Source organism: Streptomyces sp. NPDC008092 (assembly GCF_042957285.1).
GTDB lineage: Bacteria > Actinomycetota > Actinomycetes > Streptomycetales > Streptomycetaceae > Streptomyces.
On record NZ_JBIBHY010000029.1, the window covers coordinates 1 to 55640 of the forward strand.

Annotated in this window: 53 protein-coding genes and 2 pseudogenes (1 of these 55 running past the window's edge); 23 read left to right on the forward strand and 32 right to left on the reverse strand. The window is 69.0% G+C overall.

Annotation, left to right across the window (positions count from 1 at the left end; translation table 11 throughout):
• Window positions 1–337: 337 nt before the first annotated feature.
• From ACFZB3_RS48605 to ACFZB3_RS48615, 3 genes are all read right to left on the reverse strand, one after another.
• Window positions 338–898: a hypothetical protein gene (locus tag ACFZB3_RS48605; protein WP_391390051.1), complete on the reverse strand. Its 561-nt coding sequence runs from the start codon at window positions 896–898 to the stop codon at window positions 338–340.
• A 68-nt stretch (window positions 899–966) separates the two neighbouring features.
• Window positions 967–1953 carry a hypothetical protein gene (locus tag ACFZB3_RS48610; RefSeq protein WP_391390053.1) on the reverse strand — a complete coding sequence of 329 codons (987 nt, stop codon included), beginning with the start codon at window positions 1951–1953 and terminating at the stop codon, window positions 967–969.
• Between the two features lie 259 nt (window positions 1954–2212).
• Window positions 2213–3424, reverse strand: coding sequence for a Cmx/CmrA family chloramphenicol efflux MFS transporter (locus ACFZB3_RS48615; RefSeq protein ID WP_391390056.1), 1212 nt, complete (start codon window positions 3422–3424; stop codon window positions 2213–2215).
• Between the two features lie 245 nt (window positions 3425–3669).
• Between ACFZB3_RS48615 and ACFZB3_RS48620 the strand changes: the two genes are divergently transcribed.
• The gene (locus ACFZB3_RS48620) at window positions 3670–4557 is read left to right on the forward strand and encodes a helix-turn-helix domain-containing protein (protein WP_391390058.1); all 888 of its coding nucleotides are present in this window, start codon (window positions 3670–3672) and stop codon (window positions 4555–4557) included.
• Between the two features lie 305 nt (window positions 4558–4862).
• Here ACFZB3_RS48620 and ACFZB3_RS48625 read toward each other — a convergent pair whose 3' ends face one another.
• The 6 genes from ACFZB3_RS48625 to ACFZB3_RS48650 form a co-directional block, all read right to left on the reverse strand.
• Window positions 4863–5849: an SDR family NAD(P)-dependent oxidoreductase gene (locus ACFZB3_RS48625; RefSeq protein ID WP_391390060.1), complete on the reverse strand. Its 987-nt coding sequence runs from the start codon at window positions 5847–5849 to the stop codon at window positions 4863–4865.
• Window positions 5850–5956: 107 nt separating this feature from the next.
• Window positions 5957–6970, reverse strand: coding sequence for a zinc-binding dehydrogenase (locus ACFZB3_RS48630; protein ID WP_391390062.1), 1014 nt, complete (start codon window positions 6968–6970; stop codon window positions 5957–5959).
• On the reverse strand, window positions 6967–7380 hold the full coding sequence (locus tag ACFZB3_RS48635; protein WP_391390064.1) for an ester cyclase: 414 nt from the start codon (window positions 7378–7380) through the stop codon (window positions 6967–6969). The genes ACFZB3_RS48630 and ACFZB3_RS48635 overlap by 4 nt, the downstream gene beginning before the upstream one ends.
• Before the next feature lie 55 nt (window positions 7381–7435).
• Window positions 7436–8338: a TIGR03620 family F420-dependent LLM class oxidoreductase gene (locus ACFZB3_RS48640; RefSeq protein WP_391390066.1), complete on the reverse strand. Its 903-nt coding sequence runs from the start codon at window positions 8336–8338 to the stop codon at window positions 7436–7438.
• A 14-nt stretch (window positions 8339–8352) separates the two neighbouring features.
• A complete protein-coding gene (locus ACFZB3_RS48645) occupies window positions 8353–8490 on the reverse strand; it encodes a hypothetical protein (protein ID WP_391390068.1) in 138 nt (45 codons plus the stop codon).
• 39 nt (window positions 8491–8529) lie between these two features.
• Complete coding sequence (locus ACFZB3_RS48650; RefSeq protein ID WP_391390070.1) at window positions 8530–9417, reverse strand: helix-turn-helix domain-containing protein; 888 nt, start codon at window positions 9415–9417, stop codon at window positions 8530–8532.
• A gap of 331 nt (window positions 9418–9748) precedes the next feature.
• Here ACFZB3_RS48650 and ACFZB3_RS48655 point away from each other — a divergent pair, with 331 nt between their 5' ends.
• Together ACFZB3_RS48655 and ACFZB3_RS48660 are read left to right on the forward strand one after the other, a co-directional pair.
• Complete coding sequence (locus tag ACFZB3_RS48655; RefSeq protein ID WP_391390073.1) at window positions 9749–10657, forward strand: MBL fold metallo-hydrolase; 909 nt, start codon at window positions 9749–9751, stop codon at window positions 10655–10657.
• 74 nt (window positions 10658–10731) lie between these two features.
• Window positions 10732–11340, forward strand: a complete 609-nt coding sequence (locus tag ACFZB3_RS48660; protein WP_391390075.1) for a TIGR03086 family metal-binding protein — start codon at window positions 10732–10734, stop codon at window positions 11338–11340.
• A gap of 456 nt (window positions 11341–11796) precedes the next feature.
• Here the strand turns inward: ACFZB3_RS48660 and ACFZB3_RS48665 are convergent, their stop codons facing one another.
• Complete coding sequence (locus tag ACFZB3_RS48665; RefSeq protein WP_391390077.1) at window positions 11797–13116, reverse strand: alpha/beta fold hydrolase; 1320 nt, start codon at window positions 13114–13116, stop codon at window positions 11797–11799.
• 359 nt (window positions 13117–13475) lie between these two features.
• On the opposite strand from ACFZB3_RS48665, the gene ACFZB3_RS48670 reads away from it, so the two are divergent.
• From ACFZB3_RS48670 to ACFZB3_RS48680, 3 genes and pseudogenes are all read left to right on the forward strand, one after another.
• A complete protein-coding gene (locus ACFZB3_RS48670) occupies window positions 13476–13643 on the forward strand; it encodes a hypothetical protein (protein ID WP_391390079.1) in 168 nt (55 codons plus the stop codon).
• A gap of 15 nt (window positions 13644–13658) precedes the next feature.
• A complete protein-coding gene (locus ACFZB3_RS48675; RefSeq protein ID WP_391390081.1) occupies window positions 13659–14522 on the forward strand; it encodes a hypothetical protein in 864 nt (287 codons plus the stop codon).
• Window positions 14523–14641: 119 nt separating this feature from the next.
• Window positions 14642–14743: pseudogene (locus ACFZB3_RS48680) on the forward strand (IS5/IS1182 family transposase); the annotation flags it as partial.
• A gap of 30 nt (window positions 14744–14773) precedes the next feature.
• Here ACFZB3_RS48680 and ACFZB3_RS48685 read toward each other — a convergent pair.
• The 8 genes from ACFZB3_RS48685 to ACFZB3_RS48720 form a co-directional block, all read right to left on the reverse strand.
• Window positions 14774–15958 (reverse strand): IS110 family transposase, encoded by a 1185-nt coding sequence (locus ACFZB3_RS48685; protein WP_391390163.1) that lies wholly within the window; start codon window positions 15956–15958, stop codon window positions 14774–14776.
• Window positions 15959–16614: 656 nt separating this feature from the next.
• Window positions 16615–17346 carry a hypothetical protein gene (locus ACFZB3_RS48690; RefSeq protein ID WP_391390083.1) on the reverse strand — a complete coding sequence of 244 codons (732 nt, stop codon included), beginning with the start codon at window positions 17344–17346 and terminating at the stop codon, window positions 16615–16617.
• The gene (locus ACFZB3_RS48695; RefSeq protein ID WP_391390085.1) at window positions 17343–18986 is read right to left on the reverse strand and encodes a thiamine pyrophosphate-dependent enzyme; all 1644 of its coding nucleotides are present in this window, start codon (window positions 18984–18986) and stop codon (window positions 17343–17345) included. Before ACFZB3_RS48695 ends, ACFZB3_RS48690 begins: the two co-directional genes overlap by 4 nt.
• Before the next feature lie 64 nt (window positions 18987–19050).
• Window positions 19051–20142 carry an aminotransferase class I/II-fold pyridoxal phosphate-dependent enzyme gene (locus ACFZB3_RS48700; RefSeq protein WP_391390087.1) on the reverse strand — a complete coding sequence of 364 codons (1092 nt, stop codon included), beginning with the start codon at window positions 20140–20142 and terminating at the stop codon, window positions 19051–19053.
• Window positions 20123–21481: a cation:proton antiporter gene (locus ACFZB3_RS48705; protein WP_391390089.1), complete on the reverse strand. Its 1359-nt coding sequence runs from the start codon at window positions 21479–21481 to the stop codon at window positions 20123–20125. Before ACFZB3_RS48705 ends, ACFZB3_RS48700 begins: the two co-directional genes overlap by 20 nt.
• A complete protein-coding gene (locus ACFZB3_RS48710) occupies window positions 21468–21995 on the reverse strand; it encodes a flavin reductase (RefSeq protein WP_391390091.1) in 528 nt (175 codons plus the stop codon). Before ACFZB3_RS48710 ends, ACFZB3_RS48705 begins: the two co-directional genes overlap by 14 nt.
• A gap of 9 nt (window positions 21996–22004) precedes the next feature.
• Entirely contained in the window at window positions 22005–23606 is a 1602-nt protein-coding gene (locus ACFZB3_RS48715) for an FAD-dependent oxidoreductase (RefSeq protein WP_391390093.1), read from the reverse strand.
• Window positions 23607–23635: 29 nt separating this feature from the next.
• The gene (locus ACFZB3_RS48720; RefSeq protein WP_391390095.1) at window positions 23636–24604 is read right to left on the reverse strand and encodes a helix-turn-helix domain-containing protein; all 969 of its coding nucleotides are present in this window, start codon (window positions 24602–24604) and stop codon (window positions 23636–23638) included.
• A 1590-nt stretch (window positions 24605–26194) separates the two neighbouring features.
• On the opposite strand from ACFZB3_RS48720, the gene ACFZB3_RS48725 reads away from it, so the two are divergent.
• Together ACFZB3_RS48725 and ACFZB3_RS48730 are read left to right on the forward strand one after the other, a co-directional pair.
• Window positions 26195–26599 carry a hypothetical protein gene (locus ACFZB3_RS48725; protein ID WP_391390097.1) on the forward strand — a complete coding sequence of 135 codons (405 nt, stop codon included), beginning with the start codon at window positions 26195–26197 and terminating at the stop codon, window positions 26597–26599.
• Between the two features lie 520 nt (window positions 26600–27119).
• On the forward strand, window positions 27120–28664 hold the full coding sequence (locus ACFZB3_RS48730; RefSeq protein ID WP_391390099.1) for a carboxyl transferase domain-containing protein: 1545 nt from the start codon (window positions 27120–27122) through the stop codon (window positions 28662–28664).
• A gap of 159 nt (window positions 28665–28823) precedes the next feature.
• Here ACFZB3_RS48730 and ACFZB3_RS48735 read toward each other — a convergent pair whose 3' ends face one another.
• The 6 genes from ACFZB3_RS48735 to ACFZB3_RS48760 all read right to left on the reverse strand — a co-directional run bounded on the left by ACFZB3_RS48735 (window position 28824) and on the right by ACFZB3_RS48760 (window position 33079).
• Window positions 28824–28988: a hypothetical protein gene (locus ACFZB3_RS48735; protein ID WP_391390101.1), complete on the reverse strand. Its 165-nt coding sequence runs from the start codon at window positions 28986–28988 to the stop codon at window positions 28824–28826.
• 144 nt (window positions 28989–29132) lie between these two features.
• Complete coding sequence (locus ACFZB3_RS48740; protein WP_391390103.1) at window positions 29133–29954, reverse strand: alpha/beta fold hydrolase; 822 nt, start codon at window positions 29952–29954, stop codon at window positions 29133–29135.
• Window positions 29951–31132, reverse strand: coding sequence for an aminotransferase class I/II-fold pyridoxal phosphate-dependent enzyme (locus tag ACFZB3_RS48745; protein ID WP_391390105.1), 1182 nt, complete (start codon window positions 31130–31132; stop codon window positions 29951–29953). The genes ACFZB3_RS48740 and ACFZB3_RS48745 overlap by 4 nt, the downstream gene beginning before the upstream one ends.
• Window positions 31129–31755, reverse strand: coding sequence for an RraA family protein (locus ACFZB3_RS48750; RefSeq protein WP_391390107.1), 627 nt, complete (start codon window positions 31753–31755; stop codon window positions 31129–31131). The genes ACFZB3_RS48745 and ACFZB3_RS48750 overlap by 4 nt, the downstream gene beginning before the upstream one ends.
• Window positions 31752–32417, reverse strand: coding sequence for an RraA family protein (locus tag ACFZB3_RS48755; RefSeq protein ID WP_391390109.1), 666 nt, complete (start codon window positions 32415–32417; stop codon window positions 31752–31754). The genes ACFZB3_RS48750 and ACFZB3_RS48755 overlap by 4 nt, the downstream gene beginning before the upstream one ends.
• Window positions 32414–33079: an RraA family protein gene (locus ACFZB3_RS48760; RefSeq protein ID WP_391390111.1), complete on the reverse strand. Its 666-nt coding sequence runs from the start codon at window positions 33077–33079 to the stop codon at window positions 32414–32416. Before ACFZB3_RS48760 ends, ACFZB3_RS48755 begins: the two co-directional genes overlap by 4 nt.
• Window positions 33080–33153: 74 nt before the next feature.
• On the opposite strand from ACFZB3_RS48760, the gene ACFZB3_RS48765 reads away from it, so the two are divergent.
• Window positions 33154–34059 carry a LysR substrate-binding domain-containing protein gene (locus ACFZB3_RS48765; protein ID WP_391390113.1) on the forward strand — a complete coding sequence of 302 codons (906 nt, stop codon included), beginning with the start codon at window positions 33154–33156 and terminating at the stop codon, window positions 34057–34059.
• A 139-nt stretch (window positions 34060–34198) separates the two neighbouring features.
• Here the strand turns inward: ACFZB3_RS48765 and ACFZB3_RS48770 are convergent, their stop codons facing one another.
• The 3 genes from ACFZB3_RS48770 to ACFZB3_RS48780 all read right to left on the reverse strand — a co-directional run bounded on the left by ACFZB3_RS48770 (window position 34199) and on the right by ACFZB3_RS48780 (window position 36611).
• Window positions 34199–34900 (reverse strand): response regulator, encoded by a 702-nt coding sequence (locus tag ACFZB3_RS48770; protein WP_391390115.1) that lies wholly within the window; start codon window positions 34898–34900, stop codon window positions 34199–34201.
• Complete coding sequence (locus tag ACFZB3_RS48775) at window positions 34897–36117, reverse strand: histidine kinase (protein WP_391390117.1); 1221 nt, start codon at window positions 36115–36117, stop codon at window positions 34897–34899. Before ACFZB3_RS48775 ends, ACFZB3_RS48770 begins: the two co-directional genes overlap by 4 nt.
• Window positions 36118–36218: 101 nt before the next feature.
• Window positions 36219–36611 (reverse strand): hypothetical protein, encoded by a 393-nt coding sequence (locus tag ACFZB3_RS48780; protein ID WP_391390119.1) that lies wholly within the window; start codon window positions 36609–36611, stop codon window positions 36219–36221.
• Between the two features lie 227 nt (window positions 36612–36838).
• Between ACFZB3_RS48780 and ACFZB3_RS48785 the strand changes: the two genes are divergently transcribed.
• The 3 genes and pseudogenes from ACFZB3_RS48785 (at window position 36839) to ACFZB3_RS48795 (ending at window position 39676) form a co-directional block, all read left to right on the forward strand.
• Complete coding sequence (locus ACFZB3_RS48785; protein WP_391390121.1) at window positions 36839–37420, forward strand: LysR family transcriptional regulator; 582 nt, start codon at window positions 36839–36841, stop codon at window positions 37418–37420.
• A 377-nt stretch (window positions 37421–37797) separates the two neighbouring features.
• A pseudogene (locus ACFZB3_RS48790) lies at window positions 37798–38073 on the forward strand (IS5/IS1182 family transposase); the annotation flags it as partial.
• A gap of 334 nt (window positions 38074–38407) precedes the next feature.
• Window positions 38408–39676, forward strand: coding sequence for an MFS transporter (locus ACFZB3_RS48795; protein WP_391390123.1), 1269 nt, complete (start codon window positions 38408–38410; stop codon window positions 39674–39676).
• A gap of 15 nt (window positions 39677–39691) precedes the next feature.
• On the opposite strand, the gene ACFZB3_RS48800 is transcribed toward ACFZB3_RS48795, so the two are convergent.
• Window positions 39692–40600 (reverse strand): LysR family transcriptional regulator, encoded by a 909-nt coding sequence (locus ACFZB3_RS48800; protein ID WP_391390125.1) that lies wholly within the window; start codon window positions 40598–40600, stop codon window positions 39692–39694.
• Window positions 40601–40720: 120 nt separating this feature from the next.
• On the opposite strand from ACFZB3_RS48800, the gene ACFZB3_RS48805 reads away from it, so the two are divergent.
• From ACFZB3_RS48805 to ACFZB3_RS48845, 9 genes are all read left to right on the forward strand, one after another.
• Window positions 40721–41701: a fumarylacetoacetate hydrolase family protein gene (locus tag ACFZB3_RS48805; RefSeq protein ID WP_391390126.1), complete on the forward strand. Its 981-nt coding sequence runs from the start codon at window positions 40721–40723 to the stop codon at window positions 41699–41701.
• Window positions 41698–42654 (forward strand): cyclase family protein, encoded by a 957-nt coding sequence (locus tag ACFZB3_RS48810; RefSeq protein WP_391390128.1) that lies wholly within the window; start codon window positions 41698–41700, stop codon window positions 42652–42654. The genes ACFZB3_RS48805 and ACFZB3_RS48810 overlap by 4 nt, the downstream gene beginning before the upstream one ends.
• A 145-nt stretch (window positions 42655–42799) precedes the next feature.
• On the forward strand, window positions 42800–43990 hold the full coding sequence (locus ACFZB3_RS48815) for an FAD-dependent monooxygenase (protein WP_391390130.1): 1191 nt from the start codon (window positions 42800–42802) through the stop codon (window positions 43988–43990).
• The gene (locus ACFZB3_RS48820; protein ID WP_391390132.1) at window positions 43987–44994 is read left to right on the forward strand and encodes an amidohydrolase family protein; all 1008 of its coding nucleotides are present in this window, start codon (window positions 43987–43989) and stop codon (window positions 44992–44994) included. The genes ACFZB3_RS48815 and ACFZB3_RS48820 overlap by 4 nt, the downstream gene beginning before the upstream one ends.
• Before the next feature lie 13 nt (window positions 44995–45007).
• Window positions 45008–45946 carry a VOC family protein gene (locus tag ACFZB3_RS48825; RefSeq protein WP_391390134.1) on the forward strand — a complete coding sequence of 313 codons (939 nt, stop codon included), beginning with the start codon at window positions 45008–45010 and terminating at the stop codon, window positions 45944–45946.
• Between the two features lie 98 nt (window positions 45947–46044).
• Window positions 46045–47016, forward strand: coding sequence for a fumarylacetoacetate hydrolase family protein (locus ACFZB3_RS48830; protein ID WP_391390136.1), 972 nt, complete (start codon window positions 46045–46047; stop codon window positions 47014–47016).
• The gene (locus ACFZB3_RS48835) at window positions 47013–47786 is read left to right on the forward strand and encodes an SDR family oxidoreductase (protein ID WP_391390138.1); all 774 of its coding nucleotides are present in this window, start codon (window positions 47013–47015) and stop codon (window positions 47784–47786) included. The genes ACFZB3_RS48830 and ACFZB3_RS48835 overlap by 4 nt, the downstream gene beginning before the upstream one ends.
• Complete coding sequence (locus ACFZB3_RS48840; RefSeq protein ID WP_391390140.1) at window positions 47783–48538, forward strand: 3-oxoacid CoA-transferase subunit A; 756 nt, start codon at window positions 47783–47785, stop codon at window positions 48536–48538. Before ACFZB3_RS48835 ends, ACFZB3_RS48840 begins: the two co-directional genes overlap by 4 nt.
• Entirely contained in the window at window positions 48535–49194 is a 660-nt protein-coding gene (locus tag ACFZB3_RS48845; protein WP_391390142.1) for a 3-oxoacid CoA-transferase subunit B, read from the forward strand. The genes ACFZB3_RS48840 and ACFZB3_RS48845 overlap by 4 nt, the downstream gene beginning before the upstream one ends.
• A gap of 587 nt (window positions 49195–49781) precedes the next feature.
• Here ACFZB3_RS48845 and ACFZB3_RS48850 read toward each other — a convergent pair.
• Window positions 49782–50600 carry an SDR family NAD(P)-dependent oxidoreductase gene (locus ACFZB3_RS48850; protein WP_391390143.1) on the reverse strand — a complete coding sequence of 273 codons (819 nt, stop codon included), beginning with the start codon at window positions 50598–50600 and terminating at the stop codon, window positions 49782–49784.
• 104 nt (window positions 50601–50704) lie between these two features.
• Here ACFZB3_RS48850 and ACFZB3_RS48855 point away from each other — a divergent pair, with 104 nt between their 5' ends.
• Entirely contained in the window at window positions 50705–51379 is a 675-nt protein-coding gene (locus ACFZB3_RS48855) for a TetR family transcriptional regulator (RefSeq protein ID WP_391390145.1), read from the forward strand.
• A 167-nt stretch (window positions 51380–51546) separates the two neighbouring features.
• Here the strand turns inward: ACFZB3_RS48855 and ACFZB3_RS48860 are convergent, their stop codons facing one another.
• Both ACFZB3_RS48860 and ACFZB3_RS48865 read right to left on the reverse strand, forming a co-directional pair.
• On the reverse strand, window positions 51547–52971 hold the full coding sequence (locus ACFZB3_RS48860; protein ID WP_391390147.1) for an aldehyde dehydrogenase family protein: 1425 nt from the start codon (window positions 52969–52971) through the stop codon (window positions 51547–51549).
• A gap of 156 nt (window positions 52972–53127) precedes the next feature.
• A complete protein-coding gene (locus tag ACFZB3_RS48865; RefSeq protein WP_391390149.1) occupies window positions 53128–54255 on the reverse strand; it encodes an oxygenase MpaB family protein in 1128 nt (375 codons plus the stop codon).
• 187 nt (window positions 54256–54442) lie between these two features.
• Between ACFZB3_RS48865 and ACFZB3_RS48870 the strand changes: the two genes are divergently transcribed.
• A complete protein-coding gene (locus ACFZB3_RS48870; RefSeq protein ID WP_391390151.1) occupies window positions 54443–55120 on the forward strand; it encodes a TetR family transcriptional regulator C-terminal domain-containing protein in 678 nt (225 codons plus the stop codon).
• 254 nt (window positions 55121–55374) lie between these two features.
• On the opposite strand, the gene ACFZB3_RS48875 is transcribed toward ACFZB3_RS48870, so the two are convergent.
• Window positions 55375–55640 carry the end of a hypothetical protein gene (locus ACFZB3_RS48875; RefSeq protein WP_391390153.1) on the reverse strand. 760 nt of this gene lie beyond the right edge of the window, so 266 of the gene's 1026 nt are visible here — the last part of the coding sequence; its start codon lies beyond the right edge, outside the window; the stop codon is at window positions 55375–55377.

Genomic DNA, 55640 nt, shown 5'->3' on the forward strand with positions numbered 1-55640 from the left:
CGACGACCCGACAGGCCACGACTCCCACGGAATCACCACTGCTATCCCCGACCAGCGGAAACGCACCGATCACGCCCGAAAAGACAACAGCTTCTTAGCAACATCCGCCGGCAGCTCACCGAGATGCTGGACACGGGCGGCGAGGACATGGTTCGGGCCTACCTGTCAGCCGAAGCCGATTCGCGTCTCGCTCACCAGCTCAACGGATGGGAAGGGGTGAACTATCGGGCCCTGGCTCGTGACGACGCCTTCTGTAGCGGCGCCTTCATTTCGTAATCCATTGACGTCGGCCCGAGGCTCCCACCCGTGACTTGCGTGGCTCGCCCAGCGTTCGCGGTCAGCGGCGGGTGACGGTGTAGCCGGCGTCGTTGACCGCCGTGGTCCACACGGTGCGGTCAAACCACTTGGTGATGTCTGGCTGCATCTCGGTGAGGGTGCGCATGCGGGCCTGCCAGTCGTGGCCGGCGGGGCCGCGGCTTCCGTCGCATCCCTCGCAGCCGTCTTCGCCGTGGAGGTGGCCGGCCATCCATGCGTTGACGGCGACGTTGAGGATGACGGCGTACAGGTCTCCGCCGGATTGGGCCAGGGCATCCGGCACGCCGGCGAGGATCAGTGCCAGCTCGGGGTTGTCCTGAGGCGGCAGGGGTGCTTGCCCGACCCCTCCGTCGGGGCTGCTGGCTTCGAATTCCCGCACGCTCTGGGCGAGGCTGTCGGCGAGTACGGAGGCGTCGAAGTAGCGCCAGGCTGATCTCACCTGGATGCCGAGCTGGGTGGCCACTGCCTGGACGTTGCGCTCGATGATGTCCTCGACGCTCGCGGGGGCGAGGGTCACGCCCCGGCGGGCCAGTTCGGCGAGGGTTTCGGCGACGGCTTCTTTGAACGCTTTGGTGTTCCGCACCACCGCATCGTAGGGGCGGGGGATTTGCCCGGGAGGCCGTGCGGTGGAGTTCGCGGCGTGCGGGCGGTTCAGGGTGAGGGGGCCAGGGAGGCCGGGAAGACGGCGCCGGGTCCGAAGCGGGCGCGGGCGGTGTCGGCCTCCTTCTCGAGCTGGCGTGCCCTGTCGTCGCTCGCGTCGAGGAGGAGCTGCTGGTGCGCCTCGGTTGCGGGACGCAGTCCGGAAGCGCGAAGGGTGATGGTGCGGACGCGTGCACGCTGCAGGGCGAGGTCGTCGTAGATGCGGTAGGCGGCCTGGGTGAGGGCGGCGGAGTAGTTGGTGGCTTCGGGCAGAGTGCGTGTGCGGGTGGTGTGGGAGCGATCGGCGTAGCGGATGTCGAGGGTGAGGGTGCCGGCGGCGTCGCGGGTGTGGCGGAGATCGGCGCCGAGTTGTTCGGCCAGGGCGAGGAGGGCGCGGCGGTGTTGTCCGGGGTCGAGTTCGTCGTGCGGGAAGTCGTGGCGGGCGGCGCGGGAGGCGGGGGCGGCCCCGGGGGTGACGGGGCGGGGGCCGTGGCCGCGGGCTCGGTCGGCGATCTCCCGGCCGGTGGTCTTGCCGAGGAGGCGCTGCAAGGTGAGCAGTGGGGTGTCGGCGAGGGCGCCGATGGTGTGCAGGCCGTGGTGGGTGAGGAGGGTGGCGGTGGCGGGGCCGATGCCGGAGAGGGCGTGGACGGGGCGGGGGTTGAGGAAGGCGGCGATCGCGGCCGGGGTGGGGTCGACGATGGTGATCCGGCCGGGCGGGGTGGCGTCGGCGGCCATGGCGGCGATCAGGATCGAGTTGCCGCCGCCGATGGTCGTCTGGACGCCGTAGAGCGCGGCGGCGCGGAGCGCGATGAGGAGGGCGAGATCGCGGGGGTGGCGGTCGAAGTATTTCAGCGCGCCGGTCACGTCGTGGTCGGCGGCGGTGGGGGGCTGGGGCTGCCAGCGGGGGGAGATTTGGTCGAGGACGGTCAGGAGCTGGTGGTAGAGGTCCTCGTTGCCGCCGTGGTGGAAGTGGATGCGCAGGATGGCGCGCTGGGTCATGGTGCTCACCCGGCGCTTCCGGGGTTCACCAGACGCCTCAAACTGTCTCGCCATCTCGTCGGGAACAGAGCCTCGATGCCGGGTTCCCCCAGGCAGGGGGATCTGATGCGGGCGCTTCGTGACATGCATCCCACCTCCAGCTGCCGAGGGCAGTTAACCGTCCCGTGAACAATTCATCGAACATAATTCGAACACTGCGACTCTTGTCAGGGGCGGTGTCGTTGTGACCGGACAGTGCACCCTGGTTTCGGTGCAGCTGTCAGGGGGCAACGGCAACGCGCTCCGGTTCGGAGACGGTTGTGGGCACCTCGGTTCCCGCTTCGTGGCGTCGGGTGAGGTGGCGGTCCAGCAGAACGCTGCCCACGTGGGCCACCCCGAAGGCTGCGCCGATCCAGGCCGTACCCGCCAGTCCGAGTCCCGTGTTGATGACGAGGCCGGATGCCAGGGGGGCGACGGCGATGCCGATGTTGAAGGCGGCGATGTTCACGGCGCCGCCGAGCGTCCTGGTCTCTCCGAGAATGGAGAACACCCTGGCGTTGACGGCGGGCGTGACGCCGAAGTTGGCTGCCCCCAGGAGCACCACCAGGGCGATAGTGACCCATGCGACATGTGCGGTCACGGCCAGTGCTATCGCGGCCACGATGAAGGCGGCCATGCCTACCAGCAGGAGTGTGAAGGGGGCGCGGTCGGCTACGCGTCCTCCGATGGTCAGGCCGATGAACGCACCGACGCCATAGAGTCCGAGCACGAGGGGTACCAGGCCTGTGCTGAGGCCGGTGACGTCCTCCAGCAGGGCTCCGAGGTAGGAGAAGATCGCGAATTGGGCGGCCACGGTCAGTGCGGTGGTGGCGTAGGCGACCCAGAGCCGTGGCTGCATCAGCGAGCGCAGTTCGGTGGCCAGACGCGGCTGTGCCGTTGTCGTGTCCCGGCCGCCGGGCAGGGCGATGAGAAGTGCGATCGTGGACAGTGCGGTCATCGCGGCTACGGCCCAGAAGGCGGCCTCCCAGCCGGCGTGCTGTGCGAGCAGGGTGCCGCCCGGGACACCGATGATCGTGGCCACGCGCAGTCCCGAGACAACCACTCCCATGGCTCGGCCCTGCTTGTCGGCGTCCACCAGCGAGATGGCCGCGACCGAGGCTATGGCCCAGAATCCGGCGTACGCGATGGCCGACAGCACCCGCATGACCAGCAGGAATCCGAAGTGCGGGACGAGGGCGGCGCCGATGTGTGCGGCGATGAAGACGAGCTGGAAGCTGACCAGCGCGGCACGACGTGGCATCTTCAGGGTGACGAGGCTCATCAGCGGTGCTCCGACGAGCATGCCGATGGCGAAGGCGGACACCAGCATTCCGGCGGAGGCGAGGGGGATGCCGAGGTCCTGGGCGATGGGGGGCATCACGCCGGAGAGCATGAATTCCGAGGTGCCCTGGGCGAAGATGCCCAACCCAAGGACGTAGATCACAAAGGGCATGATTCATCTGCTTCGTGTGAGGAACGAGGGGGAACCGGGTGTTCCGCTCGGCCGGGCGCGGCCGTTTCTCAGAACGGGCCCGTTGCCGGCGAGGACCACCTGTGGAGGCGGTGTTGTCTCCCGGTCTGCGTCCAGCATCCCGCCCGGGACACGTGTGTAGACGCCTCGCGCGGGCCTTGCTGAACCTAGGTCTGGCTGGTCCACTCACCGGCCCGTCATGCCGCTGTGGTGGTATCACTGGGTGCATGGATCAAAGCGACGAGCTCGGTGACTTCCTGCGCTCGCGGCGGGCCCGTCTGCGTCCCGAGGACGCAGGGGCGGCTTTCAGCGGCGGCGCGCGCCGGGTCCCCGGACTGCGCCGCGAGGAGGTCGCACACCTGGCCGGGGTCAGCACGGACTACTACGCCCGTCTCGAACAGGGCAGGCACCCCCACGTCTCGGAGACGGTACTGGAGGCAGTCGCCCGCGCTCTGCGCCTGGACGACACCGAACGCGGCTACCTCTTCGAACTCGCCCGACCCAAGTCCCCCAGCCCGGGTCAGCGCCGTCCGGCCCCGCTACCGCGCGTGCGTCCGGCGATCCACCAGATGCTGGACGTCCTGAACGACGTCTCGCCGGCCCTGGTCCTCAACCACCGCTGCGACGTCCTGGCAGTCAACCATCTTGCCAAGGCGCTGATCACGGACTTTGACGCACTGCCGCACCGTGACCGCAACTTCGCCCGGTTCGTCCTGCTCCACCCCGCCGCCCGTGACCTCTTTCAGGACTGGGACCGGGTCGCGGAGGCGTTTGTCGCCAGTCTTCGTCTGGCTGCCGGACGCCATCCCGACGACCGCCTGCTGAACGAACTCGTCGGGGAGATGTCCATCAAGGTTCCCGAGTTCTCCACCTGGTGGGCCGGCCACCGCGTGGACGAGTGCGCCCACGGCACCCGGCGTCTCGTTCACCCGGTGGTCGGCGAGCTCACCCTCTCCTACGAGATGCTGGCCCTGCCCGCCGACCCTGACCTGAGCATCTGCCTGTACAATGCGGAACCTGGTTCGGCCTCTGCGGAGACACTCCGTATGCTCGCCGGCTGGAGTGCTCCGACGGGCGTACGACGGCGCAGTTCCTCCGAGGCACCCTCAAGTTGACCCCCAAAGGTCGTCCGCAATTTCCGCTTCCGTGTGACCTGCGGCAGCCGTCCTTCCGCTGCTGCAATGCGTTTTGCCCCCGTCTGCGCGGTCCCGGACGATGGCTGGCTCCTCGGCGGACTTCCAGGATCGCGCATTGAGACAGGTGTTCTGTACATCGCGGCGTCGAGGCCGTTCCCCATCGACGGGATACTTGAGACCCGCAGGTCACGGCTCACTTATGCGATGTGCGGGTCAACGCTGCGTCAATGAGTGGTGCTGGAATCGAGGCCCCAGGTTCAGTGCCGCTCTTGCGAGGATTCTGTCTATGCGCCCATTGCGGCGAGTGACAGTTTCCACAGGCGCTCGGCGGCGTCCGGGTCGAGTGCGTACGGGGCTACGCCGCCGGAGGACTTCCCCACTGCCTCGGGCGTCAGTGTCTCCGCCTCGTTGCAGTCCTCGAAGTAGCGACCACCGATGCCCTCCAACTGGGGAGAGGTAGCGACCAGCACGCTGGTCGCGGCGCCCTGGGGGATCGTCTTGAACCTGAATGGCGCGCCCTGGATCGAGCCGAGTTCCCCGGCCGCCTCGGCGGCGCGCAGCTGTGCGAATTGGTCCGGGTCCATGTAGCGAGAAAGGTTCGTCCCCAGGATCACGCCGGGGTGGACGGCGTTCGCGGTGATCCCGTCGGCCGCCCAGCGGTTGGTCGCCTCGACTGCGAAGAGAACGTTGGCGGTCTTGGACTGCCCGTAGGCGAGCCACGGGTCGTAAGCACGGGAGGTGAAGTTGATGTCGTCGAACTGCACGGGCGAGGTGTGGTGGCCCCGGGAGCTGAGCGACACGATCCGCGCGTTGCCGGCCGCCGCGAGCGCGTCGTGCAGGCCGACCGCGAGGGCGAAGTGGCCGAGATGGTTGGATGCGAACTGGAGCTCCCAGCCGTCCGGTGTGCGCTCGAGCGTAGGCAATGCCATCACGCCGGCGTTGTTGACGAGGATGTGCAGGGGCCCGGACCAGGCGCTCGTGAAAGCGGCGATCGACGCCTTGTCTGCGAGATCGAGCCGGCCGACGTGGACGGCGTCGTTTCCGGTGGCCTTGCGGATGTCGGTCGCGGCCAGCTCTCCGGCCTCCGTGTTGCGGACCGCGAGGGTGACCGAGGCCCCGGCACCGGCGAGGGCACGCGCGGTCTCGGCGCCGAGACCCGACGCGGCGCCGGTGACGACCGCGTGCTTGCCGGAAAGGTCTATGCCTTCGATGACCTCGGCGGCCGTCGACTCATCTCCGAAGGGGGTGTGGATACGCTGAGGGGTTGTCATGACCTCAAGTCCTAGTCACTGGTTGGTTGTTTTTCCCTCACCTGAACAGGTGAGGAAGTCGATCCGGCGGACCGGTGCAGGTGCGCCAGGAGGCAGGGGCGGAAGGCTCACGCCTGATGCTCGAGTTCGAGGGCGAGCTTGCCGGTGTTCTGGCCGGTGAACAGGCGCCTGAGCGTGGCCGGGAACATCTCGATGCCGCCGTGCACCGTGTCCTCGACGCTCGTCAGCCGACCGGCGGCGAGCCAGTGCGACATCTGCGCCATGGCCTCGGAGTACCGGTGGGCGAATGCGGGAGCGGCGACGCCTGCCATGGAGGCGCTCCGGTACAGCAGGGTCAGATAGTTGCTCGGCCCCACGACCGTATCGGCCTTGTCGTACTGGGAGATGGCCCCACTGATGACGACTCGCGCGCCGCGGGCCAGGCGGGTGAGCGCCTGGTTGAGGACGTCTCCGCCGACGTTGTCGAAGAACACGTCGACGTATCGGGGGGTGCACTCGCGCAACTGGTCGAGAAAGTCGTCCCGTTTGTAGTCGATGGCGGCGCTGAACCCGAGCCGGTCGACGAGCATGCGTGTCTTGTCGGGACCGCCCGCGATCCCGATCACGTGCGCGCCCTTGATCTTCGCGATCTGGCCGGCGACGCTTCCGACGGCCCCGGCCGCTCCCGATACGAGCACCACGTCGCCCGCGGCGAGCCGGCCGACGTCCAGGAGCCCGAAGTAGGCGGTCATACCGGTCATGCCCAGGACGCCGAGATACGCCGCGAGCGACCTGCCCTCCTCGGGGTGCACCTGGTAAACCCCGGTTCCGTCCGACACAGCGAACTCCTGGACGCCGAACGTGCCGTGGACGAAGTCACCCTCCGCGAAACCCGGATGGCGGGAGTGCACGACCTGCCCGATCGTGATCGCCCGCATGACCGCTCCGACATCCACCGGAGTGACGTGCTCTGCTTTCATCCAGCCGCGCATGGCAGGGTCGATCGACAAATGCGTGACCTTGACCAGGAACTCGCCGTCGCCGGGCACCGGAATGGGGGTCTGGACGAGCTCGAAGTCGGAATCGTTGAAGGGGCCGGCTGGGCGGGCCTTGAGGCGGAACTGACGATTGACGCCGTTCATCCCGCTGACCTCGCCCGGTCGGGCGCGAAGCGGTCACCGAAGACCGGCAGACCGCTTGCGGACTCGGCGCGGGTCGCTTCGTCCTCCCAGACGTCCCAGTGTTCGGCCAGTCTGCCGTTATCGACGCGTACGACGTCGGCCACGACGGAGGCGATCTCACCTGTTCCCGAGTACCGGCCGTAGAGCATCACGTACTCGCCCTCGGCGACGGTGAGCTGGTTGTCGTAGTGCAGGGTGGCCGGCAGGGCGCGGACCAGGTTGAACAGACCCTCGCGTCCCGGCGGGATGTGTCGGCTGTGTTGAAGGTATTTCTCGGACCAGAGCTCCTGGGCGGCCTCGTAGTCGCGCTTGCCGAAGAGCGTGTCGAAGGCCGTCAGAACGAGTTCTTTGTTCTGCTCGGGTGTGGACATGCCGTGCTCCAGAGGATGAATGTCATGACTGCCTCGGGCGTCGTCACGGGTGCGGTTACGCGCTCTTCGCGGTGACGCCGGTGAGGTCGGCGAGGCGGCGCCACTGAGTGAGCAGCGGGGTCTCGCCTCCCTCGGCGGTGATGAGCTGCAGGGCCAGGTGGTCGGCGCCGGCGGTGTGGAACTCGGTCAGGCGGTCGCTGATCGCGTCGTCGGTGCCCCAGACCACGAGGGTGTCGATGAGGCGGTCGCTGCCGCCGCCGGTGAAGTCTTCGTCGGTGAAGCCAAGGCGTTCGAAGTTCGCGGTGTAGTTGGGCAGCCGGAGATACAGGCCGAGGAAGTCACGTGCGAGGGCTCGTGCCCGGACGGGGTCGCTGTCCAGGGCCGCGGTGACCACGGGAGCCAGGAGCGGTCCGTCGCCCAGGACCTCCCGGGCCTGCTTGACGTAGTCAGGGGTGACCATGGCGGGGTGGGCGCCGGCGGCCCGGTCGCGGGCGAGACGCAGCATCTTCGGTCCGAGCGCCGCCAGGATCCGACGGGCGGCCGGGACGGGGGTGGCCGCGTGGTCGAGGACGTCGAGGTAGCCGACCATCGTGGAGTAGGGCCGATGGTAGTGCTGAGCCAGCTGCGCGTGGCTTGCGCCCAGGCCCAGGAGGAACCGGCCGGGGTGGGCTTCCTCCAGCTCGGCCCGCTGCCGGGCCACCGTGGCGGCGTCCTCATTCCAGATGTTGAGGATGCCGGTGGCCAGGGCGATGCGTTCGGTCGACCCAGCGAGCGCGACGGCGTGGTGCACGCTGCTGTTGCCTCCAAGCCAGATAGCGCCGAAGCCGAGTTCTTCCAGCTCGGCTGCCGCGCGTCGCCGCTGTTCCTGAAGCGCCGGGTCCTCGGAACGCAGCTCGTGGCTGAAGATTCCGAAGCGGCCCAGAGACTGCTGCGATGTGGTGCGAGGTGCGGAATACATCGTTTATTCCTTAATTAGCGGGTGGCCTCGGCGCCGAGACCCGACGCGGCGCCGGTGACAGGCGCGTGCTTGCCAGTGAGGTCGACGTCCTCGATGCCCTCGGCGGCCCTCGACTCTTCGCCCGGGGGAGTCTGGATGAGCATGGACGCCATGACCTCACGTCTCGTCGCTGATCGGCTGCCTGTTCCTCATCAGCCGGACGGCGCCTGGGAGGCGGCGGCCTCGTGTGTGTTCGTCGGTGTGGTCCAGCTGGCGAGCAGACGGAGTGTTTCCGCGGAGGCGGAGCCAGGTTCGGTGGTGTAGAGCACGATGCTCTGGTCAGGGTCGGCGGGCAGGGCCAGCGTCTCGTAGGAGACGGTGAGTTCACCGACCACGGGGTGAACGAGGCGTTGGGTGCCGTGGGCGCACTGGTCCACGCGGTGGCCAGCCCACCAGGTGGAGAACTCGGGAACCTTGATGGACATCTCCCCGACGAGTTCGTTCAGCAGGGGGTCGTCGGGATGGTGTCCGGCGGCCAGCCGCAGACTGGCGACGAAGGTCTCCGCAATCCGGTCCCAGTCCGCGTACAGGTCACGGGCGGCGGGGTGGAGCAGGACGAATCGGGCGAGGTTGCGGTCGCGGTGCGGCAGTGCGTCGAAGTCGGTGATCAGCGCCTTGGCAAGATGGTTGGCGCCCAGGACGTCACTGCGGTGGTTGAGGACGAGGGCCGGTGAGACGTCGTTGAGGACGTCCAGCATCTGGTGGATCGGCTGCCGCATGCGTGGTGCGCGGGCGGGACGGCTCCGGTGGCGTCTGGATGTCCTGGGTCGGGCGAGTTCGAAGAGGTAGCCGCGTTCGGTGTCGTCCAGGCGCAGAGCGCGGGCGACTGCCTCCAGTACCGTCTCCGAGACGTGGGGGTGCCTGCCCTGTTCGAGACGGGCGTAGTAGTCCGTGCTGACCCCGGCCAGGTGTGCGACCTCCTCGCGGCGCAGTCCGGGGACCCGGCGCGCGCCGCCGCTGAAAGCCGCCCCTGCGTCCTCGGGACGCAGACGGGCCCGCCGCGAGCGCAGGAAGTCACCCAGTTCGCCGTTGTGGTTCATGCGGCCAGTGTGCTCCCCACAGCGGCGTGGCGGGCCGGTGAAGGTGGACCAGCCAGACCTAGGTTCAGCAGGGCGCCCTTGGAGCGTCGACACGCGCGCAAAACAGGTCATGCTAACTGAAAAGCGACGGTCTTCTCCTGCGAGGAAACCAGAGGACTTCCCCGCACTGGGGCTGGAGAAAGCAGCGGCTGTCCTGCACCGGCCCGCTGTCGTCTCGAAGGCCGCGCTGCCGCAGATCAGGCCCGAGCCAGCCTTCACGCGGCTCCTTGGAACTCCATCACAAGAGACCCCTCCGCCCCAGCCCTGGGGCGGGCCACCAAAGGAGATCACCATGACCGAGTTCGCGCCTGTGCCGGACTTCGCCCTGGGCCCGGATATCCCGGAGTCCGGGTATGTCGTCCAGGATCTGGGCGGCGGTGCCCATTTCGCCACCCAGGGGATGATCAACACGATGTTCGTGGAGACGAAGAACGGTGTCGTCCTCGTGGACGCCTCACCGTTCCTGGGGGACAAACTGCTGGAGGCGATCGAGTCGGTCACCCCCAAGCCGATCACCCACCTGATCTACAGCCACGCGCACGCCGACCACATCGGGGCGGCCCACCTGCTGAAGCGGAACGGCCTGAAGATCATCTCCCATGAGATCACCGGCGAGTTCATCAAGGAGGTCAAGAACGACGACCGGCGCCCCCTGCCCACCGAGACCTTCAGCGGCCGGCGCAAGGAGATGGACATCGACGGCGTACGGTTCGTCCTCGACTACACGGGAGACTGGCACCAGGCCGGCAACCTGTTCATCCACCTGCCGGAGCTGAAGCTCATGGGAGCGATGGACAGCTTCACTCCGAAGAGCGCGCCGTTCTTCCGCCTGTACTTCTCCGCACACGTGCCCGCGTACTTCGACGCCATGGACCAGTTGCTGGAGTACGACTACGAGACCATCGTCACCGGCCACATGGCTCTGCCCGGCACACCGGAGGACGTGGCAACGAACCGGGAGTACATCCGGGACCTGCGCGCCGCTGCATCCGAAGCGCTGCGCACGGTCGACCTGAAGGAAGCCGCGGCCGCCGCCAAGGTGCCGGCGAACAACAAGCAGGCGGAGATCAAGGTCTGGATCGACGTGGTCACCGCCCGCGCGGCCGAACTCATGCCGTCCTGGGAGAAGCGCCTGGGAGGGACCGACATCTTCCTCGCGGACAACCTCAACGCCACCGTATGGAGCGTCTTCATCGACTAGGACGACGCCTTCGGATGAGGGGCGAACCGCGGTGATTGCGTTCGGCCCAGTCGACTTCGCAGGAGGGATGCCGCATGCTGCCGGTGACGAGGATGGAGCATTTGGCGCACAGTATCGATCTGGTCGTGGACGCCGTGCGCGGTGCTCAGGTCGACCAGTATGACAACCCGACGCCGTGTTCGGCGTGGACGGTGAGAGACCTCGTCAATCACATCGCCATGATGCTGATCATGACGAGAGACGTGGGCACTCGCACGGCGTCGGATCCGGGCCTGCTGACCGCGAACCCGGTGCCCCTCCTCGCCGGGCGGCCGGAGTCCGAGTGGGCGTCGCTCCTGGCCGGTGCGGCGAAACCGGCGGCCAGGGCGTGGTCCGAGCCGGCCGCTTGGGAGGGACAGGCCGCCCTCGGCGGGCCGCCCATGCCCGCGACCGCGCTCGGCGGGATCCTGATCGCCGACTTCACCGTCCACGCCTGGGACATGACAGCAGCCACCGGACAACTGCGCACCGTTCCCGCGTCCTTGGCCGAAGCCACGTTCGCGACATACTCGCGTGAGGCACCGCGCATGCGCAGTCTCGGCCTTCTGGGTGACGAAGTACCCCAGGACGCGGACGCACCCGTGTTCGACCGCGCATTGGCCCTCAGTGGCAGAAACCCCCGATGGACGCCAGCGGCGCATTAGCCTCGGCCAGCCACCACGTTCGTCTACGGCTGCATGGGCACGCCCGGTAATGCGTCCATCTTCGTCGCAGTCTGGCACGTCCTCACCTGGGACACTCGCTACCAGGATCTCGGAGTTGGCGCCGGCCACTTCATCAACCGCATCCGCACGTCCCGGCAGACCCGCAAGCTCGTCGGCCAACGCGTGATCCCGCGGGGATTTTCAGAGCGCCAGTAAGGGCCCTGGGGAGGGCCGGATTCGCACTCTGCCTTGGCACGATCGGGGATCCGACCGGTTTCCACATCCTTCCACCACCACGGCACTGCTCGCGGGGACGCAGGGGCTTCACCTCGGCCAGCTACCGTCGCTTGCTCAGCGCAGCGTGCAAGCGCTTGAGGATTGATCGCGCCGCGGATCTATCACGTGGTTCTGTTCACGGTACTCGCGTACGGAGCCAATCACGCTTGTTCTGTTCCGTTATCGCTGCTGGTCAGCTTGTGTGAAGAAGCGAATCAGCTCCTTTGAGAGGAACTCTGGCTTCTCGTCGGGGATCCAGTGCCCGCAGTTTTCGATGACGCCGCCGGACACGTTCTCCGCCACGAGACGCATGGACTCGATGGGGATGCTCCCCATGACGTCGCTGCCGCCGTAGGCCAGGACGGGGATAGTGAGCTTCTGCTTGGCCCATTCCCGGTTCTGCTCACCGCTCTCGGGGAACGCACGGTAGTACTCGAAGCCGGCCCGCATGCCGCCCAGGGATGAGTAGCACCTGACATACTCGTCGATTTCCTCCTCGGTGGACCATGTGTGGTCGTGGGAGTAAGTCTTGTAGAACCAGCTGAGGTATGTGCGCTCGTTCCCGGCCGTCAGTGCCTCGGCGAGATCTGTGGCGCGGTGCAGCCCGAAGTGCCAGTACTCCCGCAAGAAATCCTCCGGGTCCGTAACGCCATGGGCCTTGCTCTCAAGGAAGGTCAGGCTGTCGGTGTCGTCCCGGAACTCCGCGGCGTAGGCGTACGCAATGCGGCCCCCGTTGTCGTGGCCGACCACGTGGGCAGGTCCCAGGCCCAGCCGCTGCACAAGGCGGTGGACGTCACCGGCTACGGTCCTGCTGTCATAGCCGGTGAGCGGGCGGGAGGAATCGCCGCTGCCACGCATGTCGACGGCGAGCGCTTCGTATCCCGCATCGACCAGGCTCGGCATTACGCGCCGCCAGGAGTACCAGGTCTGCGGCCAGCCGTGCAGCAGCAAGACCAACTTGCCGCGGCCGCCCCGGACATAGTGCAGTTTGACGTCTCCCAGATCGGCCATGCCGTGCTGGAAAACATGTCCGGCTTCGGTTGCCGAAGTTGACATGCAATTCCTGTTCTGTCGAGTGCTCTGTCCGGTGTCCCAGCACCTGGTGGCCGTCTGGTGAAGAAAATAGATCCGTGACCGCCGGTTTAACCGGTGCATATCCTTTCTGCGGTGCAGCATCGAGATCCCGTAGGCGCGCTCCACGATCCACCGTTTGGGGATCGGCAGGAACCCGGTCCGGGACGGGTTGCGCTCGACGATCTCCTCGATGCCCACCGTCTCCCCGCGCGCGACGACGGCGTTCTTCAAGCCCTGGTCGACCTGGGCCTTCTCCACGGTGTCGGTGTCGACCGCGACCTTGTCCAGCAGCGCGATGCCGGCGGCGTTGTCGTGCACGGACGCGGCGAACACCACTGCGGCGATCACCAGGCCCGACACGTCAACGGCCAGGTGCCGCGCCGGCGGCCCGGATGCGCGAACCGTGCAAGGCGCGGTGCCTGGCACGGCCGCTGGGCGGTTGGGTCTGGGGGCTCACTGGTTCTGTACGACGAGGGCGCCGACCGTGTAGTCGATGTGGGTGGCAGGTTCCGCGCCGCGGGGCCAGAAGGCGCTCGGGATGATGTTGGCGGCGAAGTCTCCGACGACTGTGTGGCGGGTGCTCTCACGACGGGCGTCGCGCCGGTAATGGGTCGCTGCTGTGTGCCCGTCCTCCTTCGGGTGATGTTGAGAGCCGAGTGTGGCCGCTGCCGTACTGGTCAGGCAGGGTAGCTGACTGGTTCCTCGATCCCGCGAGGTGCCTTGTCTCTGGGGGCTCGGTGCAGCTGTTCTTCACAGACCGAGGGAAGGTCTGGAAGGTGGGGGACGTGGCCGGCGTTCGCCCTGCCGAGCTGAGCGAGCTGTTTGAACGGCGACGAATTCCGACGGGCACCCCGATTCTTCTGGATGAGGCGATGCGCCCGGTAGAGCCGTTGTCGAGCTGGTTCCGGATGCTCGGACAACAGGGCCTGGACGCGAAGACGATGCGGGCGTAGGCCTACACCGTCCTGATGCTGCTCAACTTCCTTACCGCACGGGGCCTGGACTTGCGACTGGCGACCGAGAACGACGTGCTGGAGTTCCGGCGGTGGCGGCGCGAGGACGCCGAAGAGACGGTCGGCGAGGCCACCTGGGATCGGGACGCTGCCGCGATCGGCGGGCTCTACGACTACTTGGCCCAAGTCGGTCACGTGAGCGGGCGGCCCTGGCGGGCGACGGGACGCGGGGAGTCCCTGGGCAGCGGGGTGAGCCGGGATCCGAGGGTCCGGCACATGGAACTTGACCAGTACCTGTTCTTCCGGGACGTCGGGTTCGGCGGCCTGCAGCCGGGCGGCTGCCTGGACTTGGGCTTCCGGGGATGGCGGCCGCACCGCAACCGCTCGGCGTTGGAGCTGGCGCTGATGACGGGGATGCGGATCCAGGAGTGGTCGACCCTGCTGCTGCCCGAACTCGGCCTGGCCGGCGGCAGCCGACCCGCGGTCGCGGACGTCGACCTGGCGGCTTGCGCAAAGTACGGACGGCCGCGGTCGGTCTACGTGCCCCGGGACGCGATGGAACTGCTCGAGCCCTACCTGCTGTTGGAACGGTCGGGAATCGTGGCGACAGCGCAGCGCACGCTGCGGCGCCAGGTGCGCGATCTGTTCGTGGTCCAGCGGATCGAGGGGGACGGCACCCGGGTCCGCGGGGTCCTGGAGGGCGTTACGGTCACCCGGGTGATCAAGGATATGAAGCCGGGTCTGCGGCGGATCACTGTGCTGGAGACGAGCGACGGCCTGGATCCACTGGCGCTGTTCATCGGCAAGGGCGGCCGGATGCTCACCGGCTCGGGCTGGGATCGCATCCGCTGGCGGGCGTGGAAGCGGATGAAGCAGTGAGCCTTTGCCAACCTGCCTGATCATGGTGTGAGTTGAGGCGGGGGCCGTGTGCGGGAAGAGGTGAAGCTCCTGGTAGATGGGTTGTCGACCAAGAGCAACCTGTCCGCCCGGAGCTTCATGTGCTTGTCTACCCATCGGGGCTGGATCTGTCCAGTTCCGCCCTTCGGTTCCTGTCCCGCCAGCTGGCCGCCCGACGCCTGGAGCTGGGCACACGGACGCGGGTCTGCGGGGGGGTACCTCTATGTCTTTCGTCAAGCGAGGCGTGGGGTTCTGGGTTCGTAGAAGGTGCCGTCGCGGAGCATCGCGAACAGCACGTTGATCCGTTGTCGGGCGAGCCGGAGGAGGGCTTGCGTGTGGGTCTTTCCTCTGGCTCGGCATTTGTCGTAGTAGGTGCGGGAGGCGGGATCGTGCAGGGCGGCGAACGCGGACAGGAACATCGCGCGTTTGAGCTGCCGGTTGCCGCCTCTGGGCGCGTGTTCGCCGTGGATCGACGTTCCGGACGACTTGGTGGTCGGGGCGAGGCCGGCGTAGGAGGCCAGGTGGGCGGCGGTGGGGAAGCTGGTTCCGTCGCCGACGGTGACCAGCAAGGTGGCGGCGGTCCTGACCGCGACCCCCGGAATCGAGGTCAGGACCGCGGAAAGAGGGTGAGCCTCCAAGAGCTGCCCGATCTGTGCTTCCAGGGCCCTGCGCTGTTCGTGGACGGCCGCGAGCGAACGGGCCAGGGACGGGATCACGACGTCGAGGGTGCCGGTGCCCGGGACCACGACGGTCTGCTCGTCGAGGGCGTCGAAGACCTCGTCGATGAGGCGGGCGGCCATGCGTGGGGCCTTGGGCCGGACCACCTCGACGAGCTTGCGGCGACCGGCTTTCCGCAGGGCGGCCGGGGATCCGTGGCGTTCCAGCAGCCAGGTCACCGCGGGGTGGTCCAGTCGGGGGCCGAGGACGCGTTCCAGGCTGGGGTGGAACTGGGTGAGCAGGCCGCGTATGCGGTTGGAGGTGCGGGTGGCCTCGGCCGCGAGGTCCTGGTCGAAGCCGACCAGCACGGTCAGCTCGGCGGTGATCTCGTCGGTCAGTTGAAGCGAGCGCAGGGTGTGCGGCATGGTGCGGGCTGCGTCCGCGATCACCGCGGCGTCCTTCGCGTCGGTCTTCGCCTCGCCCGGGTAGAGGTCGGCGATCCGACGCATGGACAGGCCGGGCAGGTAGGCGACCTTGCAGCCGGCGGCCCGGGCGACGGTCAGGGGCAGGGCGCCGATGGAGGCGGGCTGGTCCACGATCACCAGCACGGTGCCGAACTTCGCGGCCAGCTTGTCGAAGACGGCCCGCAGTTTCGGCTCGCTGTTGGGCAGCTGCCTGTCGAAGACCTTCTTGCCGGCCGGGGTGAGGCCGTGCCCGTGGTGGGTGCTCTTGCCGACGTCCAGGCCGAGGAAGACGCCCATGTCGTCGATGTTGTCCAACCCATCCTCCCGAACGGGGTTCGTGCGGTGCCGGCCAGGGCGTTGGCGTCGTATGCGCGCATCCACGTTATGCAGACCTGCCGCCCGCAAACGGCCGGGCATTGCGCCAGGCCGGGCGGTAGTCGGACCTCTCATCAGCGTCTCCAACGGCGCCTCCCGGGCCCGGTGACACCACCCCCCAGGTCATCCACTCGACAGGGGGGAACAGCCATGCCGGGCCCGGAGGCCAGCGGCCCTCTTGCAGGACCGCGAAGAACATAACGGGGGGCGCGGGCCGGTCTCTGTCGAGACACTCGAGGATGCCGAAGCCGAAGGCCGGCCGGTGCCGGTGCGGGCGCTGCCGGTCGAGAGTGTCGGTATCGTCGTGGACGGAGTCGTGGCGAGGTCGGTCCGGCCGGCGGGCGCGGGCCGGTGGCGGCTTGGAGTGCGTCGGAGTGGGGCAGGTCGATGGCCGCCGCCACCAGCTGCTGGTCGACCGCACCTTCGCCTCCTGCTGGAACCAGCGGTTCGCGCCACCCCGCACCATCAGTTCCTGGCTCACCCCGCCGTTCCCCTCAACCGCTCAGGCGGGAGAAGCACCTCTCCGAAGCGAGCTCTCCAGTTGATGCCCAGCGTCCACAGAGGTTTCCCTCTCGTCATCAGGCGCGTATTCGGCCGGCATTCAAAACGAGCGTCCGGTCATCCTGAGGATCGATATGGGAGCGGACCCGTTCCTCGCGGACAGCGATGCCCCTGTTCCGCAGCTCTTGAAGCAGCCAGTCCAGGTGGCGGTAGCGCCGGCCGTCAATTTCGTTGAGCGGATGCAGCCGTACCTCCCCGCTGCACACCCTCAGCAGTTCGGTGACTGCGCGTAGATGGAACAGCCGGTCTGCCCGGTCGGCGTAGGTGAACAGGAAGAAACCGGACAGGACGAGATGGAAGGTGCCGTCGGCGAAAGGCAGTCGGGGCAGGGCGGCCGTGACGTAATGCCCGGTGCCGGCCGTGCGGTCCCGGTCGATGTCGCGCAGGAAGGTGTCGGCCGACCGCTGCCAGGCTTCCGCTCGCCGCCACTCCGGGTCACCCAAGCGGAATCGCGAGGGCTGCTGGTCGGCCCAGCGCCGGGCACGTTCGAGTTCTTCGACGACGAGTTCGGCCAACTCCTGGTGGGGCAGACCGTACTGCGGGTCGACGGTCACCGCACGGCCCCCCGCACGGCGTACCGCGGCTCCGAAGTCACTCGCTCCGCCTGGGCAGTCGAGCACCGCGCCGCCCAGCAGATCGGCGGGCACCACGGAGAAGTTCGCGCAGTACTCCTCGAAGCTGCGCGCGCTGATGAGAACACGTCCCATGGCAGGGACCTGGGTAGGGCGCCGGTTCATCGACCACCTCATGCGGATCGGGTGAATGTTCGGGATATCCGGACGGCAGCCGGATTCAAGTAGGCGGGATTGGTCCGAACGTCGACGAGAACCGGGCCGGGATGATCGGCCAGGGCATGCGCGAGCCGGCCCAGGTCTGCCGGGCCCTCGATGCGGTGTCCCTGGGCACCCATGGCATCAGCGAGCGCGGCGAAGTCCGGTGACGGATGGTCGGCGAGTCCGGCGGGCCTGCCGCGCTGCCCCAGCGTGACGCGTTCCTGACCAAACCCCTGGTCGTTGAGGACGACAACGGTGAGCGGAACTGCGTAGCGCACAGCGGTGTCCAGCTCGGACAGGCTCATCATCAAGTCGCCGTCCCCGGTGACGTGGTACGTACGGCGTTCGGGACGGGCCAGAGCACAGCCGATCGCCACGGGCAGGGACTGACCGATGGCGCCGAAGTCGGTGGAGACGCAGGTCCAGGTGGTCGGGGCCGCGGCCCGAAGGAGGTGGCAGCTGTTCAGCGCCGCGTGGCCGCCGCCCAGGACCACTCCGCAGTCGGCCGGAAGCAGGTCCGCGATCTCGGTGAGTACGTGCCTGGGGTCGAGGGTGGTGTCCGTGTCCAGCCATGCGCGGACATCGGCTGACGACGGATGGTGCAGCAGTTCGGCCACGGTGTGATCCAGTTCGCGTGCCGGCGAGCCGGACAGGACACGGTTGAGGGCGTGCACGGCGACCAGCGCGTCGGCCCGGATCCAGCGGGCGTCGCCGTACCCGACCGCAGAGGGCCTCGGCTCTCGGTCAATGACGATGTACCGCGCGCGGCCGGGCAGACTCGTCTGCACCATGGGGCCGATGCTCGTACCCACGGCCAGGACGATGTCGCACGCCTCCAGGGCGCGTCGGGCGCGTCCGGTTCCGAGCTCCCCCACCATGCCGGCGTCCGCCGGATGGCCGGCGAACAGACCGTGCGCCAACAGCGTCGTGGACAGGACGGCCCCGAGCCGGTCGGCGAGTTCCCGTAGCGCGGGCCCGGCACCGCAGACCAAGGCGCCTCGGCCGGCCACGATGCCCACGGTGCGTGCCCTGGCGAGCGCATCCGCCGCCCGGCGGATCTCGTCGATGGATACCAGAGACGCCGGCTCCGGGTCCGGGTCCGGGGACGTCAGGTTGCTCGCCTTGTCGCATTCGGCGTCCTGGACGTCAGCCGGCAACGACAGCACATACGGCCGGTGGTCGGCCAGCGCACGCTGGGCCTCCCGCCAGTGCCCCGGAAGGTCGTCGGGCCTGACCAGTCGCCCGGCCCCACCTGCCGTCAGGCTGCCGAAAGCCTGCTGGTCCAGATCCGCGGGCCGTGCGGGTCGGTCGGCCGGTCGGTCGCCGGCCAGCAGGAGTACCGGCGATCCGTGGGCACGGGCGACCGCCAAGGCGGTGGCCGTGTTCGTCAGACCGGGGCCGGCCGTGACCATCGCACAGCCGGTCCGTCCGCCGAACCTGGCATAGCCGTCCGCCATGCTGACCACCGACGCCTCGTGCCGACCGTGAACCAGTCGCATTCCCGGGCGTTCGGCCAGGTCGGCCATGAGGTGCTGAACCGAGTCCCCCATGAGGCAGAAGACGGTGTCGATCCCGTCGTCCACGAGGGCGTTCACAAGGGCTTCGCGTGTCTTCAACAGGGCTCCACGGGGTGAGGACGCGGGCATGGGTGGCGGGAAACCGCGGCGTACGGCGATCGGCTCACCGTGGTGTGAGGACGGGCGGTGCGGGAACCGGTGCCGAGGGGGCCGTATCGCGGAGCGAGCGCAGTGCCGCTGCCAGCCGGTCGACTTCCTCCGGCACACCGACGGAGATCCGGACCCAGCCGCCCAGTCCGAACGGGGTGAGGTCCCGGATGAGGATGCGGTGTTCTTCGGCAAGCCGGTCGACCAGTGCGGGGCTGTCCGCGCCTGTCTTCACCATCACGAAGTTCGCTGCCGACGGCAGGTGTTCGAGGTTCAGCTCGGCGAGCCGCGTACAGAGCAGTTCGCGTGCGACGGCCGTACGATGCCGTACCTGCTCCAGGAAGTCACCGTGGCGCAGGGCGATGGGGACAGCGTGCTGTGCGAGACGGTTGACGTTGAAGGGCAGGGAACGCCGGGCGTTCCACAGTTTCGCGATCAGGTCCGTGGGGCCTGCCGCGTACCCGACACGCAGCGAGGCAAGCCCCCATGCCTTGGAGAAGGTGCGCAGGGCGATGACGCGGCGTCCGGACCGTACGGAATCGAGCACCGACGCTGTCTCGTCGGCCGCGAAATCCATGTACGCCTCGTCGACGATCAGCACGGTGCCGGAGTCCTCGGCAGTGGTGACGACGGTGTCGACCGCGCCACCGTCGAGGAGTGCGCCGGTGGGGTTGTGCGGATTGCATAGGTAGGCGAGGTCTGCGCCGTTCTTCATCGCGGTGGCGAAGTCGTCGGTCGGCACTGTCAGGTCTTTCAACCGGATCCGCTTCGCGGTGGCGTCGACCGCCTTCGCGGCAAACAGGTATCCGGGGAAGGTGGTCTCGGTCATGAGCACGGTCGAGTCGGCACCACCGAAGGCCAGTGCCGCCAGCAGGACGAGTTCGTCCACTCCGTTGCCGACCGCGACCATCTCCGGTGGCAGTCTGAGGTGCTCCGCGATGCTGCCGCGCAGATCCGGGGACTCTCCCTCCGGGTACAGCGACCCGTGCCGCCCGAACTCGCGGCCGACGGCGTCGACCACGGTCGGCGGTGGCCCGTACGGGGACTCGTTGAGGTGCAGGCGCAACACCCCGTCCGTGGCGATGAGCTCACTGGTTCGGGTTGCCATCGAACTGTCCTCCTTGGACAGGCTGTTCGCCGGAGCGACGGGAAGGGCTCAGGGACGCGGACCGGGCCCCGTGCTGTGCCGCGGCGGTCACCGCGGACTCGGTGGTGGTGGCGGACGGCTGCAACCGGTTGAGCGCGGGCACCGTCATCGCGGTGGTGGCCAGGGCCATCAGGACGAGCATCGTGAACAAGCCGGATCCGAGGACGCCGAGGCTCAGGCCGACGTTCAGGACGACGAGTTCGGTCACTCCGCGGCAGTTCATGAGTGAGCCCAGCGCCAGTGACTCCCGCCAGGGCCCACCGCACAGCCGGGCCGCGGCCGCGGTGCCGCCCCATTTCCCGGCCACGGCTACCACCAGGATCGCGACGAACCAGAGCCAGGCCCGGGCGTGCGCCCCGAGCAGCCCGATGTTCGTGCCCAGTCCCACGGTGATGAAGAAGAGCGGCAGCAGCACGGGCATCGCCACCGACTCCAGGTGCCTCGCCGCCAGATCGACGCAGGGCAGCGCGCGTGGGGTGACCACGCCGAACAGGAACGCTCCGAAGATCGCGTGGATGCCGATGGCGTCGGTGATCAGCGCGGACAGGCTGAGACCGGTGAAGAGCAGGACGAGTGCCAGCGAGTCGGAGGGGGCGCCGAGCCCGTTTCGGACCCGGCTCGCCCAGCAGGCCAGCAACGGCCGTACCCCCAGGGTCATGGCCGCGACGAAGCCGAACGCCTCCGCAATGGTGACAGGTACCTGCCAGAGCGATGTGGCTCGGGTGAGCGCCACGGCCAGTGCGAGAAGACACCAGGCGGTGATGTCGTCCACCGCCGCGCACGCTGTCGCGAGGGTGCCCAGCGTCGTGTGGTGCAGTCCGCGGTCGGCGAGGATCCGGGCCAGGACGGGGAACGCGGTGACGCTCAGGGACACCGCGATGAAGAGGACGAAGGGGAGGCGTGCGACCCCGGGCGGCGCCAGGGACGGGTACATCGCCAGCGCCAGCACTCCGCCGGCCAGCAGGGGCAGCAGAACGCTGCCCTGGCCGACCGCCAGGGCGATGCGGCTGTGGCCACGCAGGGCGGGGAGATCGAACCGGTGGCCGACCAAAAACATGAAGACCAGCAGCCCGAGGTCGCCGAGCGCTTCGATCACCGGCAGGGCATCCGGCGGGAAGAGCAATGCCTGGCCGGTGGGCCAGAGCCGTCCGAGCAAGGAGGGTCCGAGCAGGATCCCGGCGGCGATCTCCCCGACCACGGCCGGCTGGCCCACGCGTCGGACGGCGCGTGCGGCGATCCAGCAGCCGGCCCCGACCGACACACACAGCAGTACGGGCGCCAGCGGGTCACCGGCCGACATGGCGGGCTCCGGGTATGAGGGCGGCTCTCTCCGACCAACTTGCGTACCGGCGCTGCCCGTAGAGCAGCGGATCCGCGGCCCCCTCACTCAGGGTTGTCCGTTCGACCTCGGCGAACACCACCGTGTGATCGCCCACATCGAGCGTGTGCGACACCAGGCAGTCCGCGATCGCGTGAGCGTCCGTGGTCAGATGAGGCCCGCACGCGCCGACGGGCAGATGCCACGGAATCCGGTCGAAGCGGTCGGGGGCAGCGGAGGAGAACAGGCGGGAGGCCGAGGATGCCGCCGCGTGCAGGAGGTTCACCGCGAACGTACCGCGCTCCAGAGCCGCGGCGAGCGTGGGGCTCTCGGAGCGCAGGCACACCAGGAGGGTGGCCGGAGCGAGGGCGACGCTGCACAGTGACGAACAGGTCATGCCGCGTGGCCGACGGTCGGCGTCGAGGGTGCTGACCACGGCCACGCCGGTGGGAAAAGCGGACATGAAGGCCCTCAGATCAGCGGTTGCCTGGGACACGACGTCCTCCTAGCGGGCGTGGAGTCGACGTAGGTAGTCGTACGCGCTGGGAAGGGTCGCGAGGAGTTCCTGTTGCCGATCCTTGACGGAGCGGAAAACCAACTGGGCGCTGTGCAGGGACTCCGGTTTGTACTGGAGGACGGGCAGCGGAGCATCGGGCTCCAGACCGAGGCCGGAGAAGATGCAGTAATAGCTGCCGTTGGTCCAGAAGTTGCGGAACTCCGCCTCGAAGTTCCCGTAATAGTTGGATTCATCGGTGGTGGGGGCGTTGACGGGCAGTCCCGCCCGGTATGCGGCCACCTTCTCCTGGATCCCCTCCGCGAGGTGCAGTTCCTTGTTGGCCCGCCAGAACGGGGTGTCGACGCGTGGCGCATAGTAGAAGTGCGCCTGGATGAAGTCCCGGGTGTCGTCGAACATCACGTTGATCTCATGGTTGAACCGGTCGATGAGGGACTGGTTGAACGTCCTGTCCGGGAAATGCTTGGCCAGCTGGTAGATCGCGGCGGTGATGAAGTAGATGCCGGTTGATTCCAGCGGTTCGAGGAAGCACGAGGACAGACCGATACTCACGACGTTCCCGGTCCAGGTACGCCGGTTGCGGCCCACCCGGAAGCGCACGTGGTTGAAATCGTTCCGCTCCAGGTCGAGGCCCCACAGGTCGCAGAACTCCTGAGTGGCTTCATCGCGGGACGCGAAACGGCTGGAATAGACGTAGCCCGTGCCGAAGCGCCCGAGCATCGGGATCTTCCAGGTCCAGCCGGCCGACATGGCGATGGCGGAGGTGTACGGCTCCACGCCGTGCTCCGCGTCGTCGTGCGGCACGGCGGTGGCCACCGCGCTGTCGCACAGGAGGTGATCGCTCATGTCGATGAACGGCTCCTGCATGATCTCGTTGATCAGCAGCCCACGAAATCCGGAGCAGTCCACGAAGAAGTCCGCCCGCAGCGCGGACCCGCTCTTGAGATGCAACGCGCTGACATGACCTCGCTCGTCGCGCTCCGCGCCGGTCATCTCGTCCCGGATGTGCCGCACCCCCTGCTTCTGCGTGGCGAAGCGGCGCAGGAAGTCCGCCACGAGATGGGCGTCGAAGTGCCAGGCATAACGGGTCACGGGCGTACCGTCGAGGCGGAGCGGAGCCTGCCTGGCGTCCATGATCGGTGGTTCACGGAAGCAGGCGTAGTCGAACGGCTCGGTCGTGGCCCCCTCGTACTTGTCCTTGAACCAGTAATGACTGAGCGGCACCTGGTCGCAGTCGGGGAGCAGCCCGAACGGGTGATAGAAGTGGTCGTCACGCCCGTCAGGCAATCCGCGAGGGGCGGTCTGGGATTTCCCGCCGGTACGCCAGTTGACGAACCGGACGGCCATCTTGAAACTCGCATTGCACTCCCGCATCCACTCTTCTTCGGCTATTCCCAGATACTGGAAGAACGTCCGGTGGAGATTCGGGACGGTAGCCTCACCGACGCCGATACGAGGGATCGACGGGGCTTCGACGACTGTTATTTTCACGCTCCCCTGCAACGCCTTGCTCAGATAGGCCGCGGTCATCCAGCCGGCTGTCCCGCCGCCGAGAATGACGACATCGCGAATCTTCGTTTCCCTGCTGCTCATGGGTGAAGGTCCCTCTCGTTGAACGTGGGTCACTTGCAGAACGTGTTGCGGTACTCCCGCGGGGACTGTCCGAACACCGACTTGAAGTTCCGGGAGAACGCCGAGGCGTCGCGGAGGCCCCACCGGAAGCCGATGGTGCTGACCTTCTCGTGCCGCAGCCGAGGGTTTCGGAGGTCTTCCGCGCAGCCACGGATACGTTGGATGCGGATTTCCTGACCGAGTCCGGCCTCGGTTCCCTCGTACAACCGATAGAGCTTCCGGACGGATATGTTGAAGGTCTCGGCTATGAAACCGGGGCCGAGCTCCGGATCGGCGATGTTGTGCGCGATGAACATGCGCACAGCCGCCAAGAGCTCCTCATTCGTCTCCACTCCCTTGGGCTCGCCTCCGAGGTTCTCCCGAAAGGCGGCACAGAGGAGCAGGGTGATGGCCTTGTTGACATCGACCAGCGATCTCTCGTCGAATTCCTCGATACCTTCCGAAACCGAAATCATCAAGCTGATCAGCGCGTTCAGCACACCGGGCTTCCCCTCGATGCGCCTACCGGCGACCAGGCGGGCCTCGCTCGCGGAGAGGGCGGCCAGAGAGGGCACCGCCTTGGGGATGGTCAGGGACGCTAGGCGCGCCCCGGCGGGGACGATCAGGTGCGACTCGCGCTCCATGTCGCAGATGGTCATGTCTCCGGGCCCGATGGAATGCGCACGGTGCTCCTGCTCCACCCAGGCGGTGCCACTCAGGACGCAGTTCACCTTCCACAGCGGCATGCGGCGTGCGCTCACATGCTCACGGGCGCGCTTGACTTCACAAGGAGGCAGCCACATGTCGGCCATCACGCCGGCTCCGACCCGACGGAAGGACGCGCGGGCCGCCTGGCCGCCCGTCAGGCGAACCTGATTCGGCCCGAAGTACCGCTCGGTGGTCTTCTTCCATTCGTCAGGCTCGCCAGCCTGCGACAATTTGCAGAAGTGAACGTTCTCTTGCAATGGTTCGTCGGTCATAACACTCCGCCGAGAAGTGCCTGCTGCAGATCGCGGCACGCCGCCCTTTTCTTATTATGCGGGAATCCTGAACGAAGAGACGTACGACAGCTCTTCGTTACGCAGGATGGCAGACAAAGGTCATGGATTCTTGCCTTGGTGTGCACATCCTTCTTGACGATGAGCGCCACTCGCGAGAAGGCCGCCATCCTCGCCGCCCTCCGTGGCGTTGAGCTACCGGCCGGCACTCAGCACGTCAGAAGGGCCGCCCTGGCTCGGGGATGCCGACCACGGCGGTGAAGTCGCCGAGACTACGGGGCTCTCCTTTTCATTGCCTTTCTGTTCATTGAGTTCTTGCCGTGGAATCTTGACACCCCGAAGCTGCTTGCAGCATCGTCGAGGACGCGGAAAGCAGCGAACCTCCCATGGGTCTGGACCAGTCCCACATGGTTGCTCGCGGAAGGAAGGGCAGTGCGGGGTAATCCCGAGAGGTGAGCGCCGACGAGCGTCGGCCTCGACTCATGCTCCTTTTCCTTCCATACTTTGCGCTCGCGTGACTCTCACTCCACTCCACGCCCTGCGGGCAAGGACCCTGAGTGTCGACCTCATGAGGGTTAGCTATTCGATCCCGACCGTTCCGTGGACGGACGAGGAAGCGAAGCCGGCGAACGCGCGTGCCTTCACACGCAGGGCATTCTGTCACTCGAGGTGCGGCCCCGGGTGTCGCCCTGCCTGGCGCCACGGCAACTCGCTGGAGCGGATCACCGCGTCTCGCCGTCCACCGCTCTCCCCATGACCACGTGCCGGCTGCTGCTCTCTTTCTGTTCCCCGCCAGAGGAAAGGCCCCTTCCATGGAGATTTCCTATTCGGCTGACCTCGTCAGCCTCAAATCACGGGCCAGAGAGCTCGCGAGGAAGCTGGTGGTGTACAACGACGAGAGCGAACGCGGCGGCGGGCTCGCACCGAGCAGTCGTGAGGAGATCAAACGGATCGTCCTGGACAGCGCATACGACGCCATGAACGCGCCGGTCGCATGGGGCGGCGCCGGGCTGAAGCGGATACGGCAGGTGGTGGTCGAGGAGGAGTTCGGCCGCCTCACCAACGGGTCCGGAGGCGGGATGCGATCTGGGGCGCCTCGCCACCATCGCGGTGCGCAGAGGCCACGGCTACCGTACGCATGGCGCGACTGCAGGGAGGAGGTTGCGCGGTGGCCGGTCTGCCCACCCGTGATCGTGTCGCCGACTTCTTCCACGCCCGGGAGCCCTACGCCGGCTTCCTGTTCGACGTGCTGTGTCTGCGGGAGACCTCGGTCCCCGTCGTCCGCCTGCTGATCGCGAGGCCCCCTTCGCCCGCCACCATGGCGGAGACGATGGCGGAGCACGGGGCGACCGTAGCTCTGGCCACACCGACCACCCTCAGCCAGGTCGCGGCGCACCTCGTCGCCCGGGACGAGCAGCTGCCCTCCGTCCGTCTCTCCCTGTCCGAAGGTGAGGCGTTCTACGAGGACCGGCGTCCATCGCGTTCACCGGCTGCAGAAGTCGCTGGAGATCGTGGACGAGAACACCGGCGACCCGGTCCGGGAACCGGGACGGTCTGGACCGGCGTTTTCGCATGCTGGGCCGGTCCGAGGAAGGCGCCAGGGTCGGGCAGGTCACCGTCTGTTTGGAGGACCTGCGGACGGTGGTGGAGGAGGTGTCGGGCGACCGGCTCATCGTGGGAGTACAGACGGTGCAGCGCCGCCGGGACTCCGAGGCCGGACGTGCGCTGCGGATCGCGGGTGAGATCGGCGACGCCGAGCGGCTCGCCACCTCCGCGAACGGGCGGTTCGAGGACCTGCGCCCGATGTTCGCCCAACACGTCCGCGCCGGGCTGATCAACCCGTTGAGGTCGACCACGTCCCGCTGTCGGAACTCAGGAATAACGCGCGCAGCAGCGAGATCGTCCGACCGATCGATGAGCGCCGGCCCGGTCCAGTCACGACGGATGACTGGTGAACGGACCTGTGGCTGCCGGTGAACGGCGGCACGTCGCTCCCCTACGGGGAGCGGTGGCACCCGGCTCGTGATGACGGTCTCGGCCTTTGCTGCGGCCCGACGCCGCAACGGCCTGGAGGCACCCGGGTCAGCTGGGAGTCACGTGGTCCGGGCCCGGTTCGCCATCGTGCTGTCTGCGTCGGATGAATGCCCCGCCTGGGACAACCGCGCGCCCTCCACTCCGGCCACCGGTCGGAGAACACCGACGTCGCCCAGGCCGTCGTCGGTGCCGGTCCGGCCGCCCACGCATCGCCGCTGCGGTGCGCACGCGACAAGGCCGCCATAGGGCATATCGCCAGTGCGCCGACGCACCGCCGTCGACCCTCACCCGCATCCGGTCTCCGGGGCGGAAGAGGCCAGCACCGGCTGCGTCGTCATCCGCGGCATCTAGGGCCGGCGGAAACGCAAGTACGGCGAGCGATGCCCTACGGGCGTCGAAGGCCGCCGGTCCTCATGACACACGCGCCCTCGCAGCACAACATCACGTATAGGAGACCGTTCGTATGGCCCGATCAGAGATCGCCGACCAGGAGAGCCCTCGCACGACCGCAGGGAAGATCGCGGATCTGAAACGGCGCATCGACGCAGCCGTAGTCGCCGGTGGTAGCCGGAGGTGGATCCTGCAACTGCTGGACAAGGGCTCGTTCGTGGAGTTCGACAGGTTCACCCGGCTCTGCTCGGCCGATTCCGGTATGGAGCAGAACCGCCCGTACGGCGACGGCGTCATCACCGGCCACGGCACGGTCGACGGCCGCCCGGTGGCCGTGTTCTCGCAGGACCTCACAGCCTTGGGCGGCGCGCTCGGTGAGGCCTTCGGCGCTAGGATCGTCAAGATCATGGACTGGGCGCTGAAGAACGGCTGCCCGGTCATCGGCATCAGTGACTCCGGCGGCGCCCGTGCACCGGAGGGCTTACCCCCGCTCGGCACATATGGCGAGATCCTCCGCCGCAACACCCACGCCTCCGGGGTCATCCCCCAGATTTCGCTGATCATGGGCCCGCGTGCGGGTGGTGCCGTCTACTCCCCCGCCATCACCGACTTCGTTGTGGTGGTCGACCGTACCGCGCACATGGTCGCCACCGGCCCGGACGTCATCGAGACCGTCACCGCCGAGGACGTTGGTCTCGACGAGCTGGGCGGCACCCGCCCGCACAACACCGCCCCCCGATGCGCGCACTTGGCGGGCGACGAGAAGGACGCCGTCGAATACGTCAGGGCGTTGCTGTCCTACCTGCCGTCCAACAGTCTTCAAGACCCCCCGGTGTACCCGGAGCGGGACAACCTGGAGGTCAGCGAGGAGGACCTGGAACTGGACGGCATCGTCCCGGACTCCGTGAACCAGCCCTACGACATGCGCAAGGTCATCGAACGGGTGTTGGACGACGAAGAGTTCCTCGAGACGCAGTCCCTGTTCGCCCCCAACATCGTCACAGGCTTGGGCCGCGTCGAGGGCCATTCGGTGGCTGTCGTCGCCAACCAGCCGATGCACTTCGCCGGCTGCCTGGACATCGACGCCGGCGAGAAGGCCGCGCGTTTCGTGCGCACTTGCGACAGCTTCGGCATCCCGGTCGTGACCTTCGTCGATGTTCCCGGCTTCCTCCCCGCCGCCTACCAGGAGTGGTACGGCATCATCCGGCGCGGCGCCAAACTGGTCTACGCGTATGCCGAGGCCACCGTGCCGCTGATCACAGTCATCACCCACAGGGCCTACGGCGGCGCGTACGACGTCATGGGCTCCAGGCACCTGGGCGCGGATCTCAACCTGGCCTGGCCGACCGCCCAGATCGCGGTCATGGGTGCCCTGGGCGCCGTCGACGTCCTCCACCGAATGCATGCCGAGGCCGAGGATCCCGAAGCCACGGGCGCCGAGCCGACCGCCCGCCACGAGTACTCCCTGCTCGACCCGTACGTCGCCGCCCAGCGCGGCTACGTGGACGCCGTCATCATGCCCTCCGAAACCCGGCAGCACATCGTCAAGGGGCTGCGGGCACTGCGCGACAAGCGCGCGACGCTGCCGCCGAAGAAACACGGCAACATCCCGTTGTAGGCCCGACGCGCCGGCCGCCCCGCGGCTGGGGCGGGCGGCGCCCCACTCACCCGGTACGGGCACCGCACCCCGGGGGACTGGACGCCGTCGCAGGTCCGGCACACGTACGCGGCTACCTGGGCATGCCGGCAGAGCACTGGGCATCCACCGCCGGAAGGATCACCGCAACTCGCCCACGTAGCGGTCCGTCCCGGGCCCGTCGGGGATGAACGGTGCGACGAACTGCACGTCAACCAGCCCCGAAGCCGCCGCTGCCGTGTCCAGGTCCGCGAAGTACTCTCGCCAGTCGTCGCGAGGATCGTGCTGAAGGAACCACAGGAGCATCGTCGATCCGAACGACGCGCGTTGGCAGCGATCACGGGGGGGCCAAGAATCCCCGGCAACTCCACTTCCGTTCGAGGAATCATCGTTCGAACCGGCGTTGGCGGATCGTCATTCCTCCGCAGTCCGCCGTCCCGGCCTGGCCCCTCAGGAGCCGGAGTCGGCGCGGGAGACCAGGTCGGTGATATGGGCCCACATCTGCGGCGGGTTCGAGTACATCGGGAAGTGTGCGCAGTGCTCGATCTCGGCGAGCTCGACGCCGCCTTCGGACAGGGCGGAGAGGTAGGACAGGGTGTTGTTCTGCTCTCCGTACATGAACGTCCTGGGTGCGGGGAGGGCGAGGAACCGGTCGAGGAGCTTGCCGTGGTCGGAGAGGCCGACCATGGACTCGAAAATCGCCCTGACCGCTCCGGCGCGGACCTTGTGGGGAAGGCTCGACGCGTACAGTCCACCGCCGTAGAAGCGGGAACCCGCGACACGTTCGGCGAACCGGGCCAGGAATTCGTCGGGATCGTCGTGGGCGTGGGTGAGGATCTGCCGGCTGAGGAAGCAGTCCTCGGGTGCGACGTTGCCCTCGATGTTGGTGAAGCTCGCGATCCGGCCGGGGTGGGCGTCGGCGACCATGAGAGCGGTCAGGCCGCCCATCGAGTGCCCGACGACGTGGAACCGGTCGATGTGGTGCGCATGGAGGACCTGCTCGGCGACGGAGACCAGGAAGGGGATGGTGACGGCGCCGAGGTCGTCGCAGGTGCTGGCGCCGCAACCAGGGGCGTCGTAGGCCAGGACGGGGCAGTCGGCGAGGCGTTCCTGCTGGACCATGTCCGCGTAGTCCTCCTTGGTCGACCCGAAGCCGTGCAGGAAGACCAGGGGTGTGCCGGTGCCGTCGCGGTGGAGGCCGGACACCTCGACGCGCGTGCCGTCGACGGTGAGGGGGAGTGTAAAACGTTCGAGTTTCCGCACGGGGCTCATCGGGCCTCCTCCAGTTGCGGTGCGGCCGGCTCGTGTGCTGCCGGCCCGAGGGCGGTGTGCAGGCGCTCGACGGCGGTGATCAACGTGTCGTCGTCGACAGCGAAGCACACTCGGATGCGTCCGGGCGCGTTGAACGCCTCACCGGGTACGACCGCGAGGTGGACGGTGTCGAGGAGCCAGGCGGCGAGATCCGCGCTGTCGGCCCAGCCGCGGTCGCGGAGGAGCCGGCTGACGTCCGGGAAGGCGAACATGCCGCCGTCGGGCAGGGGGCAGTCGATGCCGTCGATGCCGTTCAGGGCGTCGACCAGCAGTGCGCGTCGGCGCTGGTAGTCGCGGGCGGCTTCTGCGGGCGTGCCGGTGTCGCCGAGGGCGGCATGGGCGGCGCGCTGGTTGACCGTGGGGACGTGGGTGATGGTGCGGGACACGTGCAGCCGGGCCGAGGCGACGACTTCCGGAGATGCCGCGAGCCAGCCGACGCGCCAGCCGGTCATGGCGTGTTCCTTGGACACGCCGCCCACGACGACGGTACGGTCGCGCAGTTGCGGGGCGACGCGCAGGATCGACCGGTAAGTCCCGGTGTAGTCGAAGGCCCGGTAGATGTCGTCGCTGATGACCCAGATGCCGTGCTGGTCCGCCCAGTCGGCGATCTGCCGGAGCCTGGACTCGGAGTGGACGGCGCCGGTGGGGTTGCCGGGGCTGGAGAGGATCAGCGCCCGGGTCCGCGGAGTACGGCAGCGGTCGAGGGCCTCGACCGAGAAGCGGAACTCCTCGTCGGTGGCGACCGGGACGGGAATACCGCCCGCCGCGACAACGACCTCGGCGTGGCCGGGCCAGCCGGGCGCCGCGACCAGGACCTCGTCGCCGGCGTCGATCAGGGCCTGGGTGGCGAGGAACAGGGCGTGCTTGGCGCCGAGGCCGATCTGCACGTCGGCGGCGGTCCACGAGAGTCCGGTGTCCGCGGCGACGACGGTGGCGACGAGCGCACGCAGGTCCGGGTCGCCCTGAGCGGTTCCATAGTGGTGGGTGGCGGGGTCGCGGACGGCGGCGACGGCGGCCTCCACGACCACGGCGCTGGTGGCCGCCTGGGGCTCTCCGGCGGCGAGCGTGATGACATCCGCGCCCTGCGCCCGCAGCGCTTCGGCCCGGGCGGCCACTGCGAAGATCGGGTTGTCGGTCATCGCGTGGTCACCGCCCGGACGGCCTTGAAGTTGTCGTACAGGTCGAGGGTGCTGCGGCCGTCCCGCAGTTGCTTCATCAGCTCGTTCTCGTGAGCCACGCGTGCGTCGGCGCGGTCGAGGATCCGCTGGGTGTCGGGCGCGGGAAGCGCCACGACTCCGTCGACGTCCCCGACGACGAGGTCACCGGTGTGGACCGTGATGCCACCGACCTTGACGGGGTGTCCGAACACACCGTGGAAGTCCTTGCGGGTGCCGAAGATCGCGTTGTTGCGGGAGAAGACCGGGAAGCCGAGTGCCTCGGTCTCCGCCGCGTCGCGGACGCCGCCGTCGATGAGCAGACCCGCGATCCCCCGCTGCCGGGCGGCCACCGTGAGGATCTCTCCCCAGTGACCGAAGCGGGCGCCGCCGAGGTCGGCGACCAGGACGGAGCCGGGCGGGGCCTGCAGTACGGCGTGGTGCAGGGCGAGGTTGTCGCCGCCGGCGCCCTGCACGGTGAACGCCGGGCCGCACAGCCGGGCACCGGCCCACAGCGAGCGGATCTCCGGGCACAGGGCGGTGGCGAGTCCGGACGCCTCCGACAGCGTCGCGCTGGAGTGGCCGCGGGCGAGGTCGTTCGTGCTCACGAGGGGTCCTTCCGGGTCTGGAGCGAGTGGTAGCCGTGTTCGGCGCGCGCCTCGGCGAGCGTGGCGCCGCCGCGGACGGCCTCGACGATGGCGTCCTCGACGCGGTCGATACTGCGGGCGATGTCCGCGACCTCGTCCCAGCGCGCGGCCGGGACGACCACGGCACCGTCGTCGTCGGCCACGAGGATGTCGCCGGGATGGATGACGACCTGGTCGACGGTGACGGGTACCTGGACGGCGGCCACCCGGACGCGGTCCTTGCCGGTGCGCATGAACCGGGAGACCGACCAGATCGGGTAACCGGCCTCGGTGGCGACGGCTACATCACGGCAGGTTCCGTTGATGACGGTGCCGGCGATGGCGCGCTCGTGGGCGACCTGGCTCATGATGCCGCCCCACACCGTGCAGTCGGTGCGGCCGGCGTTGTCGATGAGGATCACCGCACCGGCGGGGACGTCGTCGAGGAAGTCGCCCACTGTGCCGCCGGTCTCGTCGACCGGTTCGTAGGCGACGGTGAAGACCGGTCCGACGGTGCGCTGGCCCTGGCGCAGGGCTCCGATGCCGTGCAGGGATCCGGGGAGCCCGAGCGAGTCGAGGGCGTCGGAGACGGACGCCGTGGACAGGCCGGTGGTGAGTCGCGGTGTGGCCGCGAGAGTGTTCATCGGACCGACTCCTTCGCTCCGGCGAGGCGTGCGTCGTGCATGGCCCGGGAGAGCGGTGCGCCCGCGCGCACCTCGTCCGCGATGGCGCGCTCCCGGGCGACGATCGAGGCGGCGATCTCCGCCACTTCCTCGGCCCGGTCCCGCGGGACGACGACGAGACCGGTCTCGTCGGCGACGACGACATCGCCCTGCTCGACCGTCAGTCCGGCGACGGTGACCGGCTCTCCGGTGGAACGCTGCTGCAGCCTGCCGCGCGCGGTGGCCGGGATCGAGCCCCGCGAGAACACCGGGAAACCGAGCTCACGAGCCTCCGCCACATCGCGGCACACTCCATCGGCGACGACACCGCGGACGCCCCGGCGGGCCGCGCCGAGGCTCAGGATGCCGCCCCAGCACGACACGTCGGTGCGGCCCTGGTTGTCGACGACGATCACGCTCCGGTCGTCCGACCCCTCGATGGCAGTGGTGGCGATGTGGGCTCCGGCCGGGCCTTCGGTGCGCGGTTCGAGAGCCACCGTGACGGCGAATCCCACCACGGCGGCGGGACCCCACACCGGTCGCAGACCGCCCACTCCGGGGGCGAGACCGAGCTGGTCGAGCGCGTCGCTGACCGCGGCGGAGTCGAGGGCCGCGAAGCGGTCCAGGAGAGATGAGTTGCTCATGGCTTCCACTTCAGCAGCCTCCAGATATATTCGGAAGGTCTGATTTCCTCTCTCAGTAAGAGGTTGTGCGAATCATGGTGGAGATCCGACAGGCCCGGTACTTCGTCGCGGTCGCCGAAGAACTCCACTTCGGCCGTGCGGCCACGCGGCTGCAGATGTCCCAGCCGCCGCTGTCCCAGGCCATCAAGCAGCTCGAGCAGCAACTCGGCTGTGAACTGCTGCACCGCAACCAGCGGTCGGTCGCCGTCACCCCCGCCGGCACCGTGTTCCTCGACCACTGCCGGGCGCTGATCCGCCATGCCGAGGAGGCGGAGATCGCCGCCCGGCAGGCGGCCACCGGACGCGGCGGACGCCTCAGCCTGGGCGCCGTCGCCTCGGCCTTCTCCTGGCCCCTGCCGGTCGTACTGTCGCGGTTCCACGAGGCCGTACCGGACGTCGAGATCCGCACCCAGGAGATCGACACCCACGAGGCCGCGGCCGGGCTTCTCGACCGCTCCCTCGACTGGGCGATCGTGCGCCAGACCGCCCCGGTGCGCGGTACGACGGCGACCTCGCTGTTCGTGGACCGGTTCGTCGCGGCCCTGCCGGTCGACCACCCCGCCGCCGAGTCAACCGGCCCGCTGGACCTGGCGGACCTCGCGGGGGGCTCGTGGGTATGGCTGCATCGCCACATCTCCCCCGACTACCACGACGCCATGGCGGCCATGTGCCGAGCTGCCGGCTTCAGCCCCGTCCCAGCCCACTGGGCACGGTCGGTGACCTCGCAGATCGCCATGGTCGAGTGCGGCCTCGGCGTCACCGTCGTACCGGCCGCGGCATCGGCACCACGCCCCGCCATCCGTTTCAGACCGCTCCGTCACGCGACGACCACCATCGAACTCACCGCCATGACCCGATCCAGCCCCGACGCGCTGGCCGAACACCTCACCGCGATCGCGACGCGCCTGACCATGGCACGGACACCTCCGACGCGTGACTGACCTGGCGCGTTCAAGGTGTCGCTCGCGCGCCGTGCATCCCCTGAACCGGGATGTTGCAACGACCACTGGCACGGAAGGTGTGGGACCCCGGACCGGTCGCTTCTCCTTGGCGGGCCGACTGTCGCGACCGCCGGCCCGGTCAAGGTGTGCCGCGGCCCTGCCGAAGGTCAGGGTCTGACGCAGTCGGAGTGCGACCCGCCGCTCCGCCCACTCCCGCGCGCATGGCGAGCAGCCCGGCCTGTACCCGGCTCTCGCAGTGCAGTTTCTCCATGATCCGCGAGACATGGGCCTTCACGGTCGGCACGCGCAGGCCCAGCCGCCGGCCGATCTGGGCGTTGCTCAGCCCGTCCGCTATCGCCGCCAGCACCTCCCGTTCGCGTGGTGTGAGCGAGGGCAGCCGGGGCGGCACGGCCGGCGGCGGCTCGGCGGCCGCCCGGGCCACCAGATGGTTCACCGCCTCGGGGGCGAGGGCATGGAGGCCGGCCGCGGTGTTCCGTACCGCGTCGAGGACCTGGCCGGGCTGGGCGTCCTTGAGCAGGAAGCCGTGGGCGCCCGCCCGAAGCGCCGGCAGCAGATAGGTCTCCGCGTCGAACGTGGTCAGCATCAGGATCCGCGGCGGTGCGGGCAACGCGGAGAGTTCCCTGGCGGCGCCCACTCCGTCCAGGCCGGGCATCTGCACGTCCAGCAACACCACGTCAGGGGTCAGCCGGGCGCACACCTCGACCGCGGTCCACCCGTCGTCGGCCTCGGCGACCACCGTGATGTCGGGGGCGGTCTGCAGCAGCAGGCGCAACCCGGCGCGGACCAGGGCCTCGTCGTCGGCGAGCAGGACCCGGATCACCGGGCCTCCCCGGCAGGCTGCGCCGTCGTCGTCTCCTGCTCCCGGTTCGGTGCGGGCGGTGCGACGGGCAGCCGGAGCAGAAGACGGAACACGCCGTCCCGGTTGCCGGTGTCCAGGGTGCCGCCGAGGAGCGCGGCCCGCTCCCGCAGACCGCGCAGGCCCAGGCCCGCGCCGTCACCGGCCGCCTCACCGGCCAGGCCGGTCACCGGGTTGGTCACCTCGCACTCCAGGTACTCCCCGTCCACCCCCAGCCCCAGCGTGGCGCGGGCGCCGGAGGCGTGTTTGCGGATGTTGGTCAGCGCCTCCTGGACGACACGGTAGACCGTGTGCTCCACCGCGGACGGCAACGGCATTGCTCCAGGCCGGAGTTCCGGCAGCGTCGCGGACCACGGCGCCCAGTCCACGGGCACCCCCGCCGCCGCCGAGTCGCCCAGCAACCGGGGCAGATCCCGCAGCGCCGGGCCGGGTCGGAAGGAACTCTCGACGGTCTCGGGATCGCGCAGCACATCGAGAATCTGTCGAAGTTGGGCCAGCGCGCGCCTGCCGGTCACCCTGATGAGCTCGCCGGTCTCGCGGGCCCGTTCCGACTCCTGCGGGTCCACGCTCAGCGCGCCCGCGTGCAGCGTGATCAGGCTGACCTCGTGGGCCACCACGTCGTGCATCTCGCGCGCCAGCGCGGCCCGTTCCTCCGCACGGACCCGGCGGGCGATCAACAGTGCCTCCCGCTCGGCCTGCTCGGCGCGTTCGGCCAGTTCCTCCAGCCTGGCGTGCCGGTACCGGAGCACCGTGCCGCGCCAGGCGGGCGCGCCCACCAGCAGGGCGGCCGCCATGACGCCTGTCGCCGGGGCGCCCGTGGTGAACTGGCCGAGCACCGCGGCGGCGTAGACGCCGTACCGCAGGGGGCTCGTCGCCCGCCGCCTGGCCAGCGAGTACATCGCGAAGGGCAGGGCCGGCTGGACGATCAGCAGGCTCGCTCCGGCGACCACGGCCGCCACCAGGGTGGGCCGGTCACGCCGCCAGGCCAGCAGGAGTCCGGTGGTGCACTCCAGGACGGCGGAGACGGCGAACGGCAGCGGCAACAGGGACCGCGGTGCCGCGGTCGGCAGGAGTCCTCCGGAGGCGATCAATGCGGCCAGCACCCAGGCGAGCGGCTCGGAGGGCCACTGGATCCGGGCGGGGCGAGCCGCGACCGGGGCCGGGGCAGAGGAAACGGACACGCGTGCCACGGTAGAGGGCCTTTCGGTTGATCGTTCCGGGGGCCGCCGCCGGCCGGCGCACACAGGCCGCGCCCCGCTGGGCCGACGCGAGACCGGGCGGCTCAGGGCTTGGCGTTCCCAGTGCTGCTGCCTTTGTCCTGGGCGGCCTCGTCCTCGGCGGACGGCAGGACCCGGGTGGCGGCGACCTTCCCGTCCCGGTAGCAGATCTGAAACGTCTGCTTCTTCGCCAGAGACACGCTCTTCTGCAGGTAGTAGTCGCAGGTGGTGCCGGCCGGCGGCTCGGGCTTGTCCTGCGGCTGGAGACCGCCCGGCTCACCGAGCCGGGCGCGCACCGCGTCCCGGCTCTCGCCGACGTGGACGCCCTTGAACTGGGCCGTGCTGATCATGTGCGAGCCGATGTCGCTCGCGACGTGCCTGATGCCGAACCAGAGACCGACTCCGGCAAGCACGACGACTCCCAGGATTCCGACCAGGATCTTCCCTACAACGCCCATGACAGAACTCCTTGGAGAGGGGGATACCGACGTCCTCCTGACGTCGCCCAAGCAGTCTGTTCCGGCACTCCACGCCGATCGTCGCCCTGGACGAGGAACCCGACCCCCGACTTTCGTATCCCCCCGAATCCTCCGTAAGGAAAGAACCACGAGCACACGGATGCGCGAGGCACCGGCCACGCCGCCGCGACTCTGGCGACGTATCGACCTCATCGATAAGGTCCGACATGGATCTACGGAGTCTGGACCTGAACCTGCTCCTGTCCCTCGAGGCGCAGTTGCAGCAGTGCAGCGTAAGCAAGGCCGCACGGCAGATGGGGGGCGGGCAGCTGGCGATGTCGTCGTCGCTGTCACGACTTCGGCGGCATTTCGGGGACGAGCTGCTGGCCAGGCCGGGCAACCGGTACTTGCTGACGCCGCTGGCGATGGAGTTGCAGGGACATGCCCGGATGGCGGTCAGTGGTGTAGAGCGGGTGTTCGGCGCCGGGGGCGGCTTCGATCCTCGCGCCACGACACGTGAGTTCTCCCTGATCGCCACGGACTACGCCAAGGCGGTGCTGGCCACGGCCGTGGCGGACGTGCTTGTCCGGCGGGCACTACAGGCCCGGATGCGGCTCGCCCATCTACGGCTGACGGTTCATCCCATGCGAGCGCTGAACACGGCGGACACCATGGTGCTGGGCATCGACCTGGTGATCATGCCGCACGCGTTCGACACCGATCTGCACCATCAGGACCTGTTCCGGGACGAGTGGGTCTGTCTGGTGTCGGCGGGCAACAAGAGTCGGCACCGAACTGACCGCCGCTGATCTGCGGCGACTGCCGTGGGTGGTGACCTTCCACAGTGCGGCCGACACCACGCAGGGCATAGCCGGTCTGCAGGGGCACGGCGTTGAGCCCAGGGCGCGGATGGTCACCGAGCACTTCCTCAGCGTTCCCCGTCATGTGGCGGGCAGCGACCGGATCGTCCTGCCGCAGCGGCGGCTGGCCGTTCTGCTCCCAGGCGCGCGGACGTACGGATCCCGCCCTGCCCGGTCGACGCCGGATCGTTGAACGTGGCGGTGTGGTGGCACCCGGTCCATGACGAGGACCCCGTGCACATCTGGTTCCGCGAGCTGGTCCGGGATGCCGCGAAGACGCTGGAACCGCTGTCGGCATGATCGATATGTGGCATTCCCAATCGTGTGTGGGCCGTGTCCTGGCCGGTACCAACCGCCACGACTCTCCGCTGCTTGCCCCGGCCGTGGGCCGTTTGGAGGGCCTCGGCTCGTTGCCCGACATCATCACCGTGCACCTGGACGCCGGCTGCGACTCGGACACAACCCGCGCTCTGCTCAGCGAATGCGGCCTGCACGGACGCCTCGCGCACAAGGGGGAGCAGGCGCCCATGCAGGCCAGTCGGCGTTGGCACGTCGAACGCACTCACGCGTGGCAGAACGCCTTTCACCGTCTCGCCCGGTGCTAGGAGCGCCGCGTCCACTGTCACCTAGAGCAAGCCGTTGATCAACGCAACGCGTCGGCCGTTGTCGCGCAGGACCGCCCGACCCCCGAAGTGGGCACGTCCGCATCCCGAGGGCGTGCCTTCTTGGCGCGCGATGCCATCCACTGCATGGATGCCCGGCTATACGGGATTCGGATCGCGCGGAGGATGGCGGGCGACCGGCGGACCGCCCATAGTCGTGCGTACCCGCACGCCGCTGTCCGGACAGCCGCTGTCGTGCGGCCGTCCCCAGCATGCTGTGCGCTCGTCGGCGCCCGCAGGCATGCCCGCTCCGCTCACCGTTCCTGGAGTCGTGATGCCCGGTTCCGTTCCACCGCCGTCCGCCACCGCGGCCGACGGCGCCGCCCCACCGCCCCTGGCCGTCTCCGGCCCCGCCCATCTCCTGCGGGTGACCCTGCTGATGACGGGCAGCTGTCTGCCCATTCTCGGGGCGGTCCTGATCGCCCCCGTGCTGCCGAAGATGCAGGACCACTTCGCATCCGTGCCGGGGGCCAAGGCGCTGGTGCCGCTCGCGCTGACCGTGCCGGCCCTGGCGCTCGCCGTGCTGGCCCCGTTCGCCGGGGTGATCGTGGACCGGCTCGGCCGCAAGCGGCTGCTGGTCGTGGCGACCCTGCTGTACGCCGTGTTCGGCACGGCCCCGCTCTGGCTGGACTCGCTCGGCGCGATCATCGCCAGCCGCGCCCTGGTCGGGGTCACCGAGGCAGCGATCATGACGTGCTGCACCACACTGATCGGTGACTACTACTCCGGGCAGCAGCGGGTGAAGTACCTCGCCCTGCAGACCATGTGCGCGTCCGGGTCGGCCACGGCCTTCTTCGTGCTCGGCGGCGCGGCCGGATCGGCCGGCTGGCGCGTGCCCTTCTTCGTGTACGCCGTGAGTCTGCTGCTGGCCCCGCTGATGGCGACGGCGCTGCCGAGCCCGGCACCCCGCGCGGCGGCAGTAGAGAGTCCGACCGCCGGAGCCCGGCACCCCTTCCCCTGGCGGCAGTTGGGCGGGATCTGCGCCCTGACCTTCTTCGGGGCGATGGTCTTCTACACGGTCCCGGTCGAGATGTCGTACCTGCTCGACGACCTCGGGGTGAAGAACTCCGGGGTGATCGGGCTGGCCACGGCCGTCGCCAGCGCGGCGACGGTGGGCGGCGCGGTCGTCTTCGCCCGCCTGAAGCGGTCGCCGGACCCGATGCTGCCCGCGGTCCTGGCGGTGTGCGCCGCGGGCTTCGCGCTGATGTTCCTGGCGAGCAACGCACCGCTGCTGGTCGCCGGGGCGGTGGTCAACTGCGTCGGCACGGGGATGCTACTGCCCGCGCTGCTGACCAGTGCCATGTCCCGACTCGCCTTCGAGGACCGAGGCCGCGGCACCGGGTTGTGGACGGCGGCCTTCTTCGGCGGCGAATTCGTGTGCCCGCTGGTGCTGCTCGCCGGAGAGGCCGCGGTGGGGAGTCTCGCGGGGGCGGTGGGAGTGCTGGGGCTGGCTGCGGCCCTGGTCGCCGGCGGGTTGTGGGCGGTCGCCCGGCGGCGGGGAGCGGCGGTCGATCCACGGCCGTTGCCGGAACAACTGGCGTAACCACTCGGCGGGGTGTCACTTCTCCGTGAGCGACGCCCCCACCTCCGCCGCCTTCCGCCGCAACCAGATATGGGCCGCGTCCTGCGTGTGCACCGGATGCCACCACATGGCCTCCTGCACCGGTACGGCCTCGAAGGGACACGGCAGGACCCGCACCGCCGCCGAGCGCACCGCCCGCCGTGCCAGCCGCTCCTGGATCATCGCCACCCGCCGCGTGCCCTCCACCATGTGCGGCAGGAGCTGGAAGGTCTGTACGGAGACCTCCACCCGGGGGCTGATGCCGAGCATGCTGAGCTGGCGGGCCGCGGGGGCGTCATAGGGGCGCTGGTAGACCGCCCAGGGCAGGCGCGAGAGGTGGTCGAGGGTGAGTTCGTCGCCCACCTCCGGGGTGTCGTCGGCGACCATGCACAGCCAGCGGTCCCGGTGCAGGTCGACCGCCGGAAACCCGTCGATGATGCCGTGCGGCAGGAGCAGTCCGTCGATGGTGCTCAGCACGGTCGCGGTGTTCTCCTCGACCGCCGGTGACGTGTGCCGGAACGTGAGGCGGATGCCGGGGGCCTCCTGGTGGAGGGCGCGGGCGAGCGGGGCGCCGAAGACGGCCGCACCGTAGTCGGAGGCGAGCAGCGTGAACTCGCGGGTCTCGGCGGCCGGGTCGAAGTCGGCCTGACTGGAGAAGACCCGTTCCAGCAGGTCGCACGCGGTGGCGCTGCGGTCGCGCAGGGCCACGCCCAGCGGGGTCAGTTCGTAGGCGTTGCCGGTGCGGGCGAGCAGTTCGTCGTCGAAGTGGCGGCGCAGACGTGCCAGAGCGGCGCTCATGGCGGGCTGGCTCAGCCCCACGCGTTCCCCGGCCCGCGTGACGTTGCGCTCCTCCAGCAGAGCGCGCAGGGCGAGGACCAGATTGAGATCGAGTCGGGACAGGTTCACCGGGCACCACCTGACAGGTCAGAGATATCCACCGCATGGATTGGCCGTATCCACAGGATCTATTTCCGCGATCGGTCGACGAGGGCCACAGTAGACCGCAACCCAGCGGGAGGAAATCTCATGGCAACACTCGGGCAACCTGCCGGCCCGTTCGCGCTCGGCACGTTCTCCGCTCCTAAGGGGCCTCGGTTCCCCGGCCTCGTGGCCGCGGACCGGGTGCTGGACCTGAGCAGAGCCCTGGACGGGGCGCCGGCCGATGTACGGGCCGTGCTGGACCGCTGGGAGGAGTTCCTGCCTGTTCTGCACGCGCTGGCGGACGCCCCCGGCCTCGACCGGCACCCCCTGGACAGCCTGCGGGTGCACGCGCCCATCGAGCCGCGCCAGATCTTCCAGTCCGGCGCCAACTACCGGCAGCACGTGATCGACCTGGAGGTCGCCCACCGCTCCCCCGACGACCCGCGTACGGTCGAGGAGGCGCGGGCAGAGATCGCCGCCGTCATGGACCGCCGGGCGGCGGAGGACCTGCCGTACGTGTTCATCGGGCTGCCGAGCACCGTCGCCGGTCCCTACGACGACGTCGTGCTCCCTTCCTGGGCCGAACAGCCGGACTGGGAGCTGGAGTTGGCCGCCGTCATCGCCAAGCCCGGCTATCGGGTGTCCGAGGCGGAGGCGCTGGAGTACGTCGCCGGGTACACGATCGCCAACGACCTCACCGACCGGGCCACGGTGTTCCGCCGGGACATGAAGGCCATCGGCACCGACTGGCTGCGCTGCAAGAACGCCCCCGGCTTCACTCCGCTCGGGCCGTGGATCGTGCCGGCCGAGTCGATCGCCGATCCGGGCGATCTGCGGGTGACACTGAAGCTCAACGGCGAGACGATGCAGGACGAGTCGACCAAGGACATGCTCTTCGGGGTCGCCCGGCTGGTGTCGTACATCTCGCAGACCGCCCGACTGCTCCCCGGCGACCTGGTGCTGACCGGCAGCCCGGCCGGCAACGGCATCCACTGGGGGCGGCTGCTGCGCGACGGTGATGTCATGGAGGGTGCCATCACCGGCCTGGGTGTGCAGCGCACCCGTTGCGTCGAGGAGTCCGTGTGAACCGCGACGACCCCGAGGGCGCCATCGCCGAGGCCGCCAAGGCGTACTCCAACTGGGGGCGTTGGGGCGAGGACGACGTCCTCGGCACCCTCAACTTCCTGGACGAGGCCAAGCGGCGCGAGGGCGCCGCGCTCGTCCGGCGCGGGGTGAGCTTCTCGCTGTCGCAGCGGTTCGACATGGAGGGGCCGCAGAAGGGCTGGCGGCGCCGGACCAACCCCGTGCACACCATGCTGGACACCGGCACCGACGCCGCCCTCGGCAACCAGGGCTTCCCGCACGGCATCGGCGGCGCCGACGACGTGATCGCGATGCCCCTGCAGTGCTCCACCCAGTGGGACGGGCTCGGCCACATATTCGACCACGGCAAGGCGTGGAACGGCCGTGACGCGGCACGCACGGTCACCTCCGACGGCGATCTCGTCACCGGCATCGAGCACATGGCGCCGTACGTCGCCGGGCGGGGAGTCCTCCTGGATGTCGGCCGAGTCATCGGCGACGAGGGCGAGTTGCCGGACGGCTTCGCCGTCACCGAGGAGCACCTGACCGCGACCGCCGAGGCCCACGGCGTGCGCGTCGGACGCGGTGACATCGTCGTCGTCCGCACCGGCCAGCTCACCCGTGCCAGGCGCGACGGCTGGGGCGACTACGCCGGCGGCCCCGCGCCCGGACTGTCCTTCACCACCGCCGGCTGGATGCACCGCACGGAGATCGCCGCGATCGCCACCGACACCTGGGGATTCGAGGTACGACCCAACGAGTTCGAGCACGCCTTCCAGCCGCTGCACCAGGTCGCCATCCCCAACATCGGCCTGCTGATCGGTGAGATGTGGGACCTCGACACCCTCGCCGCCGACTGCGCTGCCGACGGTGTGTACGAGTTCTGGCTCACCGCCGCGCCCCTCCCCATCACCGGAGCCGTCGGCTCGCCCGTCAACCCGATCGCCGTCAAGTAGTCCCGCAGAGCCGCCGGATGCGCCGTCCTCCCCGGACAGCGGCGGCGCATCCGGCCCGCACCCCCTGGCCCGCCTCGTCGGCGGGCGAGAGCCGCATCCCCGCCGCCCGAAGCCGCGCGGCCCGATCCCGGGAGGTATCCCCGAGATGACACCCACCCCCGCCCTCCCCCACTCTCGACTTCGCTCGACCGGGGAGACCCCCAACGTCCTCGTCATAGGCGGCGGTACCTCCGGAAACGCGCTGACCGTCCTGTTGCGCCGGGCCGGGATCGCCGTCGACCTAGTCGAGGCCAGCCCGGACTGGAAGGCCTCACTCGGCTCCGGCATCACCCTCCAGGGCAACGCCCTGCGGGTCCTGCGCGAGGTCGGCATCCTCGACGCCGTCGAGAAGGACGGATACACCGCCGACGGCGTCGCCATCCTCACTCCCGACGGCACCGTCCTGGCCGCCCACGAGGAGCTGCGCACCGGCGGTGACGACCTGCCCGCCCACATCGGCATGCAGCGCCCCCGCCTCCAGCAGCTCCTCATCGAGCAGGTCCGGGCCTCGGGCGCCGACATCCGCCTCGGCACCACGGCCACCGCCTTCGACCAGCGGGAAGACCGCGTGGACGTCACCTTCTCGGACGGGTCGAACCGCCGCTACGACCTGGTGGTCGGTGCCGACGGCCTGCACTCCGCCACCCGCCGGATGATCGGTATCACCGACGAGCCCACCCCCACCGGCATGGGCATCTGGCGGGCCCCCGCACCCCGTCCGGACGGGATCACCCGCACCGAGATGATCTACGGTGGCCCGTGCTTCATCGCCGGGTACTGTCCGACCAGCGAGGACACGGTCTACACGTATCTCGTCGAACCGGCCCGCGACCGGGCCTCCCTGGACCCCGGCTCGTACGCCGACGAGATGCGCAGGCTCAGCGAAGCCTACGGCGGCGTGTGGCCGCAGCTGCGGACCGCGTTCACCGACCCGGAGGCCGTCAACTACGCCTGGTTCGACCGGCACCTGGTGGAGGGCCCCTGGCACCGCGGCCGCATCGTGCTGGTCGGCGACGCCGCCCACAGTTGCCCACCCACCTTCGCCCAGGGCGCCGCGATGTCCCTGGAGGACGCCCTGGTCCTCGCCGAACTGCTGGCCGGCGCCGGCTCCGGCTCCGGCTCCGACGACTGGGACGACCATCTCCTCACCGCCTACCACTCCCGCCGGCTGCCGCGCGTACGCATGGTCGTCGACGCCTCCGTGCAGCTCGCCGAGTGGCTGCGGGACGGGGTGCGCGACGCGGACGTACCCGGCCTGATGCACCGCACCCTGACCGCGTTGAAGGAACACCCGTGACCGAGCCCGAGTCGACTCCCACGATCGACGTCCACGCCCACCTCCTGATCCCGGAGGTCGAGGAGGCCGTCGCCGGCCGGCCCGGCCTCGCCGAGGCCCGCGCACTCGACGCCCGCCGCAACGGCCCCGCGGCCCTCACCGTCAACGGTCCGATGGTCGGGGCGCGCGTCCCGAGGCTGACGGACGCGGCCGTGCGCCTGACGGCCATGGACGCCCAGGGCGTGGACGTCCAGCTGGTCAGCCCCTCCCCTTCGCACTACCACTACTGGGCGGAGCCCGAACTGGCCGCGCACATCTGCTGGTTGGCAAACGAGTCCACAGCCGCCCACTGCGCCAAGGCCCCCGAGCGCCTGTACGGCCTGGGCCTGGTACCTCTCCAGCACCCCGCCCTCGCACCCGACCTGCTCGACCACGCGCTGGAGCAGGGGCTGCGGGGCGTGGAGATCTCCTCGCACGCGCCGGGCCACGAGCTGTCGGACCCCGCGTACGAGCCCCTGTGGGCGCGGGCCGAGGAGACGGGGGCGATCCTTTTCCTGCACCCCTTCGGCTGCACGCTCGACGAGCGGCTGGACCGTTGGTACCTCTCCAACACCGTCGGCCAGCCCACGGAGAACGCGGTCGCTCTCTCTCACCTGATCTTCTCGGGTGTCCTGGACCGGTACCCGGGGCTGAAGCTGATAGCCGCGCACGGGGGTGGCTATCTCCCCACCCACCTCGGCCGCTCCGACCACGCCTGGCAGGTGCGGCCCGACGCCCGGGCGTGCACCCGGGAACCCAGCAGCTATCTGCGGCGGCTCTACTTCGACTCCCTCGTCCACGACCCGGCCGTCCTGCGGGAGTTGATCAGGGTGGCCGGCGTCGATCGGGTGCTTCTGGGCTCCGACTTCCCCTTCGACATGGGCACCGACGACCCGCTCGCCGCGCTGCGCGCCGCGGGCCTGTCCGACCCCGACTTCCACGCCGTGCGCGGGGCGAACGCCGCCTCACTGCTCGACCTCTTCTAGGAGGACTCCCCCCATGGGCAACCGTCTGCTCACCCACCTCAGGCACGTCGACCTCGCCGTGCCCGACTACGACAGGCAGCTCGACTTCTACGCCGGCGTCTGGGGCCTGACCAAGGTCGCCGAGGACTCCGGGATCTCCTTCCTGGCCGCCGAGGGCTCGCCCGAGAACTACGTCATCCGGCTGCGCAAGGCCGACGAGAAACGGCTCGACCTGGTCTCGTACGGCGCTGCCTCGGCACCGGACGTGGACAAGCTCGCCGAGCAACTCCTCGCCAAGGGAGTGCAGTTGATTTCCCAGCCGGGCAAGGTGGACACGCCCGGGGGTGGTTACGGCTTCCGCTTCTTCGACGTGGACGGCCGCACCATCGAGGTCTCCGCGGACGTGGACGTGCGCCGGCACCGCAGGATCGAGGAGAAGGAGTCGATCCCGGTCAAGCTCTCCCACGTGGTCCTCAACTCTCCCGACCTGGACGCGACTCGCTCCTGGTACGAGACCCACCTCGGCTTCCGCCACTCCGACACCCTCAGCTCGCCGCACGTCGGTGACGTCATGCACTTCATGCGGATCAGCAACCAGCACCACTCGATGGCGATCGCCAAGGGCCCGCACACCTCCCTGCACCACGTCTCCTTCGAGATGCGCGGCATCGACGAGTACATGCGCGGCTCCGGCCGTGTCCTGCGCGCCGGTTTCAAGAAGGTCTGGGGCCCGGGACGCCACATGGCGGGCGACAACACCTTCACCTACTTCCTCGACCCGCACGGCAACACGGTCGAGTACACCACCGAGTTGGAACTCCTCGACGAGGACACCTGGCACCCGCACGTCTACGACTTCTCGAAGCCTGAGGTCACCGACCAGTGGGGCACCGCCAACCCGATGAACGAACTAGTCGCCAAGGAGTCCTTCAACGACGTCGACCGCGGGGTGTTCGTCGCCCCGCCGGTCTGACCGGTCCGACACCCTGATCACCGGGGGCGCGGCAGCCCTGTCATGCCCTGACTCCCCGCCGCGCCCCCGGTTTCCCGCTCTCCCGACAGGACCCCTTCATGCGTTTCGCCACGTACGAACACCGCGACCGACGCCGAGTGGCCGTCGTCGAAGAGGACGGCACCCTCTACCCCCTGCCCGGCGTCACCTCGCTGACCGGCCTGCTCGCCGGTGGCGGCGGTCTGCCGGAACTGCTCGACGCCGGATTCGCGATGCTCGACGTGCCCGCCGGCCCCCACGTCTCCGAGGTCCGGCTGCTGCCGCCGCTCCAGCCGCCCACCGTGCGGGACTTCGTGACCTTCGAGGAACACGTCGAGGGCGTACGGCGGTCCGTGGACAGAGCCGCCGGGGTGCCGGAGCAGTGGTACGCGGCACCGACGTTCTACTTCACCAACCCCTACGCGGTGTACGGGCCTTACGACGACATCCCCGCACCGCCCGGATCGTCCGTGCTCGACTTCGAGCTGGAGGTCGCCGCCGTGATCGGCAAGGAGGGCCACGACCTCACGCCCGAGCAGGCCCGTGAGCACATCGTCGGCTACACCGTCCTCAACGACTGGTCCGCCCGCGACCTCCAGTCCGCCGAGATGCGAGTGGGTCTGGGCCCGTGCAAGGGCAAGGACACGGCCACCACCCTCGGCCCGTACCTGGTGACCGCCGACGAGCTGGAGAAGTACCGCGACGAGGACGGCTTCCTGCGCCTGGGACTCACGGCCGCGGTGAACGGCGAGGTGGTCGGCGAGGATCTGCTGTCCAACATGAGCTGGACCTTCGAGGAGATGGTCGCCTACGCCTCCCGCGGCACCTGGGTCCGCCCCGGAGACGTCCTCGGCTCGGGCACCTGCGGCAACGGCGGCTGCCTCGCCGAACTCTGGGGCGTCCGAGGCAGACGGGACCCTCCCCCGCTCAGGCCCGGCGACACGGTCACACTCACGGTGGAGGGCCTCGGCAGCGTCTCCAACACCGTGGCTGCCGGCCCCGATCCGGTGCCGGTACCGCCCGCGCGACGCCGTCTCCGGGAGCGGCCGTGAGCGACCTGTCCCCGAAGCGCCTGCTGGGCAAGGTGGTCGTCGTCACGGGTGCGGCCGGTGGCCAGGGTGCCGCGGAGGCCGAGGCGTTGACGCGTGAAGGCGCTCGCGTGATCGCCACCGACGTGACGGAGGCACCGGGGTGCCGTCGCCTCGACGTCACCAGCGAGAGGGACTGGGCCGAACTCGCCTCCGAGCTGGAGGAGTCGTACGGCCAGGTGCACGGCCTGGTCAACAACGCCGGCGTCACCTGGCGGGCCCGCATCGACGACGTACGTCCCGAGGACCTGGCCCGCGTCCACGCCGTCAACGTCACCGGCCCCCTCCTCGGGATCCAGCATCTGCTTCCGCTGATGCACCCGGGCGCGTCGATCGTGAACGTCGGCTCCACCGCGGCTCTGACGGCCCACTACCCCGTGGCATACACGACGAGCAAGTGGGCCCTGCGCGGCCTGTCGAGGACGGCGGCCATGGAACTCGGCCCGCACGGCATCCGCGTGAACTCCATCCACCCCGGCTTCATCGAGACGGACATGACCGCCTCCGCGGCCCCCGCGTTCCGGGAGGCGAACCTCCTCGCGACCCCGCTCGGCCGTACCGGAACCGTCGGCGATGTCACTCCGCTCGTGGTGTTCCTCCTCTCTTCCGACTCCTCCTTCATCACCGGGGCCGAGATTCCGGTCGACGGCGGCCTCACCGCGCACGGCGGCGCCAAGCCGCTCTCGGACGCCGTACGCGACCAGCACCAGCAGAAAGGCCCTCTCCCCACATGAACAAGGTCAGCGCGAGCGCCGCCGCGGCGGTCGCCGACATTCCCGACGGCGCATCTCTGGCCGTCGGAGGCTTCGGCCTCAGCGGTGTCCCCGGCGTCCTCATCCAGGCTCTGCACGCCCAGGGGGCGACCGGTCTGAAGGTCGTGTCGAACAACTGCGGGGTGGACGGGCGGGGCCTGGGCGTCCTGCTGGCGGCCGGCCGGATCGCCCGCGTCACCGGCTCCTACGTCGGCGAGAACAAGGAGTTCGCCCGCCAGTACCTCTCCGGCGAACTGGAGGTCGAGCTGGTGCCGCAGGGCACCCTCGCCGAACGTCTGCGCGCCGGCGGAGCCGGCATCCCCGCCTTCTACACCCCTGCGGGCGTCGGCACCCAGGTGGCGTCCGGCGGTCTGCCCTGGCGCTACGCCCCCGACGGCGCGGTGGCGGTGGCCTCCCCTCCGAAGGAGATCCGCACCTTCCAGGGCCGCAGCCATGTCCTGGAACACGGCATCACCACCGACTTCGCCCTCGTACGGGCCTGGCGCGGCGACCGCCACGGCAACCTGGTCTTCCGCCGCTCCGCCGCCAACTTCAACCCGCTCGTGGCACCGGCCGGCCGCGTCACGATCGCCGAGGTCGAAGAACTCGTGGAACCCGGCGAGCTGAACCCCAGCAAAGTCCACCTGCCAGGCATCTACGTCCAGCGGATGGTGGCCCTCACCCCGGCCGAGGCCGCCGACAAGCACATCGAGAAGAGGACGGTACGAGCATGAGTGCCGCCATCCGCAACCAGCCGGGCTGGACCCGCGACCAGATGGCCGCCCGCGCCGCCGCCGAACTCCGCGACGGTTCCTACGTCAACCTCGGCATCGGCCTGCCCACCCTTGTCCCCGGCCACCTCCCGCCCGGCGTCCAGGTGGTCCTGCACTCCGAGAACGGGATTCTCGGCACCGGCCCGTACCCCACCGAGTCGGAGGTCGACCCCGACCTGATCAACGCCGGCAAGGAGACCGTCACGGTCCTGCCCGGCGCCGCCTTCTTCGACTCCGCCTTGTCCTTCGGCATGATCCGCGGCGGCCACATCGACACCGCGGTCCTCGGCGCCATGCAGGTCTCGGAACGCGGCGACCTGGCCAACTGGATGATCCCCGGCAAGATGGTCAAGGGCATGGGCGGCGCGATGGATCTAGTGCACGGCGCACGCCGTGTCATCGTCCTGATGGAGCACACCGCCAAGGACGGCACGCCGAAGATCCTCAAGGAGTGCACGCTCCCGCTCACCGGCGAGACCTGCGTGCACCGCATCATCACTGACCTCGGCGTCCTCGACGTCACCGCCGACGGCCTCGTTCTCGTGGAGACCGCTCCCGGTGTGACCATCAGGGACATCACAGACCACACCGACGCACCTCTGGTGCGAGTGCCGTAAGGCCGCGCACAGGGCACAGGGCCGGCCTGACCATGGGGTAAGGGACGGCGGACGGGACGAACAGGCCCTGCGCGAGCAGTCAGCGAGATCCGGCCTCGATGCGCCGTTCCAGTGTGCCCGCTGCCGGGTCAGGCGGCCGTCGGCCTCACCACCGCATGGACGAGTGGTGTGGTCAGGGCACGCCGAGCGCTGCCTGCGGGAGCTGAGGTCGGTCCGGGGTCGTGCGTCCACGACGGCGAAAAGGTACGAACATCTGATACGAGCGGCGTCGCTCCGGTTAGTGGACGGTGAAGGCAAGGAAGTGTGCTGCCTTGCGCCCGTAGCGGCGGTGCAGGCGGCGGCCGACGAGCCGGGGCATCGTGCGGTCGAGGCGCGATCCTTGTCATCATCGTGCTCGCCGTTGGTCCTCGACGCCGGTCTCGTCGAGAAGATCTTCGTGATGGCGGGGTTCACTTCCTGCCTGACCTCTGATCGCGCAGTCTCCGCTGCCAGGAAGGCCAGGCCTCTTGCCGGCCTGGCCTTCCTGGCAGCGGAGACTTTCGCCTTCCCACTCTGCGCGGGTCTCCCGCGTGTTCCATGCTTCGCGATCAGCGGCCCTCGGCCAGAGCGGAGATGTCCTGGCCTTCGCGCCATGTCTGCAGGCGCGACTGGTAAGTCCCTTCGATGGCTCCGAGGGCGGCGGCACCGAAGAAGACGCGCAGCGGCGGCTGGTCGGCATCGGCAACCGCGAGGATCGCGGCGCCCGCATGCGCCGGCTCGTAGCGAGGGTTCTTGGCTGACGCCGCGGCCAGAGCCTCGCGCACCGGCTGGTACTGCGGCTGCCCCTCGGCCCGGATCGCGCTCGATCCACTCCAGTCCGTGCCGTAGGCACCAGGCTCGACGAGAGTCACCTTGATGCCAAACCGGGCGACCTCCGCCGCGAGTGATTCGCTGAATGCCTCAAGTGCCCACTTCGAGGCGTTGTACGTGCCGAGCAGCGGAAAGGCGACCACGCCGCCGGTCGACGAGATCTGGATGATGTGCCCGTGCCCCTGTTCGCGCAGTACCGGCAGCACTGCCTGGGTCACGTGGAAGGGGCCCAGGACGTTGACGTCGAGCTGCTGCCTGAACTGCTCCGCACTCACTTCCTCGATCGCTCCGAACAGACCGTAGCCCGCGTTGTTGACGACGACGTCGAGGCCTCCGAAGGCCGCTCGCGCGGTCTCTACTGCGGCGAACACAGCCTCGCGGTCGGTCACATCGAGCGCCAGCGGCAGGATCGCGGTCTTGTATTTGTCGACCAGTTCGCCCAGCGCCTCGGTGTTCCTCGCGGTTGCCGCGACTCGGTCGCCGCGGCTCAGGGCCGCCTTTACGAACTCCTCGCCGAGACCGCGCCCGGCACCCGTGATGAACCAGGTCTTGCTCATGGTGATCATTCCCTCTCAAGTATGAGTAAATCGGCTGAACCATTCACAGCATGCCGCACATGACACAGGGTGTCAATTTCGCCCATGGGTGCTACATTAGTGAAGTGACGGAGAAGGTGAAGAGCGGGCTACGAGAGCGCACGCGGCAGGCAGTGCGAGGACAGATCGCCGAAGCCGCCAGGGCGCTGTGCGTCGAGCGTGGCTACGAGGCCGTGACTATTGCCGATATCGCGGACGCCGTGGGTATGTCGCAGCGCAGCGTGTTCCGCTACTTTCCCGCGAAGGAAGAACTGCTGCTCGGCAAGCTCGACCACCTAGCAGACGAAATGCTCGAAGAGCTGCGCACGCGACCCGCCGACGAGCCCGTATGGCAGTCCCTGCGGGTGATTTTCGAACTGCTGGTGCTCCGCATCGACGGCCTCGACAAGGACTCCGTCGCTGCGCCGATGCAACGGGTGATCTTCACCGCCCCGAACCTCCTCGGCAGGTATCTGGAGAAGCAGATACGCCTGCAGGACGCGGTCGCCACGGCGCTCATCGAACGTAGCGCCGCGGCTGGAACCACTCACCCCGCCCAAGGCCCGACTCTGCGGGCCTTGACCGGAGCCGCGTTCGGCTGTCTCAACGCGGCCCAGCAGACCTGGCTCGAAAGCGGCGCCAACGACACCCTCGCAGCCGCACTCGACAAGGCGATGTCCGCCGTCACCCCGCATACGGACGTGTCCCCCAACCCGCTCGAACAACCTGCCACCGCTTGCCCCGCCCCCCGCACGCCTTGATGTGGCCATCCACCTCGACCGATGTCCCCGGCCGAGGCAGAGGGCCTTCATCGCCAACGTGGTTGAGCAAGGAGCAGAGCGACATGGACCGCGGTCGGCACACGCCTCCCCGGTGCAGCCCGAGGCCGGATGCCCACCCGTGAGCGAGTGAGCATCCGGCCACCGCGTCAACGCACCCGCGGGATGTCCTGTAGGGGCACGGCGACGAACTTGGTCTGGCTGTAGTGGTACAGCGCCTCCAGACCCTTCTCTCGGCCGTACCCACTGTTCTTGTAACCGCCGAACGGACCCTCCAGCATGCTGGCCGGGTAGGCGTTCACATAGACCTGCCCGGCTTCCAGACGGGCGGCCACCCGATGGGCGCGGGCTACGTCACCGGTCCAGACGCCGGCGGCCAGGCCGTAGTCGGAGTCGTTGGCGATGGCCACCGCCTCGTCCTCGTCCTCGAAGCGCAGGACGGAGAGTACCGGGCCGAAGATCTCCTCCCGGGCGATGCGCATCTCCGGAGTGACGCCGGTGTAGACGGTCGGCTCGAACACCCAGCCCTCGCCGGTCGGCCGGCCGCCGGCGACGAGAGTGGCGCCGTCCTGCTCGGCGATCTTGAAGTACTCGTTGACCTTGTCGTACTGGGCGCGGGTGATCGCCGGCCCGTATGTCTCCCCCGGCTTGACGTGCGTCAGCACCGTCTGCACGGCCGCCACGAACTTGTCGTGGATGCTTGCCTCCACCAGGAGTCGGGTGCCCGCCGAGCAGATCTGGCCGCCGTTGGCGACGAACGCCTCGACGGCACCCTGAGCGGCCTTGGCCAGGTCGGCGTCCGCGAAGACGATGTTGGGCGACTTTCCGCCCAGCTCCAGCGTGAGCGGGATGATCCGGTCGGCGGCGATCCGACCGATCTCGCGGGCGGCGCGGACCGATCCGGTGAACGCCACCTTACGGACCTTCGGATGTCCGACCAGCGCCGCGCCCGCGGCGTCTCCCATGCCGGTGACGACGTTCAGAAGACCGTCGGGCAGGCCGCACTCGGTGGCGATGCGGGCCAGTTCGAGCGTGGTCGCCGAGGTGAACTCGGACGGCTTGGCCACCACGGCGTTGCCGGCCGCGAGTGCCGGGGCAATCGAGCGAGCCGCCTGGCTGAGGGGCGCGTTCCACGGGGTGATGACACCGACGACACCAAGTGGTTCACGCCGGGTATACGCGTGGAAGCCCGGTCCGATGTCGATCAGTTCGCCGCCCGGCAAGTTGACCAGGCCGGCGTAGAACTCGAAGTAGCTGGCGGCGCTCTCGACCTCCAGCGGGGACTGCCAGGCGGGTTTGCCCGACTCCGCCGACTCCAGCTCAGCGAGCGCGGCGGTCTCGTTGCGCAGTCGCTCGGCGATGGCCGTGAGCACCCGCCCTCGCTCGACGGGCTTGCGGGTCCACCAGCCGTCGACCGCGCCAGCCGCTGCCGAGACGGCACGCTCCACGTCGGCGGCGTCGCCGAGAGCGATCTCGACGACGACCTCGTCTCCTCCGGGAGATGTGGACGGCAGCCAACGGCCCGATGACGGTTGGACTTCCGCACCTGCGATCCAGTGACCGTAGCGCTTCATTGCGCACTCCTCGTGACTAGTGAAAGGGTGAACGAATCTTCGTTCGGCGTGTTCGTCGATTGACCAAGCACGCAGGTATCTCGGGGTTCCACCGGGCGAGCACCCGCGGGAGGGCGCCCGGCAGAACGCAGTTGACCTGATCGGTGTCTAAGCCCCCTACGCGGTCGCCCTGTCGGGTGCGCACGCGAGTCGACCCTCCTTCGCCTGGAGATGCAGCTCGCGTGCCGACTCGATCAGCTTCATGGCATCGGGCCCCCACATCAGCCGCATCATGCGGTGCTCCCAACGTGGCTGCTGGGCCAGCCAGATCAGCGGCAGCATGAACTTCGTCGATGCGACGGCGAACTTGCTCTTGCGCGCGCTGACACCCCTGTGGCGCCGTGTCTTCGCCGAGAGGGCGCCCAGAACCGGATATCTGAACAGCCGCTGGCTCAACCAGATCTGGGCGTACACACGCAGCTGGGAAATGTGGAAGTTCTTCTTGATGGAGGCCTGCATGCTGTGGCTGAAACTCTGGCCGGTCGCCGGAATGATGTCCATGGACCTGGCGGGCGTGAACAGTTCGTCGTACTTCGCGTACAACGCCCTCAGCTCCGCCATCGTCGTGGGGATCTCCTCCGCCGGGGAGTCGAAGAGCCGACAGTACTCGGCGACCTCGGCGATGAACCGGTCCCGCTGCGCCGGAGCGAGGCGGTGCGGAGCCTTGCCGTCGCGGAATGCGAAGGTCTCGTACACCCACAGCATGCTGTGCATCTCCGTGAGGGCCGCCCACATCGCATCCCGAGGCCCGTTGGCGTCGTAGCCGCCGAGTTCGGGGCGCGCGATGTCGATGACATCGCCGGCCACCTTGACGTGGATATTGCGCAGGTGCTTGGCGACACGGTGGGCTGTGGGTGTGTCCCCGAGCCACAGGGGTGTGTGGATTCCGGAGTTGCGCTGCCTCCGGTCGAACATGTCGAAGATGGTGAGCTCGCCGTTGCGTGCCTTGCGGGAAATCGGGTCCCAGTCCCGGATACCAGCAAGGATCGGCTTGTAGGAGAGCTGAAGGATGAACTGCGCATCGGACTGGAAGACCAGCGTCGCCGGATGGAGCAGCACCTCCCAGGCCATGCTTCCCGGCCCGAACACGCCGTAGTCGGGCGTTCCGTCCTGCTTCAGTGAACCGCCCGCGGGGGTCGGCTCGCCGAAGCGCCGCCACCGCGATTCGGTACCGAACATGCGCTTCTTTGTGACGACTCTGTTGACACGGTCGGGTGTGCCCGAGGTCTTCTCTGCGGCAGGCATGGCGGACTCCTGTTTCACCGATGGGCGGCGGAGGCTGCGTGAACGGAAGGGCGCCTGGACCGATGGCGGCGCCGCTGCGCCACGCACGCCCAGCCGGAAGCGGGCGAAGGTCGCCCTGTTCCGTGTCGGCGGGGCAAGTGGCTTGCTGAGCGTTCAGCAACTTATTTCAACGTAGTAACCTCCCCTCATGCCGTCAACCCCCCGGAGCTCGACGAACACCCGCCCCGACCCGGTCATGCGTTCGAATACATCGCCCCGTACCAAGCAGGAGCGGCGCGATCTGGCGGAGCAGTCACTGCTGGAAGCCGCTCGTCGGCTCGTGGCGCGTCGTGGAGTCGATCAGACATCGGTTGCCGATGTCGGCGTGGCGGCCGGGTACAGCCGGGGACTGGTCAACCACCACTTCGGCTCCAAGAAGGTGCTGCTGCGGCGTGCGGCACGTGAGAGTCAGCGTGAAATCGTCGAGATCGTCGAAGGGCTCACCGGCAACGGGCTGGAGCTGCTGGTCGCGATGGTCCGGTCGTACCTGTCCTGGATCGACCGGAAGCCGGATGACGCCCGGGCCTTCTTCGCGATGTGGGGTGCTGCGCTCCCCCAGGAGTCGGACCTCCGCGAGGTGTTCGCAGATTTCGACGCGGGCATTCGCCGGACCATCGAGCAGTTCGTGCGCGTCGGCCAAGGGGATGGAACCATCAGGACCGATGCCGAGCCGGCAGGCGTGGCAGCCGCGGTGACCGGCATGTTGCGCGGTACTGGTGCCCAGCTCCTGGTCGCGCCGGAAGGCGTTGCCGTCGAGGCGGCGTGCGCCGTGTGCGAGCAATTCGTCCGTCGCTCGTTGGCGGCACCGGGCACCACCGCACCCTGAGGTGCCATTGCGGGAGGGGTGCATGGGCGCGTACGCACGGAGGGCGGCTGCCACAGCAGGTGCCCGAGCGGGCTGACGCCGAGTAGGTCAGTGCGCGGATCGGTGCCGAACTCGCGGGCGACGGAGACGTGGTGTGCGGGTCCCAAGCATCCACGGTGACGGCCGACTTGACGTGGCCGGCGCCCCTTGCTCGCAATGTGTCCGCCACCGCCCGCACCGGTGATCGGGCCAGGATCGGCCTCGGGCCGAAGCCCTCACGCGTGCTTCGCGGCCCGCGAGACGGTCCGGCGGTCGGCAAGCAGCGATCGGATCCGCTGGGCCTGTTGGTCGACGGCCTGCGGTCCATTGCCCGTGAGCAGCCCGAGTGCCGGGTCGTAGCTGAGCTTCACGCTGCTGGGATTGATGGTGCCCGCGATCTTGAACCCGGCCTCCTCAAGCGCATCCTCGACGAAGTAGGTCAGGCGCGTACGCCTGCCCGGGACGCTGGGGTACCCCCTCTTGAGCATGAGCTTCTCGCCGA

Excerpts from the sequence above, each read along its gene's own strand:
- ACFZB3_RS48865 (WP_391390149.1), bottom strand. The coding sequence starts at position 54,255 with ATGCCTGCCGCAGAGAAGACCTCGGGCACACCCGACCGTGTCAACAGA.
- ACFZB3_RS48620 (WP_391390058.1), top strand. The coding sequence starts at position 3,670 with ATGGATCAAAGCGACGAGCTCGGTGACTTCCTGCGCTCGCGGCGGGCC.
- ACFZB3_RS48660 (WP_391390075.1), top strand. The coding sequence starts at position 10,732 with ATGCTGCCGGTGACGAGGATGGAGCATTTGGCGCACAGTATCGATCTG.
- ACFZB3_RS48630 (WP_391390062.1), bottom strand. The coding sequence starts at position 6,970 with ATGAACGGCGTCAATCGTCAGTTCCGCCTCAAGGCCCGCCCAGCCGGC.
- ACFZB3_RS48690 (WP_391390083.1), bottom strand. The coding sequence starts at position 17,346 with ATGAGGTGGTCGATGAACCGGCGCCCTACCCAGGTCCCTGCCATGGGA.
- ACFZB3_RS48725 (WP_391390097.1), top strand. The coding sequence starts at position 26,195 with ATGCTGGGCCGGTCCGAGGAAGGCGCCAGGGTCGGGCAGGTCACCGTC.
- ACFZB3_RS48615 (WP_391390056.1), bottom strand. The coding sequence starts at position 3,424 with ATGCCCTTTGTGATCTACGTCCTTGGGTTGGGCATCTTCGCCCAGGGC.
- ACFZB3_RS48815 (WP_391390130.1), top strand. The coding sequence starts at position 42,800 with ATGACACCCACCCCCGCCCTCCCCCACTCTCGACTTCGCTCGACCGGG.
- ACFZB3_RS48740 (WP_391390103.1), bottom strand. The coding sequence starts at position 29,954 with ATGAGCCCCGTGCGGAAACTCGAACGTTTTACACTCCCCCTCACCGTC.
- ACFZB3_RS48675 (WP_391390081.1), top strand. The coding sequence starts at position 13,659 with ATGCTGCTCAACTTCCTTACCGCACGGGGCCTGGACTTGCGACTGGCG.
- ACFZB3_RS48705 (WP_391390089.1), bottom strand. The coding sequence starts at position 21,481 with ATGTCGGCCGGTGACCCGCTGGCGCCCGTACTGCTGTGTGTGTCGGTC.
- ACFZB3_RS48625 (WP_391390060.1), bottom strand. The coding sequence starts at position 5,849 with ATGACAACCCCTCAGCGTATCCACACCCCCTTCGGAGATGAGTCGACG.
- ACFZB3_RS48850 (WP_391390143.1), bottom strand. The coding sequence starts at position 50,600 with ATGAGCAAGACCTGGTTCATCACGGGTGCCGGGCGCGGTCTCGGCGAG.
- ACFZB3_RS48825 (WP_391390134.1), top strand. The coding sequence starts at position 45,008 with ATGGGCAACCGTCTGCTCACCCACCTCAGGCACGTCGACCTCGCCGTG.
- ACFZB3_RS48655 (WP_391390073.1), top strand. The coding sequence starts at position 9,749 with ATGACCGAGTTCGCGCCTGTGCCGGACTTCGCCCTGGGCCCGGATATC.
- ACFZB3_RS48860 (WP_391390147.1), bottom strand. The coding sequence starts at position 52,971 with ATGAAGCGCTACGGTCACTGGATCGCAGGTGCGGAAGTCCAACCGTCA.
- ACFZB3_RS48870 (WP_391390151.1), top strand. The coding sequence starts at position 54,443 with ATGCCGTCAACCCCCCGGAGCTCGACGAACACCCGCCCCGACCCGGTC.
- ACFZB3_RS48785 (WP_391390121.1), top strand. The coding sequence starts at position 36,839 with ATGGATCTACGGAGTCTGGACCTGAACCTGCTCCTGTCCCTCGAGGCG.
- ACFZB3_RS48715 (WP_391390093.1), bottom strand. The coding sequence starts at position 23,606 with ATGAGCAGCAGGGAAACGAAGATTCGCGATGTCGTCATTCTCGGCGGC.
- ACFZB3_RS48635 (WP_391390064.1), bottom strand. The coding sequence starts at position 7,380 with ATGTCCACACCCGAGCAGAACAAAGAACTCGTTCTGACGGCCTTCGAC.
- ACFZB3_RS48720 (WP_391390095.1), bottom strand. The coding sequence starts at position 24,604 with ATGACCGACGAACCATTGCAAGAGAACGTTCACTTCTGCAAATTGTCG.
- ACFZB3_RS48610 (WP_391390053.1), bottom strand. The coding sequence starts at position 1,953 with ATGACCCAGCGCGCCATCCTGCGCATCCACTTCCACCACGGCGGCAAC.
- ACFZB3_RS48760 (WP_391390111.1), bottom strand. The coding sequence starts at position 33,079 with ATGAGCAACTCATCTCTCCTGGACCGCTTCGCGGCCCTCGACTCCGCC.
- ACFZB3_RS48830 (WP_391390136.1), top strand. The coding sequence starts at position 46,045 with ATGCGTTTCGCCACGTACGAACACCGCGACCGACGCCGAGTGGCCGTC.
- ACFZB3_RS48840 (WP_391390140.1), top strand. The coding sequence starts at position 47,783 with ATGAACAAGGTCAGCGCGAGCGCCGCCGCGGCGGTCGCCGACATTCCC.
- ACFZB3_RS48845 (WP_391390142.1), top strand. The coding sequence starts at position 48,535 with ATGAGTGCCGCCATCCGCAACCAGCCGGGCTGGACCCGCGACCAGATG.
- ACFZB3_RS48700 (WP_391390087.1), bottom strand. The coding sequence starts at position 20,142 with ATGGCAACCCGAACCAGTGAGCTCATCGCCACGGACGGGGTGTTGCGC.
- ACFZB3_RS48735 (WP_391390101.1), bottom strand. The coding sequence starts at position 28,988 with ATGCTCCTGTGGTTCCTTCAGCACGATCCTCGCGACGACTGGCGAGAG.
- ACFZB3_RS48645 (WP_391390068.1), bottom strand. The coding sequence starts at position 8,490 with ATGGCGTCCATGCTCATCCAGACTCCCCCGGGCGAAGAGTCGAGGGCC.
- ACFZB3_RS48755 (WP_391390109.1), bottom strand. The coding sequence starts at position 32,417 with ATGAACACTCTCGCGGCCACACCGCGACTCACCACCGGCCTGTCCACG.
- ACFZB3_RS48780 (WP_391390119.1), bottom strand. The coding sequence starts at position 36,611 with ATGGGCGTTGTAGGGAAGATCCTGGTCGGAATCCTGGGAGTCGTCGTG.
- ACFZB3_RS48640 (WP_391390066.1), bottom strand. The coding sequence starts at position 8,338 with ATGTATTCCGCACCTCGCACCACATCGCAGCAGTCTCTGGGCCGCTTC.
- ACFZB3_RS48745 (WP_391390105.1), bottom strand. The coding sequence starts at position 31,132 with ATGACCGACAACCCGATCTTCGCAGTGGCCGCCCGGGCCGAAGCGCTG.
- ACFZB3_RS48650 (WP_391390070.1), bottom strand. The coding sequence starts at position 9,417 with ATGAACCACAACGGCGAACTGGGTGACTTCCTGCGCTCGCGGCGGGCC.
- ACFZB3_RS48805 (WP_391390126.1), top strand. The coding sequence starts at position 40,721 with ATGGCAACACTCGGGCAACCTGCCGGCCCGTTCGCGCTCGGCACGTTC.
- ACFZB3_RS48730 (WP_391390099.1), top strand. The coding sequence starts at position 27,120 with ATGGCCCGATCAGAGATCGCCGACCAGGAGAGCCCTCGCACGACCGCA.
- ACFZB3_RS48685 (WP_391390163.1), bottom strand. The coding sequence starts at position 15,958 with ATGGGCGTCTTCCTCGGCCTGGACGTCGGCAAGAGCACCCACCACGGG.
- ACFZB3_RS48795 (WP_391390123.1), top strand. The coding sequence starts at position 38,408 with ATGCCCGGTTCCGTTCCACCGCCGTCCGCCACCGCGGCCGACGGCGCC.
- ACFZB3_RS48765 (WP_391390113.1), top strand. The coding sequence starts at position 33,154 with ATGGTGGAGATCCGACAGGCCCGGTACTTCGTCGCGGTCGCCGAAGAA.